This is a genomic window from Streptomyces sp. NPDC058231, assembly GCF_042882275.1.
Lineage (GTDB): Bacteria > Actinomycetota > Actinomycetes > Streptomycetales > Streptomycetaceae > Streptomyces.
This window is the reverse complement of the sequence record NZ_JBHVWN010000029.1, coordinates 29,691-85,824: the sequence shown is the minus strand read 5'-3', so window position 1 is coordinate 85,824 and position 56,134 is coordinate 29,691. Positions and strand designations below refer to the sequence as shown.

Annotated in this window: 49 protein-coding genes, 1 tRNA gene, 2 pseudogenes and 2 riboswitches (1 of these 54 running past the window's edge); of the genes and pseudogenes, 28 read left to right on the top strand and 24 right to left on the bottom strand. The window is 70.8% G+C overall.

Features of this window, described 5'->3' with window-relative positions; genetic code table 11:
• From dxs to ACFVXE_RS20585, 4 genes are all read left to right on the top strand, one after another.
• On the top strand, positions 1-523 hold the end of the coding sequence (gene dxs, locus ACFVXE_RS20600; protein ID WP_389672845.1) for a 1-deoxy-D-xylulose-5-phosphate synthase. The gene continues 1,382 nt to the left of window position 1, outside the view; the window shows 523 of its 1,905 coding nt (coding positions 1,383-1,905); its start codon lies beyond the left edge, outside the window; its stop codon occupies positions 521-523.
• Complete coding sequence (locus ACFVXE_RS20595) at positions 520-1,917, top strand: aspartate aminotransferase family protein (protein WP_389672843.1); 1,398 nt, start codon at positions 520-522, stop codon at positions 1,915-1,917. The genes dxs and ACFVXE_RS20595 overlap by 4 nt, the downstream gene beginning before the upstream one ends.
• Before the next feature lie 66 nt (positions 1,918-1,983).
• Positions 1,984-2,592, top strand: a complete 609-nt coding sequence (locus ACFVXE_RS20590) for a helix-turn-helix domain-containing protein (RefSeq protein WP_389672841.1) — start codon at positions 1,984-1,986, stop codon at positions 2,590-2,592.
• 33 nt (positions 2,593-2,625) lie between these two features.
• Entirely contained in the window at positions 2,626-2,799 is a 174-nt protein-coding gene (locus ACFVXE_RS20585; RefSeq protein ID WP_389672840.1) for a DUF6126 family protein, read from the top strand.
• A gap of 22 nt (positions 2,800-2,821) precedes the next feature.
• Here the strand turns inward: ACFVXE_RS20585 and ACFVXE_RS20580 are convergent, their stop codons facing one another.
• Entirely contained in the window at positions 2,822-3,634 is an 813-nt protein-coding gene (locus ACFVXE_RS20580) for a tyrosine-protein phosphatase (RefSeq protein WP_389672838.1), read from the bottom strand.
• A 672-nt stretch (positions 3,635-4,306) separates the two neighbouring features.
• Positions 4,307-4,464: riboswitch (cyclic di-AMP (ydaO/yuaA leader) on the top strand.
• Between the two features lie 4 nt (positions 4,465-4,468).
• Here ACFVXE_RS20580 and ACFVXE_RS20575 point away from each other — a divergent pair.
• Entirely contained in the window at positions 4,469-5,350 is an 882-nt protein-coding gene (locus ACFVXE_RS20575; protein WP_389672836.1) for a peptidoglycan DD-metalloendopeptidase family protein, read from the top strand.
• A gap of 156 nt (positions 5,351-5,506) precedes the next feature.
• The gene (locus ACFVXE_RS20570; RefSeq protein ID WP_389672834.1) at positions 5,507-6,352 is read left to right on the top strand and encodes an SGNH/GDSL hydrolase family protein; all 846 of its coding nucleotides are present in this window, start codon (positions 5,507-5,509) and stop codon (positions 6,350-6,352) included.
• Positions 6,353-6,388: 36 nt separating this feature from the next.
• Here ACFVXE_RS20570 and ACFVXE_RS20565 read toward each other — a convergent pair whose 3' ends face one another.
• The 6 genes from ACFVXE_RS20565 to ACFVXE_RS20540 form a co-directional block, all read right to left on the bottom strand.
• Positions 6,389-7,306, bottom strand: coding sequence for an STM4011 family radical SAM protein (locus ACFVXE_RS20565; protein ID WP_389672856.1), 918 nt, complete (start codon positions 7,304-7,306; stop codon positions 6,389-6,391).
• A gap of 44 nt (positions 7,307-7,350) precedes the next feature.
• Positions 7,351-8,700 carry an STM4012 family radical SAM protein gene (locus tag ACFVXE_RS20560; protein ID WP_389672854.1) on the bottom strand — a complete coding sequence of 450 codons (1,350 nt, stop codon included), beginning with the start codon at positions 8,698-8,700 and terminating at the stop codon, positions 7,351-7,353.
• Positions 8,700-9,515 carry an STM4013/SEN3800 family hydrolase gene (locus ACFVXE_RS20555; protein ID WP_389672833.1) on the bottom strand — a complete coding sequence of 272 codons (816 nt, stop codon included), beginning with the start codon at positions 9,513-9,515 and terminating at the stop codon, positions 8,700-8,702. The genes ACFVXE_RS20560 and ACFVXE_RS20555 overlap by 1 nt, the downstream gene beginning before the upstream one ends.
• Positions 9,516-9,588: 73 nt before the next feature.
• Entirely contained in the window at positions 9,589-10,743 is a 1,155-nt protein-coding gene (locus ACFVXE_RS20550; RefSeq protein ID WP_389672831.1) for an STM4014 family protein, read from the bottom strand.
• On the bottom strand, positions 10,724-11,695 hold the full coding sequence (locus ACFVXE_RS20545; protein ID WP_389672830.1) for an STM4015 family protein: 972 nt from the start codon (positions 11,693-11,695) through the stop codon (positions 10,724-10,726). Before ACFVXE_RS20545 ends, ACFVXE_RS20550 begins: the two co-directional genes overlap by 20 nt.
• 6 nt (positions 11,696-11,701) lie before the next feature.
• On the bottom strand, positions 11,702-12,658 hold the full coding sequence (locus ACFVXE_RS20540) for an STM4015 family protein (protein WP_389672828.1): 957 nt from the start codon (positions 12,656-12,658) through the stop codon (positions 11,702-11,704).
• A gap of 419 nt (positions 12,659-13,077) precedes the next feature.
• Here ACFVXE_RS20540 and ACFVXE_RS20535 point away from each other — a divergent pair, with 419 nt between their 5' ends.
• On the top strand, positions 13,078-13,404 hold the full coding sequence (locus ACFVXE_RS20535; RefSeq protein ID WP_389672826.1) for a hypothetical protein: 327 nt from the start codon (positions 13,078-13,080) through the stop codon (positions 13,402-13,404).
• Positions 13,405-13,486: 82 nt separating this feature from the next.
• Positions 13,487-14,488, top strand: a complete 1,002-nt coding sequence (locus ACFVXE_RS20530) for a DUF6745 domain-containing protein (RefSeq protein ID WP_389672824.1) — start codon at positions 13,487-13,489, stop codon at positions 14,486-14,488.
• Positions 14,489-14,542: 54 nt separating this feature from the next.
• Here ACFVXE_RS20530 and ACFVXE_RS20525 read toward each other — a convergent pair whose 3' ends face one another.
• Together ACFVXE_RS20525 and ACFVXE_RS20520 are read right to left on the bottom strand one after the other, a co-directional pair.
• Positions 14,543-15,133 (bottom strand): TetR/AcrR family transcriptional regulator, encoded by a 591-nt coding sequence (locus tag ACFVXE_RS20525; RefSeq protein ID WP_389672823.1) that lies wholly within the window; start codon positions 15,131-15,133, stop codon positions 14,543-14,545.
• A 468-nt stretch (positions 15,134-15,601) separates the two neighbouring features.
• Positions 15,602-16,810 carry a Glu/Leu/Phe/Val dehydrogenase dimerization domain-containing protein gene (locus ACFVXE_RS20520; RefSeq protein WP_389672821.1) on the bottom strand — a complete coding sequence of 403 codons (1,209 nt, stop codon included), beginning with the start codon at positions 16,808-16,810 and terminating at the stop codon, positions 15,602-15,604.
• Between the two features lie 544 nt (positions 16,811-17,354).
• Between ACFVXE_RS20520 and ACFVXE_RS20515 the strand changes: the two genes are divergently transcribed.
• From ACFVXE_RS20515 to ACFVXE_RS20485, 7 genes and pseudogenes are all read left to right on the top strand, one after another.
• Entirely contained in the window at positions 17,355-17,795 is a 441-nt protein-coding gene (locus ACFVXE_RS20515) for a PPOX class F420-dependent oxidoreductase (RefSeq protein ID WP_389672820.1), read from the top strand.
• Positions 17,796-17,894: 99 nt separating this feature from the next.
• Positions 17,895-19,163: an MBL fold metallo-hydrolase gene (locus tag ACFVXE_RS20510; RefSeq protein ID WP_389672818.1), complete on the top strand. Its 1,269-nt coding sequence runs from the start codon at positions 17,895-17,897 to the stop codon at positions 19,161-19,163.
• Between the two features lie 458 nt (positions 19,164-19,621).
• Positions 19,622-21,508, top strand: coding sequence for an ATP-binding protein (locus ACFVXE_RS20505; protein ID WP_389672816.1), 1,887 nt, complete (start codon positions 19,622-19,624; stop codon positions 21,506-21,508).
• A 7-nt stretch (positions 21,509-21,515) separates the two neighbouring features.
• Complete coding sequence (locus ACFVXE_RS20500; protein ID WP_389672814.1) at positions 21,516-21,950, top strand: roadblock/LC7 domain-containing protein; 435 nt, start codon at positions 21,516-21,518, stop codon at positions 21,948-21,950.
• A gap of 2 nt (positions 21,951-21,952) precedes the next feature.
• The gene (locus ACFVXE_RS20495) at positions 21,953-22,324 is read left to right on the top strand and encodes a DUF742 domain-containing protein (protein WP_389672812.1); all 372 of its coding nucleotides are present in this window, start codon (positions 21,953-21,955) and stop codon (positions 22,322-22,324) included.
• Positions 22,302-22,952 carry an ATP/GTP-binding protein gene (locus ACFVXE_RS20490; RefSeq protein ID WP_389672810.1) on the top strand — a complete coding sequence of 217 codons (651 nt, stop codon included), beginning with the start codon at positions 22,302-22,304 and terminating at the stop codon, positions 22,950-22,952. Before ACFVXE_RS20495 ends, ACFVXE_RS20490 begins: the two co-directional genes overlap by 23 nt.
• Before the next feature lie 241 nt (positions 22,953-23,193).
• Positions 23,194-23,580, top strand: a pseudogene (locus tag ACFVXE_RS20485) (GAF domain-containing protein); the annotation flags it as partial.
• 58 nt (positions 23,581-23,638) lie between these two features.
• Here the strand turns inward: ACFVXE_RS20485 and ACFVXE_RS20480 are convergent.
• The 6 genes from ACFVXE_RS20480 to ACFVXE_RS20455 form a co-directional block, all read right to left on the bottom strand.
• Positions 23,639-25,576 (bottom strand): DUF2264 domain-containing protein, encoded by a 1,938-nt coding sequence (locus ACFVXE_RS20480; RefSeq protein ID WP_389672808.1) that lies wholly within the window; start codon positions 25,574-25,576, stop codon positions 23,639-23,641.
• 14 nt (positions 25,577-25,590) lie between these two features.
• The gene (locus ACFVXE_RS20475) at positions 25,591-26,931 is read right to left on the bottom strand and encodes a M60 family metallopeptidase (protein ID WP_389672807.1); all 1,341 of its coding nucleotides are present in this window, start codon (positions 26,929-26,931) and stop codon (positions 25,591-25,593) included.
• Positions 26,932-27,018: 87 nt separating this feature from the next.
• Positions 27,019-29,454: a polysaccharide lyase 8 family protein gene (locus ACFVXE_RS20470; RefSeq protein ID WP_389672805.1), complete on the bottom strand. Its 2,436-nt coding sequence runs from the start codon at positions 29,452-29,454 to the stop codon at positions 27,019-27,021.
• Between the two features lie 19 nt (positions 29,455-29,473).
• Complete coding sequence (locus ACFVXE_RS20465; RefSeq protein WP_389672803.1) at positions 29,474-30,853, bottom strand: M60 family metallopeptidase; 1,380 nt, start codon at positions 30,851-30,853, stop codon at positions 29,474-29,476.
• 158 nt (positions 30,854-31,011) lie between these two features.
• Positions 31,012-32,106, bottom strand: coding sequence for a LacI family DNA-binding transcriptional regulator (locus ACFVXE_RS20460; protein ID WP_389672853.1), 1,095 nt, complete (start codon positions 32,104-32,106; stop codon positions 31,012-31,014).
• 62 nt (positions 32,107-32,168) lie between these two features.
• Positions 32,169-33,155, bottom strand: a complete 987-nt coding sequence (locus tag ACFVXE_RS20455) for a hydroxyacid dehydrogenase (protein WP_389672802.1) — start codon at positions 33,153-33,155, stop codon at positions 32,169-32,171.
• A 339-nt stretch (positions 33,156-33,494) separates the two neighbouring features.
• Here ACFVXE_RS20455 and ACFVXE_RS20450 point away from each other — a divergent pair, with 339 nt between their 5' ends.
• The 6 genes from ACFVXE_RS20450 to ACFVXE_RS20425 all read left to right on the top strand — a co-directional run bounded on the left by ACFVXE_RS20450 (position 33,495) and on the right by ACFVXE_RS20425 (position 42,069).
• Complete coding sequence (locus ACFVXE_RS20450; protein WP_389672800.1) at positions 33,495-34,517, top strand: ABC transporter permease; 1,023 nt, start codon at positions 33,495-33,497, stop codon at positions 34,515-34,517.
• An 85-nt stretch (positions 34,518-34,602) separates the two neighbouring features.
• Positions 34,603-35,463 carry a carbohydrate ABC transporter permease gene (locus ACFVXE_RS20445; RefSeq protein ID WP_389672852.1) on the top strand — a complete coding sequence of 287 codons (861 nt, stop codon included), beginning with the start codon at positions 34,603-34,605 and terminating at the stop codon, positions 35,461-35,463.
• A gap of 54 nt (positions 35,464-35,517) precedes the next feature.
• On the top strand, positions 35,518-37,191 hold the full coding sequence (locus ACFVXE_RS20440; RefSeq protein ID WP_389672799.1) for an extracellular solute-binding protein: 1,674 nt from the start codon (positions 35,518-35,520) through the stop codon (positions 37,189-37,191).
• Entirely contained in the window at positions 37,191-38,666 is a 1,476-nt protein-coding gene (locus ACFVXE_RS20435) for a M1 family metallopeptidase (RefSeq protein ID WP_389672797.1), read from the top strand. Before ACFVXE_RS20440 ends, ACFVXE_RS20435 begins: the two co-directional genes overlap by 1 nt.
• Positions 38,663-40,876, top strand: a complete 2,214-nt coding sequence (locus tag ACFVXE_RS20430) for a right-handed parallel beta-helix repeat-containing protein (RefSeq protein ID WP_389672795.1) — start codon at positions 38,663-38,665, stop codon at positions 40,874-40,876. Before ACFVXE_RS20435 ends, ACFVXE_RS20430 begins: the two co-directional genes overlap by 4 nt.
• Positions 40,877-41,121: 245 nt before the next feature.
• A complete protein-coding gene (locus ACFVXE_RS20425; RefSeq protein WP_389672794.1) occupies positions 41,122-42,069 on the top strand; it encodes an NAD-dependent epimerase/dehydratase family protein in 948 nt (315 codons plus the stop codon).
• A gap of 56 nt (positions 42,070-42,125) precedes the next feature.
• On the opposite strand, the gene ACFVXE_RS20420 is transcribed toward ACFVXE_RS20425, so the two are convergent.
• A complete protein-coding gene (locus ACFVXE_RS20420; protein WP_389672850.1) occupies positions 42,126-43,028 on the bottom strand; it encodes a transketolase family protein in 903 nt (300 codons plus the stop codon).
• Positions 43,029-43,122: 94 nt separating this feature from the next.
• Entirely contained in the window at positions 43,123-43,836 is a 714-nt protein-coding gene (locus ACFVXE_RS20415) for a transketolase (RefSeq protein WP_389672793.1), read from the bottom strand.
• Between the two features lie 116 nt (positions 43,837-43,952).
• On the opposite strand from ACFVXE_RS20415, the gene ACFVXE_RS20410 reads away from it, so the two are divergent.
• Positions 43,953-44,026: transfer RNA gene (locus tag ACFVXE_RS20410), tRNA-Pro, on the top strand.
• 99 nt (positions 44,027-44,125) lie between these two features.
• On the opposite strand, the pseudogene ACFVXE_RS20405 reads toward ACFVXE_RS20410, so the two are convergent.
• A pseudogene (locus ACFVXE_RS20405) lies at positions 44,126-44,451 on the bottom strand (tyrosine-type recombinase/integrase); the annotation flags it as partial.
• A 232-nt stretch (positions 44,452-44,683) separates the two neighbouring features.
• Here ACFVXE_RS20405 and ACFVXE_RS20400 point away from each other — a divergent pair.
• Positions 44,684-46,477 carry an adenylyl cyclase gene (locus ACFVXE_RS20400; RefSeq protein WP_389672791.1) on the top strand — a complete coding sequence of 598 codons (1,794 nt, stop codon included), beginning with the start codon at positions 44,684-44,686 and terminating at the stop codon, positions 46,475-46,477.
• Positions 46,478-46,578: 101 nt separating this feature from the next.
• Complete coding sequence (locus ACFVXE_RS20395) at positions 46,579-46,788, top strand: hypothetical protein (RefSeq protein WP_389672789.1); 210 nt, start codon at positions 46,579-46,581, stop codon at positions 46,786-46,788.
• 1 nt (position 46,789) lies between these two features.
• On the opposite strand, the gene ACFVXE_RS20390 is transcribed toward ACFVXE_RS20395, so the two are convergent.
• A complete protein-coding gene (locus tag ACFVXE_RS20390) occupies positions 46,790-47,428 on the bottom strand; it encodes a TetR/AcrR family transcriptional regulator (RefSeq protein ID WP_389672788.1) in 639 nt (212 codons plus the stop codon).
• A 15-nt stretch (positions 47,429-47,443) separates the two neighbouring features.
• Here ACFVXE_RS20390 and ACFVXE_RS20385 point away from each other — a divergent pair, with 15 nt between their 5' ends.
• Complete coding sequence (locus ACFVXE_RS20385; RefSeq protein WP_389672787.1) at positions 47,444-48,331, top strand: SDR family NAD(P)-dependent oxidoreductase; 888 nt, start codon at positions 47,444-47,446, stop codon at positions 48,329-48,331.
• Positions 48,332-48,544: 213 nt separating this feature from the next.
• Here the strand turns inward: ACFVXE_RS20385 and ACFVXE_RS20380 are convergent, their stop codons facing one another.
• The 5 genes from ACFVXE_RS20380 to ACFVXE_RS20360 form a co-directional block, all read right to left on the bottom strand.
• Positions 48,545-48,994, bottom strand: coding sequence for a calmodulin-binding protein (locus ACFVXE_RS20380; protein ID WP_389672785.1), 450 nt, complete (start codon positions 48,992-48,994; stop codon positions 48,545-48,547).
• Between the two features lie 370 nt (positions 48,995-49,364).
• Positions 49,365-50,162: a bifunctional hydroxymethylpyrimidine kinase/phosphomethylpyrimidine kinase gene (gene thiD, locus ACFVXE_RS20375; protein WP_389672783.1), complete on the bottom strand. Its 798-nt coding sequence runs from the start codon at positions 50,160-50,162 to the stop codon at positions 49,365-49,367.
• Positions 50,159-50,836, bottom strand: coding sequence for a thiamine phosphate synthase (gene thiE / locus ACFVXE_RS20370; protein ID WP_389672782.1), 678 nt, complete (start codon positions 50,834-50,836; stop codon positions 50,159-50,161). Before thiE ends, thiD begins: the two co-directional genes overlap by 4 nt.
• A complete protein-coding gene (gene thiM, locus ACFVXE_RS20365; protein ID WP_389672781.1) occupies positions 50,833-51,642 on the bottom strand; it encodes a hydroxyethylthiazole kinase in 810 nt (269 codons plus the stop codon). The genes thiE and thiM overlap by 4 nt, the downstream gene beginning before the upstream one ends.
• 76 nt (positions 51,643-51,718) lie before the next feature.
• Entirely contained in the window at positions 51,719-53,125 is a 1,407-nt protein-coding gene (locus ACFVXE_RS20360; RefSeq protein ID WP_389672779.1) for a purine-cytosine permease family protein, read from the bottom strand.
• A riboswitch (TPP riboswitch) is annotated at positions 53,117-53,210 on the bottom strand. It overlaps the preceding gene by 9 nt.
• 226 nt (positions 53,211-53,436) lie before the next feature.
• Here ACFVXE_RS20360 and ACFVXE_RS20355 point away from each other — a divergent pair.
• The 3 genes from ACFVXE_RS20355 (at position 53,437) to ACFVXE_RS20345 (ending at position 56,058) form a co-directional block, all read left to right on the top strand.
• Positions 53,437-54,219: a crotonase/enoyl-CoA hydratase family protein gene (locus ACFVXE_RS20355; RefSeq protein WP_389672777.1), complete on the top strand. Its 783-nt coding sequence runs from the start codon at positions 53,437-53,439 to the stop codon at positions 54,217-54,219.
• Positions 54,220-54,357: 138 nt separating this feature from the next.
• Entirely contained in the window at positions 54,358-55,098 is a 741-nt protein-coding gene (locus tag ACFVXE_RS20350) for a class I SAM-dependent methyltransferase (RefSeq protein WP_389672775.1), read from the top strand.
• A 234-nt stretch (positions 55,099-55,332) separates the two neighbouring features.
• The gene (locus ACFVXE_RS20345; RefSeq protein ID WP_389672774.1) at positions 55,333-56,058 is read left to right on the top strand and encodes a FadR/GntR family transcriptional regulator; all 726 of its coding nucleotides are present in this window, start codon (positions 55,333-55,335) and stop codon (positions 56,056-56,058) included.
• The last annotated feature ends 76 nt before the right edge of the window (positions 56,059-56,134 follow it).

Below are 56,134 nucleotides of genomic sequence, written 5' to 3'. Positions count from 1 at the left end.
CGTCGCCGTCGACGACGCACCGACCGTGCTGCGCTTCCCCAAGGAATCGGTGGGGGAGCCGGTCCCGGCGATCGGCCGGATCGGCTCCATGGACGTACTGCACCGGGCCGAGGCTCCCCACGTCCTCATCGTGGCGGTCGGGGTGCTCGCCTCCGTCTGTCTGCAGGCCGCCGAGCTCCTGGCGGGTGGCGGCATCCGCTGCACGGTCGTCGACCCGCGCTGGGTCAAGCCGGTCGACGAACAGCTCGCCCCGCTCGCCGAGCAGCACCGGCTGGTCGTCGTGGTCGAGGACAACAGCCGTGCGGGCGGAGTCGGTTCAGCGGTGGGGCAGGCGTTGCGCGACGCCGACGTCGACGTACCCCTGCGTACCTTCGGCATCCCCGAGCAGTTCCTCGCGCACGGCAAGCGCGCCGAGGTGCTGGCCGACATCGGGCTCACACCGGTCGAGATCGCCGGACGGATCAGCGCCACGCCGGCCGTCAGGAGAACACTTCGGGGAACCATTGAGGAGAGCGGGGAATGAAGGACGACGGACCCAAGGGCTTCGATCTGGCGCAGCTCCTCGCCGAACGCGGCGCCGAACGCTACGAGCTCCACACGAAGTACCTGAATCACCAGCTCCCGCGCATGCTGCACACCATCGGCTTCGACAAGGTCTACGAGCGGGCCGAGGGCGCCCACTTCTGGGACGCGGAGGGCAACGACTACCTCGACATGCTCGCGGGCTTCGGCGTGATGGGTCTGGGCCGCCACCACCCGGTCGTCCGCAAGGCGCTGCACGACGTCCTGGACGCCTCCCTGGCCGACCTGACCCGCTTCGACTGCCAGCCCCTGCCCGGGCTGCTGGCGGAGAAGCTGCTCAGCCACAGCCCGCACCTGGACCGGGTCTTCTTCGGCAACAGCGGCACGGAAGCCGTCGAGACCGCGCTGAAGTTCGCCCGGTACGCCACCGGGAAGCCGCGCGTCCTCTACTGCACCCACGCCTTCCACGGCCTGACCACCGGCTCGCTCTCGGTCAACGGCGAGTCCGGCTTCCGGGACGGGTTCGCGCCCCTGCTGCCCGACACCGCGATCGGGCTCGGCGACCTCGACGCACTGCGGCGCGAACTGGGGCGCGGCGACGTGGCGGCACTGGTCGTCGAGCCGATCCAGGGAAAGGGGGTCCACGAGGCGCCGCCCGGCTTCCTCCGCGCCGCCCAGGAGCTGCTCCACCGGCACAAGGCGCTGCTCATCGCCGACGAGGTGCAGACCGGCCTGGGCAGGACCGGCGACTTCTACGCGTACCAGCACGAGGAAGGTGTCGAGCCCGACCTGGTCTGCGTCGCCAAGGCGCTCTCCGGCGGCTATGTGCCGGTCGGGGCGACACTCGGCAAGGACTGGATCTTCCGACGTGTCTACTCGTCGATGGACCGGGTCCTGGTCCACTCGGCGAGCTTCGGCTCGAACGCCCAGGCGATGGCGGCGGGGCTCGCCGTCCTCGCGGTGATGGAGGACGAGGAGACCGTCGCGAACGCCCGCCGCACCGGTGATCTGCTGCGCGAGCGGCTCGCCGCGCTCATCGGGCGGTACGAGCTGCTGCACGACGTCCGCGGCCGGGGGCTGATGATCGGCATCGAGTTCGGCCGGCCGTCCTCGCTGAAGCTGCGCAGCCGCTGGACCATGCTGCAGGCGGCGCGCAAGGGGCTCTTCGCCCAGATGGTCGTCGTGCCGCTGCTGCAGAAGCACCGGATCCTCACCCAGGTCTCCGGCGACCATCTGGAAGTGATCAAGTTGATCCCGCCGCTGGTGATCGGTGAGCCGGAGGTGGACCGGTTCGTGAACGCGTTCACGGCGGTGATGGACGACGCCCACAGCGGCGGCGGGCTGATGTGGGACTTCGGCAGGACCCTGGTCAGGCAGGCCGTCGCCAACCGCTGAGTCCCGAGGGTTTGCCTCGGAGGCAAGAAATTTGCCTCCGAGGAAAAGTCCTGGCCCAATGGAGATATGAATCCTCCCGACGGAGGGGTGGCCGACGAGCTTCCCGGAATCGCGCCACGCCTGCGTGACCTGCGCCGCAGCCGCGGACTCACCCTGGAGACCGCCGCCCGGCACGCGGGGCTTTCCCCCGCGCATCTCTCCCGGCTCGAAACGGGCCGGCGACAGCCTTCGCTGCCCATGCTTCTCGGCCTCGCCAGGATCTACGGTACGACGGTCTCCGAGCTGCTCGGCGAGATTCCCCCCGAACGTGACGCGATCGTCCGCGGCGGCCCCTTCGAGGGTGCCGAGGCCGACGGCTGGATGTACCAGCAGGCCGGTGGCTCCGGCCGGGCCATGCAGGCGCTGCGCGTACGGGTTCCGTACGGCGCGCAGGGCGATCTCGTGCGGGTCCACCCCGGCGAGGAGTGGCTGTACGTGCTCGCCGGGCGGCTGCGGGTGAGCCTGGGGGACACCGTGCACGATCTCGGCCCCGGCGACAGCGCGCACTTCGACTCTCTCACCCCGCACCGGATCGCCGCCGTGGAGCGCGGCGGATCCGAGCTGCTCTTCGTCCACACCCTGCTGCAGAGCCCCACCGCCGAGCTGTGCCTCGGCAGCGGGATGCACCGCCGCTGAGACCGGCCCGCCCGGCCGCGAGAAAGGATTGTCGTGTCCGATTCAGAGAACTACGACCCGCTCACCCCGAGGTCCAGGAAGAACTACGAGGCGCAGGAGCAGCGGTTCCCGCGCGGTCTGGTGATCCGGCTGGTGGCCTATCTCGTCGCCGGACACGTCTTCGCGGCCTTCCTCTACCTGCTCTTCGCGGTGGCCGGCAAGGGCTGACCACCGCCGCGGAGAGCTCCGGTCACGCCGCTTCGAGCAGCCGTCCGCGCAGCCGCTCCAGGATCTCCGGGGTGAGCTTCAGGCCCTCGGCGAGATAGCGGTCGGTGCTGCCCCAGGTCTCCTCGATGGTGGTGAAGGCCTGGGCGAGGTATTCGGCGCGGGCGTCGAAGAGCGGGCTGAGCAGCTCCATCACCTCGGCCGACATCCCGGTCGCCGAGGTGTCGGTGCGGCGGACCTTGTACCGGCGGTGCGGGTCGTTGGACTTCAGGTAGTCGGCCTCGATGGCCTCGCGCTCGACACCGACCGCGAGCAGCGACACCGCGATCGAGAGACCGGCCCGGTCCTTGCCGGCAGCGCAGTGCATCAGCGCCGGGACGCTGTCTTCGGCCAGGGCGTGCAGTACCCGGCTGTGCTCGGCGGTCCGGTCCAGGATGATCGCCCTGTACGAGGCGGTCATGCGGGCCGCCCCCTTGCCGTCGTCGAGCACCGAGCGGAGCTGTTCGATGTCGCCGTCGCGGACCATACGCCAGAACTCGGCGCCGTCGGCCGGGTCGGAGAGCGGGATGCTCACGTTGCGTACGCCCGGCAGTTCCACGTCCACTCCGTCGAGCTTGTGGTCCGCGGCGTTCCGGAAGTCGAAGATCGTGTGCAGCCCCAGGCCGCCGAGGAACGTCGCGTCCTCGGCGGTGGCGTGCGCGAGGTGACCGCTGCGGAAGAGCCGTCCGTACCGCACCCGGCGCCCGTCCACGGTGGGCAGCCCGCCCACGTCGCGGAAATTGCGCACACCCGCCAGCTGGGGTTCCGTCGACGGGACCTGCGGCACCTGCTGCGTCACGGCTTCTCCTGGGGTCTCTGGCGTCGGCGAGGCTCGCCGGCGAGCTCACTCCTGCGACGATACGACATTGATTCCTCAGGCAATCAGTTCGGCCGTCACCGGCTGAACGCGCTCGACGCGGGCGGCCGCGCCGCCGAGGAGGAAGGCCGGCGGCGCGGCTGCGCGCCGGTCCGGTCCGGCTCGTAACGGATCGCCGTGCGACGGCTTTTCGGCGGTGCAGGGGAGTCGGCCGGTGGGCCGTGCCCGCGCGCAGGCACGGCCCGTGGCGGTCTGCGCCGGCGTTGGTGCTCCGGGGCGGGGTGCCGCGGGGTCACGCGGCCGTGCAGCAGGGCTGCGGGCGACCTGGATGCGTAAGTGCTCGGGCCGCGCCACACGGAGAATGTTCATGACATGTCCGTATTGAGGCATTTGAAATAACATGCCCCGCTTATAAGGGGGATGGCGGCCTTCTCGTGAGCGGGATCATATCCGTGACGGTGTGTGCCGGTGCGGCCGGTGGGTATTCCCGACGCCGTGCGGAAAGCCAAGATCCGTAATCCACGGAGGGTGACCGGTATTCCGTTCCGAATTTCCGTAGCGGATTCCGGTCCGCATTCGGCGGCTTGTTTCCGTCGTCCCCGCTCGTCTACGGTCACCACTCAATCCGGATGGACCGCCTAATCCTGCCGCCGTCCGGAATTCGCACCCACTCACGCGTGGCAGGAGCGGGGGAACCAGGTAAGCCGCCGACCGGAGGAATCCGGCCGGCTCGGGGTGAAGTCGCGCTTCGTGCGACCGGGCATCTCCAGCCCGAACCCGACAGCTCACCTCGTAGGCGCCGGAGAGGAATTCTTCATGCCCACATCGGGTAAGCACCGCCGTCCCAAGGTCAGCACCATCGCCCGTGGCGTCGTCGCCGCCGGCGCCGGTGGGGCCGTCATCGCCCTCCCGCTGCTCGGCGCCACCGGTGCCCACGCCGCGGAGCAGGCCGCGCCCGCCGCCGCGCAGTCGGCCGTCAAGCAGGCCGTCCCGGTCGCGAAGGAGCAGGCCGAGACCCGGACGTACTCCGTCGTCTCCGGCGACTCCCTGTCGAAGATCGCCGCCGAGCAGCAGGTCAAGGGTGGCTGGCAGAAGGTGTACCAGGACAACCGCGTGGTCGTCGGTGACGACCCGAGCCTGATCTTCCCGGGCATGAAGCTGACGCTCGGCTCCAAGCCGGCCGGCTCCGCCGCGGCCACCGCGCAGGCCGCGCCGTCCAAGGCTCCCGTCAAGTCCACGACGTCCGCGAGCGCTTCGGCCGCCCCCAAGCCCGCGGCCGCCCAGAGCAGCAGCTCCGGTTACGTCCACCCGGTCCCCGGCAACCACACCACGGCCTACCGCGCCTCCGGTTCCAACTGGTCCAGCGGCAGCCACACCGGTATCGACTTCCCGGTCGCCACCGGCACGAGCGTGAAGGCGATCACCTCCGGCACCGTCGTCACCGCCGGATGGGGTGGCGCGTACGGCAACGAGGTCGTCATCAAGCACGCCGACGGCCACTACTCGCAGTACGGCCACATGTCCTCGCTCTCCGTCTCGGCCGGCCAGACCGTGACCGCCGGACAGCAGGTCGGCCTCTCCGGTGCCACCGGCAACGCCACCGGTCCGCACCTGCACTTCGAGGTCCGCACCGGTCCCGCGTACGGGTCGGACATCGACCCGATCGCGTACCTGGCCGCGCACGGGATCAACGTCTGATCCAGTAGGGCTGGTTGAAGGGGCGGTGCGCGGCGGCGCACCGCCCCTTCACTTATTCCCCCTTTACCAAAAACTGACCGGGTGGTCTATCTCACCTCCCGTCAACCCCTTATTACGGTCGCGTAGGTCACATTCGGCGGTGCAGGATGTGCCCTTGTGGCAGACGATTCGAGAAACATTCAACGTGGCGTCAACAACCGGCGTGGCGCCATCGGGTCGTACGCGGCGATCGGCGACAGCTTCACCGAGGGAGTCGGAGATCCCGGCCCGGCCGGAACGTTCGTCGGCTGGGCGGACCGCTTCGCGGTACTCCTCGCGGACCAGCTCCCGGACACCGGTACGGCGAACAGCCCCGACGGTCCGGCTCACGGGAATTTCCGGTACGCCAATCTCGCCGTACGCGGCCGTCTCCTCGACCAGATCGTCGCGGAGCAGGTGCCGCGCGCGAAGGAGCTCGCACCCGATCTGGTGAGCTTCTGCGCGGGCGGCAACGACATCATCCGGCCCGGCACCGACCCCGACGACGTCGCCGAGCGCTTCGAGCGGGCGGTCGCCGAGTTGACCGAATCGGTCGGCACCGTCATGGTGACCACCGGCTTCGACACCCGGGGCGTTCCCGTACTGCGCCATCTGCGCGGCAAGATCGCCACCTACACCGCACATGTGCGTTCCATCGCCGACCGCTACGACTGTCCGGTCCTCGACCTGTGGTCGCTGCGTTCGGTGCAGGACCGGCGCGCCTGGGACGACGACCGGCTCCACCTGTCGCCCGAGGGGCACACCCGGGTCGCGCTGCGCGCCGCCCAGGTCCTCGGCCTCGATGTGCCGGCCGATCCCGACCAGGCGTGGCCGCCGCAGGCACAGCGCGGCACGCTGGAGGTCCGGCGCGACGACATCCACTGGGCGCGGGAGTATCTGGTGCCCTGGATCGGGCGCAGGCTGCGCGGCGAGTCCTCCGGCGACCACGTCGAGGCGAAGCGGCCGGATCTGCTGCCGCTCTGAGTGCCACCCGCCGGACGGGCCCGGCCCCCCGGCGGGTCAGGTCCGTCCCGCGACGGGGGACAGTGGCAGCAACGGGCGTCCCGATGGGGCGGGTACGCCCGGCCGCCCGGCAGGTATGCGCTCCAGTACCCCGCCTGCGAACACGTCGTACAGCGGCAGTGTCTCCAGATGTACGTAGCCGATGTGGCAGTCGCAGACGGCAAGCGGACAGGCCCGGGGGCCGAGCGCGCGCCGGTAGCTGCCGTCGTAGAGATTGCCGAGTTCGGCCGGGACGAAGTGGCAGCGGCGCACCGTGCCGTCCCCGTCCACCGAGACGACCGACTCACCCGTCCGGCAGGGCATCCCGGCCGAGCGGTGCGGGTGCCGGCTGTACGGAAAGAGCGGGTCGAGGGCTGTCCAGCGGTCCGCCTCCTCGTCCGTATAGCTCTGTCCTTCGGCCGCATTCACCCAGAGATAGACCTCGCCCGGCAGGTCGGCGCGGAGCCGCCGCGCCTCGTCGAGGTGCTCGTCGAGACCGACGACACCGACGCTGTACCGGATTCCGAGGGCGCTCAGCTCACGGCACCTGGCGAGGAAGCGCTCGTAGGGCGTCTGCCCCGGGTGGTACGTGCACCACAGCGCGATCTTGTCGCGCCCGGCGGCCCCCGTCTCCGCCAGCCACCCGGTACGGCCGCTGAGATTGGTCTGGATCGCGACCCGGCCGATGTGCGGCAGCTGCGCCAGCTCGACCAGCGCCCGGCGGTACCAGGAGCGGACCAGCCCCTCGCCCCAGGGCGTGAAGAGCACCGAGATCCGGTCACCGGTCTGCGCCGCCGCCCACGTGGTGAACCGCTCCAGCGCGGCGCGGTCGGTGCGCAGCTGCCCAGGACTGTCGCGGCGCTTGGCGAACGGGCAGTACGGGCAGTCGTAGTCGCACGATGCCAGCGGACCGCGGTAGAGGACAGTCAGCTCCAGGGGGCCGGCCCGGTGCGGTTCGGTGACCCGCTCCATGTGCGTGCTCACTTCTGTTCGTACGCGGCCATCGCGGCCCGTACGGCGGGGGAGAACAGCTCCGGTCCCAGCGCGTCGGAGTGGGCGAGCCCCTCGGGGGAGAGCCGCAGCAGCCCGGACGCGCCGACGGCCGCGTCCAGCCAGCCACGTGCCTCGAAACGGTCCAGCTCGCTGCGGAAGTCCTCCTCCGGGGAGGTGCCGAACCGTGCGCGGTAGTCGGCCGTCTGCAGCCCTCCGGCCTGGAGGAGCGACTGCAGGAGGTGGCGCCTGCGTGCCTCGTCGGCGTCGACGTGACGCCCCACTTCGGCGTACGAGAAGTCCTCGGTGGCGGTGTAGCGGTCGATGATCGACCGTATCTCCCGCATCTCCACCGCGTAGTCGAACGAGTAGTGCAGGCGGCCGGTGTACGAGCGGGCGCCGCAGCCGAGCCCGATCATGCCGTCCGTCTGGCACGCGTAGTCCGCGGGGCCCTCCTGCGGGGCGCCGGCACGGCGGAACATCCGCATCGACACCTGCTCGTAGCCATGGGCTCGGAGGTGGTCCCGGCCCGCCCGGTACAGCCGCAGCCGCTGCTCGTCCCAGACCACGTCCGCCCCGGCGCCCAGCCGGCCGAGTCCGGTCAGCGGACGCACGTACAGCGGGTAGAGGTACAGCTCCTCGGGCCGCCAGCCGAGTGCCGCGTCCAGCGAGGTGCGCCAGCTCCTCTCGGTCTGTCCCTCGATTCCGTAGATCAGATCGATGTTGAGGACGGGGATGCGTGTGTCGCGGATCCGGCCGAGAGCAGCCTCCACATCCGTGCGGCGCTGCGGCCGGACCGCCGCCCGTGCCTCCGCGTCGACGAAGCTCTGCACGCCGATGCTGATCCTGGTCGTCCCGCGGTCGGCCAGCACCGCCAGCCGGTCGGCCGTCGCCGTCGACGGCGAGGTCTCGACCGACAGGGGAACGGACCGCAGGTCGGCGCCCATCCGCCTCTCCGCGATGTCGCAGAGCCGCTGCAACTCGGCAGCGGTCAGGAAGGTGGGGGTGCCCCCGCCGAACGCCGCCGCGGCGAACCGTACCGGCTCGTCGTCGCCCAACGCGTCCCGTACGGCGGTGGCCTGACGGTCCAGCGCGTCGAGATAACGGCCCGTCAGCTCGTCCGGCGCGCCGATCCGGGTGAAGAGGTTGCAGAAACCGCAGCGGACCTCGCAGAACGGTAGGTGGAGATAGAGCGAGAGGGCGTCCTTGTGCTCTCCCGCCCAGAGGTCACGCAGCGCGGGCCGCCCGGCGGGGTGTCCGTCCAGCGGCCGGTAGGCCGTCTTGTGCGGATAGGCGTAGACGTAGCTCTGGTACGGGCGGACGGTGCGCGGGCTGTTCATCATCGGGCGGTTGCCCCCGGTTCCAGGAAGAAGTGCGCGTACGGAACGGTCCAGACCGCCTCGTGGCCGAGGCGGTGACCGGTGTAGCCGTCGTCCCCGTACGCCGTGCCGTGGTCGGAGCAGACGATGGCGAAGCAGCGGCGGCGGCTGCTCGCGGCGGCGAGGAGCCGGCCGATGTGGGCGTCGACGTACTCCAGCGCGGCCGCGTGCGTGGCCCGGGAGTCACCCACGTCCCGGGTGGCGCCCGGCCGGTGGAACCAGTTGGGCTGGTGCAGAGCCGCCACATTGACGAAGAGGAACAGCCGCTGATCGGCGGGGAGTTCCGCGACGACCTGTTCGGCCCGGGTCACCTGCGCCTCGAAGGAGGTGGGTGAGGCGACGCCGAACTCCGGTTCCCAGTGACTCTCCTGGAACATGCCCGGCAGCACCGACCCGAGCGGTCCCTGCCGGTTGAAGAAGCCCACGCCGCCGATGCATACCGTGCGGTAACCGGCACCGGCCAGGGCCGACACCAGATCGGGTGTATCGAAGACGAAGGTGCGGGGCGCCGTGGTCTCGCTGCCCGCGAACCGTGCCGCGAACAGCCGGGGGTGCGGGCCGGGGGTGGCGGGTGTCGGCAGGAAGCCCGCGAAGATCGCCTGATGCGAGGCGTAGGTGAAGCTGCCCGGCGCATGCCTCTTCTCCCAGGCGCCGCCCGGGAGATGACGGGCGAGGTGCGGAATGCGTCCGGCGGCCGCGAGCTCCGCGGCCACGTCGTGACGCAGGGTGTCGAGAGTGACGAGCAGCAGGTCGTGACTGCCCACGATCTCGTTCATGTCCGGATGCGCGGTGTCCTCGGGAGCCGCAGGAACGTTCGGCGTCCCGGCGTCCGGGAGGGCCGGCGCGGAGTCAGGCGGTGGCGCTTGCACGGTGGTTCCCTGCTCTGTTCAGTACGGCGACGACCTGCGTCGCATAGGTGTCCAGGTCCTCGGCCCCGCTGCCCGGCAGCCCGGTCAGGTGCGGCAGCAGATCACCGAAGGCGTTGACCTCGCCGACGGCGAAGCGCCGCCAGCCGGTCGAGGGCAGCAGATCGACGGCCACACTCAGCGTCCCGGGGAAACAGGCGGCGGCCCGTTCGCACACGTCCAGCACCCCGGCCCAGCTGCCGCCCGCCGCCCGTACGGCCGCGCGGGCCTCGTCGAGATCCCCTCGCCCGCCGCCGAGGTGGAGATTGGTCATGGGGGAGCGGCTGGTCCGCACGACCGCGTGGGTGGCCCGGCCCGCCACGACCAGGACCCGCAGATCCGCCGAGCGCCCCCGTTGCGACGCCTTGGGCAGCCAGCGTTCGATGTGCAACCCGTCCGGCGCGAGCGCGTCGACGATCGCCGCCACCTCGCGCTCCGTCGTGCAACGGCGCACCCGGAGCGAGTTGAAGAGCCGGCCGGCCGCGTCGCGCTCCACCGACGTGGTCGCCCGCACCCGGCCGGGCCCCGCGGTCTCCACGGCCAGCACCCCCGAGGCGGACGAGCCGTGCGCGAGTTTCACGAAAGCTCGCGGCATGCGGTGGTCCGCCATCCGCTCGCGGACATCGGCCCAGTCCCGTACCAGGGGGGCGGCGGCGCCGGAGGTCGGTGATGCCGGTACGGGAACGCCCGAGCCGTGCAGCACGGCGTGGCAGAGCCGTTTGTCGAACATCACCGCGACATCGCCCGGCGTCGCGAGCACGACGGCTCCGGCCGCCTCGGCCGCCCGCGCCACCGTCCGTACCGCTCCGGTGAACCGGGTGTACCACAGGGCGGTGCCCTCGACCCTCGTCGGATCGTCCACCGCCCGCAGCAGTCGGTCCACCTCGGCGTCCTCGCCGGGGGAGTCCATCCGTACGGTCTCGCCCGGCCGGAAGGACGCCTCACCGCGCAGCACATCCAGCCAGGGCACCACTCGTGCGTCCGGCAGCCCGGCGGCGTGCACGGCGTCCTGGAAGAGCGAGACCCGGCGGTTCCCGGGAACCCCTACGACGGCGAAGCGCGGCCGCGGGCCGCTCCGCCTACTCGCTGACCGCGACATAGCGCTCGTCGTCCTCGTCCGGGTCCCAGTACTCCACCTCGTGCGGCTCACCGTCGACCCGGTCGGGACCCAGTATCTTCCTGAGCCGGTCGACCAGCGGGTCGCTGATGTAGTGATGGTGCAGGTCGAGCGCGGTCAAGTGGGTGAGCGGCTGGCCCGCGAGCAGCGACTCCGCGCCGAGGTCGCCCAGCGTGCCCATCGCCAGCGAGAGCGACCGCAGCTGGGCGACGACCGGGGCGGAGGCGACCGCGGCCGCGATCTCGTCCTGGATCTCGCTGTTCTGCAGCCCCAGATGGCGCAGGTTCGGGAACGCGGCGCCGGAGAGCAGCGGAGCGAGGTCCCCGACCGTGGCGTCGCCACCGTACTCGGTGACGCCGAGCCAGAGTTCGAGATGTTCCAGCGCGGGCAGCTCCGAAGCCCCGACCGCCCGTACGACGGAGGACGGAAGCCCGCCGGACTCGAACCGCAGCGAGGTGAGCTCCGCGTGCCGTACCGGCCGCAGTCCGAGGACGGCTTGCCCTGCTGCCGGCTGGCCGCAGCCGCGCACCGTCAGCTCGCGCAACTGCCCGAACGCCTCGACCACCGGGGTGATGTCGGCCATCTCCAGCCAGGAGAGTTCGCACTCCTCGCTGACGACATCGGCGAGGAAGAGCGCCCTCAGGGACGGGAAGCGGTCCGCGTGGGCGGCGAGCAGCTCCACGACAGGGCCGAACGGTTCGTACTCCTCCTGCCACCACGGGCCGATCAGCAGGGCCCGCACCCGGCTGGTGTCGACCGTGTCGAGGAAGTGCTGCCACAGCGCGGCGAACGTCAGATCACCGCGCCAGGCGCTCTCCAGCCGCCAGGCGACCGCCTCGGCCGACGGGAGCGGATGGGTACCCGGCCGGCCGGGGCCGGGCAGGGTGAGAACGGGCAGACCGTGGAAGACCTCGGGGTGTTCGATGTCGGTCATCGCGTGTCACTCCGAAACCGTGGTGTAGCGGCCCTCGGCCCCGCGGTCCCCCCACGGCACCTCGCGCTCGGAGACGTCTACCCGCACCCCGTGCGGTTCCAGCGCCTCCGTGATCCGGCGCTCCATGGGCTCGGTGAGGAAGTGGTGGTGCAGGTCGAGCCGTTCGAGGTGGGTCAGCGGCTGGCCTTCGAGCAGCGCCGCCGCCCCCTCGTCGCCCAGCGTGCCGTGAGACAGATCGAGGGTACGCAGCTGGGCCACGACCGGGGCGCCCGCGACAGCCGCCGCGATCTCGTTCTGCACCGCGCTGTTGCGCAGGCCGAGGTGGTGCAGCCGGGGGAAGCGCGCACCGGAGAGCAGCGGCGCAAGATCCGGGACATCGGCGTCACCGCCGTACTCGGAGACACCGAGCCAGAGGTCGAGCCGTTCCAGTGCGGGCAGTTCACTGTCCAGGATGCCGCGCACCACCTCGACCGGCAGCCCGCCCGTCTCGATCGTCAGCGAACGCAGCCGCTCGTGCTTCGACGGGGGGAACTCAAGATGTGTGCCACCGCGCACGCCCAGTTCCAGCAGGTCCGGGAAGGCCCTCAGCAGCGCGGTGACGTCGGACTGCTCGATCCAGGAGATCTCGTTCTCCTCGCGCGTCAGGTCGCCGACGAATATCGCCTCCAGGGAAGTCAGCCGGTCGGCGGCGGAGATCACGAGATCGATCGGGTACGACGACCTCTCCTCGTACGACTCGCCCCACTGGCCGATGATCAGAGCCCGTACGCCCGCCGGGTCCACAGTGGCGAGAAACGCCTGGAACGCCTCCTCCCAGGTCGTCTCGGACTCGTCGTCGTACGGGTCGACCGCGATACGCCAGGCCACGGCGTCGGCGGCCTGCGCCGGGGCTCCGTCCGTCGCGTGCCGGAAGTCGACGGCAGGAAGGCCGAGCAACTCGTGCAGATGGTCCACACCGGACATGGCCCTGAGCTCCTGAGACTGGGGGACGGCTGATTACCGCAAGGTCTATCAAGAGCCACTGACAGGGGGGTGGGCGGGACCGCCCGAACGGTCACGCCGCGCCGAGCCGGTCCCGGTGAGCGGCTGCGAGCTCTCCGTCGCGACGTGTGCCGCGTCCGGTGCGGGAGATCACCGCCGGCCGGACGCCACGGCGGATCGCGCGGCGTATCCGGCCGCCGTGGTCGGGGACCCGGCGCCGGAGACGTGGCCGCCTCGGTCGGTGATGACGGCGGCGTGGACGTGTCCGCATCGTCCGCTCCGCCGGACACCGCGTCCAGCCAGGACCACCGGAACCCGCTACGCGTATGGATGTCAGACCCTCCCCGTAGCGTTTTCGGTGTGGTCGGCACAGCGGGTGCCGCCGTGGAGGGGAGACGTCCGTGTACCGGCAAGGCGATGTGCTGATCGTGTCGTTGGACGAGTCCGCAGTGCCCGCGCACCTGGTGGACGCGCCGGGAGAACCACGGGACACGCGGGGACGCATGGTGCTCGCGCTGGGCGAGGTCACCGGTCACGCGCACGCGGTCCAGGGGCCCGGCCGGCTGATGCGGGAGGCGGGCGCCTTCGGCCCGATGCTGCTCCATCTGCCCGACGGCGGGCGGGTGGTGCACGAGGAGCATGCGGCGATACCGCTGTCGAAGGGTTGGTACCGCGTGGTGCGCCAGCGGGAGTACGCCCCGGGCACGGTCCGCATCGTGGCGGACTGAGACCACGCGGGCCCGGTCGGCCGACGACCGCGGCAGCGGACAGCAGGGACCAGCAGAGCGGAACAGGGGACGGGGAGAACCGATGCAGTACGTGGACTCATGGCGGGCCGTGGCGGCGGCGACGGGAGGGGCGGACCGGGGAGCGGCCGAGGACGGGGTGCGTCTCGCCTACCGCAGCGCGGGACTGGACGAGCCGGAGCGGATCGTCTGGGTGGATTCGCCGAAGGCGGCCGTCGAGGCCGTCGAGAAGCTCGTCGATGCGGGCCGTTCGGTGCGCGATCAGGTGCGGACCCGCCCGTGGGCGGAGGAGCGGCGCAGGATGTACGACGAGTTGGGGCCGGCCGGCTGGTCCGCACTGTGGTCGGCGACGGGCGCCCAACTCTGGGAGACCACGGCCGCGCTCGCCGAGCGGATACGGACCGGTGTGGTCGCGGCCCTCGCCCAGCGGTCCGAGGACGAGCCGGGAGTACGCCTGGTCATGCTCGACGCGGTACTCGGCCAGCACGACGCGGCGTGGCTCGCGGCGTTCGACGGACGCGGGGACCGGCTCACGGGACTTGCGGAGGTGGCCAGGCACGCCGGCTGGTGGTGGCCCTACGAACGCGTGGTGGTGATCAGCGAACGCCCGGAGACGCTCCACCGCGACGAGGCGGGCCGGCTCGACCGCGGCGACGGCCCGGCGCTCGAGTACCGTGACGGATTCGCGCTGTACGCCTGGCGCGGCATGCCCGTTCCCGCCGAATTCCTCGCGGAACTGACGGCTCTGACGCCCGAGCGGATACGCGAGGAGCAGAACGCGGAACTGCGCCGCGTGATGCTGGAGTTCTACGGCTACGAACGCTACCTCGCGGAGTCGGGAGCCGTCCCGGTGCACCGGGACGAGACGGGTGTTCTCTGGCGGATCGCACTGGACGGCGACGAGGACGTGGTGATGGTCGAGGTGGTCAACTCCACCCCCGAGCCCGACGGGACACACCGTACGTACTGGCTGCGGGTGCCGCCCACGACGCGGACGGCGAAGGACGGCGTCGCCTGGACCTTCGGGCTCCAGGGCGCGGCCTACGCGCCGCTGCGCCAGACCTGACCGGCCGGCCGGCCGACGGGGGAGAGGGGCGGAACGGGGGGAGGAGGTCTGCCGTCAGGCTGTCAGCGTTGCGTGGTCGATGCCCAGTTCGCGGGCGAGCGCCTCGTCGGTCCACGCCAGCATCGTGGAGCGGGAGAGCGGCCCGGCGTAGGAGGTCATCTGGACGGCCAGGCCGTCCAGCAGCGCGGTCAGCCGCCAGGCCGCGGACATCGGATCGTCGCACCGGAACTCGCCCGCGGCGGCACCCTCTTCGATGACCTCGGCCAGCTCGGCCTTCCACTGCTGGTCGAGATCGCCGGCCACGTTGCGCAGCGCCGGATCGCGCAGTGCGGCCGCCCAGCCCTCGATCCACAACCGCCACCCCTTGGCCTGCCCGGTCGGCGCATACCAGCGGACGGCAGCGCGCAGCCGCCGTACCGCGCTGGTGCGACGGCCGAGCAGCTTGCGCAGACAGGCCAGGTCGGCCTCGGCCGCGTGCGCGAAGGCTGCCGCGACCAGCTTCTCCTTCGTCGAGAAGTGGTAGAGCACCAGTGCGTTGCTCACACCGAGCACGGCGGCCACATCGGCGATCCGTACCGCGGCGACGCCGCGCACCTCGATCTGTTCGACGGCGGCGCGCAGCAGCTCCTCGCGTCGTTCCGTCACGCTCAACCGCACTCTTGCCACGGCTTCACCCTAACCAATGCTCGGGTCCCGGGCGGGCGGGTGCGGAACCGCGAGCGGCCCCGCACCCAACCGCCCCCAGCTTCAGCCGGCTCCGGGCGGGCACCAGTGCGCGGTGCCGATCGACGCCGTGGGGCAGCTCGCGCAGGGCCGGGTCGACCGGCGGCTCTTCGACGGGACCGGGCCGGTCGCCATGGCCTCGCGGCCGGATCCCGGCACGATCGAGCTGATCTGCGAGCGCGATGGTGCATGCCGCCGCCCATCCGGCCCGTCTCATTCCCGCCGCGTGAACTCGTGGGTTCTCAGGGATGGCGAGGTCGGACTGTCAGGGACATGGTGTAACGGAGCCGATCGGTGTCGGCGGGAAGATCCGACGGCGGCCATCGGCCGTGAACCCCGCCCGATCAAGAGTGCCCGATCAAGAGTGATCGGGCGGCCGTACCGCGAGCCTCACCGGTACCAGCCGAAGCGTTCGGCCATCACCGGCAGCCGCTCGGCGACGAGGGCATGGGCCGCCGCCCGGGGCGTGGAGCCGTCGGCCTCGGCGCGGGACAGCATCCGGTCGATCAGGGTGCGCATCGAGCGGCGGGTGTGCGCGAACGCCTCCTCGGCGTCGGCGCCGATGTCCCCGAACAGGGTCCACCACCACCACGCGTTCGTACCGGAGTTGACCACCACATCGGGCAGGACGGTGATTCCACGCCCGGCCAGCAGCGCCTCCGCCTCCGGAAGTACCGGCATGTTGGCCGCCTCGATGATCCAACGGGCGCTGATCAGGGACTGGTTCGCGGCGTCGATGGCGTACGAGACGGCAGCCGGGACGAGCACCTCCGCCTCCTGGCCCAGCCAGGCGTCGGCGGGCAGCTCCCGGTCCCCGTCCCGCAGCACGCCGCGGTCCACCGTTCCGTATGCGTCCCGGGCGGCGAGCAGCGACTCGACGTCGAGGCCCGCCGGATTGGCGATGGTGCCCTTGACGTCCGCGACGGCCACGACCCTCAGTCCGGCCCGCGCGAGGAACCGCGCCGTCGCCCCACCCATCGTGCCGAGCCCCTGCACGGAGACCCTCGCCTCCGCGTACGGGAGACCGGCCCGGTCCAGCGCCGCGAGTGCGGATTCGGCCACCCCGCAGCCGCCGACCAGTTCGTCGAGCCCGATGCCGTCGACCTCCACGGCGAACGCGTCGGAGAGCCGCTGCCGCGCCGCCGTCTCGTCGTCGAGCAGCGGATAGACCGCCTGGACCGAGGAGACGAGCCCGGCCTCGGCCGCCGCACGGTCGACGAGGTCCTGCGTCAGTCCGAGATCCTCACCGGTCGTCCAGATGTTCTCGATGTACGGGCGCACGGCCCGCAGGTAGCGCACGAGCACGCCGTAGGCCTCCGGGTCGCGCGGGTCGCAGTCGATCCCGCCCTTGGCACCGCCCAGCGGTATGTAGCGGGCCCGGTCGTCGTCGGCGTCGAAGTGCAGGGCCTCTTTCATCGTCATGCCCCGGGCGAGCCCCGCCACCTCGTCGAGCGTGCAGCCCTCCCGCATCCGCAGCCCGCCGCTGGACACGCCCCGGACCAGCCGGTCGACGACCAGGTGCCCCTGGCGCCCGGTGACATGATCGGTCCAGGTCAGCGAGATGAGCGGGGCGGGCGTGGGCGTCATCGGCGTCGTCATCGGTAGGTCTCCTCGGTCACGGTGGTCAGGGTGGGCCCGGCGGTGGCCGGGGCAGGGCCGGGCGCCCCGGGGGATCGGTACGGCCCGGTGGCCGCCGCACTTCCGGGGTGGGAGCCGGTGGCCGGCGTGCGCGAGTCCGTAGCAGGCCCCGGACCGGCGGCGGGAGAGCCGGCTGCCCGGACGCGCCGGCTGCCGCGACCAACCGGCCGATTTACTGAATCATCGGTCAGTATCGGGAGACGGGGACGCCCCTGTCAATGTGTCGTTACTGAATGATGGATCAGTAGTAGCCGCGGTGCCGTCCGTGTGCGTCGCGCAGCGCCTCGCACTGGAGTGCCACGAAAAGGCGCGACGGAAGAGGCGGCTGCGGGGCCGGTCGGTCAGGTGTGCACGGCCGTGGCGGGCGTCTCCGGGTCGGCCGCGGGGCGGGTGCGCGCCGGCGGTGTTCTGCTGCCATGGGCGAGCCGGGGTGCGAGGACCGGATGTGACATGAGTGAGCGGTGGATCGCGGAATCCTGCGAGGGGTCGGGACGTTGGATTCGGCATGACGGGATTCGACGCACAACAGAACGCGCTGCTCCGGCTGATCGCCGAGGGGGACGGCGGGGTGCTCGTGACGCTGAAGCGGGACGGCCGGCCCCAGCTGTCCAATGTCAACCACTTCTGCTCCCCGGAGGAGCGCGTCATCCGCGTCTCGATCACGGAGGGCCGGGCCAAGACCAGGAATCTCCGGCGCGATCCACGGGCGAGCTACCACGTCACCAGCGGTGACCGCTGGGCCTGGGCGGTGGCGGACGGCACGGCCGAGCTGTCGCCGGTGGCCGCGGATCCGTACGACGCGACCGTGGAGGAGCTGATCACGCTCTACCGGAACGTGCAGGGCGAACACCCGGACTGGGACGACTTCCGCAGTGCCATGGTCCGCGACCGCCGGATCGTCCTGCGACTGCATATCGAACACGTGTACGGGCAACTGCCTGGATGAGGCGAGCGGGGCCGCCCCTCACGCCGTTGGCCGTCCCGTACTCGCACTGTCGTACCCACTGCTCATAATGAAACGACACCGACTCCCTCAGGAGATGTTGTGACCGGCGCTGATTCCCTGCACCCGCTCCGCACCCGGCTCCGCACGCTGCGACCCGCCGCATTCGGCGCCGACCCGGGCGGTGACCGCATGGAACGTATTCGTCGCTCACCCAATTTCGCCGACGGGGTCTTCCAGAATCCGCTGGGGGCGCGGAGCAGGCCGTCCGGATCCATGCTGGAGTTCGCGAAGGTCTTCTTCCGCAAGGAGGAGCGGAAACGCAGGACGCCGACCGGTACCGTGCCCGTCCACGCCACCACGCTCGCGGACCTCGCCGCGCCGCCCGCCACGGGGCTGCGGCTCACCTGGATGGGGCATTCGAGCGTGCTCGCCGAGATCGACGGCCGCCGGGTGCTCTTCGACCCGGTATGGGGCGAGCGCTGTTCGCCTTTCGCCTTCGCGGGACCCAAGCGGCTGCACCCCGTTCCGCTGCCGCTCGCCGCGCTCGGCCCGGTCGACGTGGTCGTCATCTCCCACGACCACTACGACCACCTCGATCTTCCGACGATCGAGGCCCTCGCGGACACGGACACGGTTTTCGCCGTGCCGCTCGGGGTCGGTGCCCACCTGGAGCGCTGGGGCGTATCCGCCGACCGGATCCGTGAGCTCGACTGGAACGAGACCACGAAGATCGCCGGGATCAGCCTGACCGCGACGCCCGCCCGGCACTTCTGCGGGCGTGGTCTGCGCAACCAGCAGCACACCCTCTGGGCGTCCTGGGTGGTCGCGGGACCCGAGCACCGGATCTACCACAGCGGGGACACCGGCTATTTTCCCGGGTTCAAGGACATCGGCGCCGAGCACGGCCCGTTCGACGCGACGATGATCCAGATCGGCGCCTATTCCGAGTACTGGCCGGACATCCACATGACTCCGGCCGAGGGGATGCGGGCTCATCTGGACCTCCAGGGCGGAGAGCCGGTCGGCGCGATGCTGCCGATCCACTGGGCCACGTTCAACCTGGCCCCGCACCCGTGGGCCGAGCCGGGCGAGGGGAGCCTCGCCGCTGCCGAGGACACGGGCGTCAGACTGGCGCTGCCGCGTCCGGGCGAGCCCTTCGAGCCCACCGCGGAGCATGTGCCGGCCGAGCCGTGGTGGCGCGGTGTGGCGGCGCTGCCGATCGAGCAGCGGCCCGCGGGCGCGGCCCGGATCACGGAGCTCGCCACCGACTCCGCCGCGGGCGCGGGGGCCGCGCCGGTGGCTGCCGCGACGGCCGACCCGGCCACGGGTCCGGATGCGGGGCACCCGCAGGTGGCTCCGACCGCGTAACGGCGCGCGGCGGCGACGGACCGGAGGCCCGGAGGGGTCGCGGGGTACCGGCGGCCGCCGGAGGGCAACCCGATGCGATGAACACCGGGCGACGACGCACGACGGACGTTGACGGAAGGCAGACGGCCCGGACCGACCGGAGGAACCGGTCGGTCCGGGCCGTTCGCCGTGCGCACGCCCGTCCCGCCCGGCGGTCGGACCAGGTGTCGACGGATCCATGTCAATGCTGCGTTATCAGTCGCATGTGCGAGAGCTCATACCAGAGCGGGACGGATGGCGGGCAAGTTCGACAACTGCCCGCCACGCATGCTCGATTGGCGACTACCGTGTGTTGCCGGTGATCAACGGTGGGCTCATATCTTTCGAGCCTGCCCGACCGTTGGCCCGAGCCTGACCGACCACCGTAGGTGCCACCGCATGAACGCCGATTCCTGGTGCCCCACGTACCGAGGACGCTGATGTCTCAACTTCGCGCACCCGAAGCGCGACCGGAACGCCGAGAGGGCGGGCGACACGGCCGGCCGGGAACCCGTTCCCACGCGACCACGTCCAGGCCGCGCGCCGCGCAGCCGTCCCCCGATTCCCGCATACGCCCCCAGATCCTGCGCACCGCCCTGCTCCCGGCCATCGCCGCCGTGCTGAGCGGCGCCGCAGCCGTCATCTTCACCATCCGCTCGACGGGTGCCCGGCCGACCACCGAGCTCTGGTCCGCGCTGGCCGGATCCGGGGCGCTGGCCGTCGCCGCCGTGGCCGCCGCGTACCTGGGCGCCAACCGGGTCGCCAGCACCGTGCTCGGCCGCTGTCTGGCGCTGCGCCGCACCAGCGCCCAGGGCCACGCGGAGCTGCAGCAGGTGGTCGAACTGCTCCGCAACGGCGAACCGGTGCCCACGCGGCGCCCCCCGGAGCCCGTCGCCCCGGGCAGCGACGCCTTCGACCTGCTGGCGCAGGAGCTCAGCCGCTCGCACGAGGGCGCCGTCGCCGCCGTGGTCCAGGCATCCCTGCTCAGCAACAACTCCGGCGAGGTGCAGAGAGTCGAAGTCTTCGTCAATCTGGCGCGCCGCCTCCAGTCGCTCGTGCACCGGGAGATCCAGCTGCTCGACGAGCTGGAGCACGAGGTCGAGGACCCGGATCTGCTCAAGGGCCTCTTCCATGTCGACCATCTCGCCACCCGCATCCGCAGGCATGCAGAGAACCTCGCCGTCCTCGGCGGCGCGGTCTCCCGGCGGCAGTGGAGCAACCCGGTCACCATGACCGAGGTACTGCGCTCGGCGATCGCCGAGGTCGAGCAGTACCCGCGGGTCAAACTGGTGCCGCCGATCGACGGCACCCTGCGCGGGCACGCGGTGGCCGATGTGATCCATCTGCTGGCCGAACTCGTGGAGAACGCCACGGTGTTCTCCGCCCCGCAGACCCAGGTGCTGCTGCGCGCCCAGCACGTCACGGCCGGGCTCGCCCTGGAGGTGGAGGACCGCGGGCTCGGGATGCCCGAGAACGAGCGCAGGCGGATGAACGCCCTCCTGGCCGACCCCGACCAGGTAAGCGTCGCCCGTCTGCTCCAGGACGGCCGGATCGGGCTCTTCGTCGTCGCGTCACTCGCCCGCAGGCACGGCATCGCGGTCCGAGTACAGAGCAATATCTACGGCGGCACACAGGCGGTGCTGGTGCTTCCGCAGTCACTGCTCGGGGTCGACGGGGACGCGCCCACGACGGACACCGCCCCGGTCCCGCCGCCCGGCCCCGTACACCGGCCGCCGGTGCAGGACGGCACCGCGCACCACCGGGGCCTGAGCCCGGCCCCGGAACGGAACCGGCAGACGCAGGTGCCCAGCCAACCGCTGCGCCTGCACCAGCCGGCCCAGGGATCGAGGCGGCAGGGCGAGGGCCCACCGCTCCCGTTGCGCGCCGAGCGTGTGTCCCGGCCCACCCCCGCCGAGGCACTCCCCGGCATCCCGCGACCGGACGACGCGGTGCCGGCCCTCCGGCCGGAACCCGGACCTGTGCGCGGCACCATGGGCCGCCCCCAACTCCCCAGGCGCGCCAACCAGGAGCACCTGGTCCCGCAGCTCAGGGAAGCCCCCGCACCGCGACGCACCGAGGACGAGGAGACCGGCCTGCACGACCCCGGTCTGATGGCGTCCTTCCGGCGGGGCGTCGAACTCGCCGAGGCGCGGAGCGAGGGGGAGGCCGACACGGCACAGGACCCGGGCCCTGCCCCCGACGCGTCACCGACGCAGGACCGGCAGTCGCCGGCCCCGCTCGAACCACTGCCGGTCCGCGGAGCTGCGCTCCCCGATCCGCTCCACCCCGTACCGGACCCCCTCGAAATGAACACCTTCAAGGAGTAGATGCGCCATGACGACCGATATGCCGTCCAGTCAGGTCCAGGACCTCGACTGGCTGCTGAGCGGGCTGGTCCAGCGTGTGCCGTACACGCGCAGCGCGGTCCTGCTCTCCGCGGACGGACTGGTGAAATCCCTCCACGGCATGGACGCGGACAGTGCGGACCACATGGCGGCGCTGGCCGCCGGGCTGTACTCACTCGGCCGTAGCGCGGGCGCGCGCTTCGGTGACAACGGAGAGGTGCGCCAGGTGGTGGTGGAACTCGACTCGACGCTGCTGTTCGTCTCCACCGCCGGATCCGGCACCTGTCTCGCCGTTCTCGCCGGTCGCGAGGCGGACGCCGCGGTGCTCGGCTACGAGATGACCATGCTGATCAAGAGCGTCCGGCCCTATCTGATGACGCCGGCCAGACAGGCGTCCGCGGCACCGGGCGCCACGGGGCTGTGAGGATGTCCGCGCCGCAGGACGGGCCGTTGCTCGACGATGCGGCCGGCCGGCTCATCCGTCCGTACACGGTCAGCAACGGCCGTACCCGCCCCACTGCCGTGCTGGACCTGCTCTCCCTGGTGATGGCCACCGGGACCGATCCGCAGATCCATCTCGGCCCCGAGCACTCCGTCGCACTCGGACTGTGCGGCGGCCCCACCTCGGTGGCCGAGATCGCCGCGCATCTGCGGCTGCCCGCAGTCGTCACCAAGGTGCTCGTCTCCGACCTGGTGGACTGCGGCGCGGTCACCGCGCATCCGCCCGCGTTCCACGACATGCCCACCGACCGATCTCTGCTGGAGGCAGTGCTCGATGGCTTACGACGACAGCTCTGACGGGTTCGGCAGTGGGGCCGGCAGTGACGGTACCGGCGGCCCCGAGTGCTTCCCCGTCGCGCTCAAGGTCCTGGTGGCGGGTGGCTTCGGCGTCGGCAAGACGACATTCGTGGGCGCCGTCAGCGAGATCGCTCCGCTGAGCACCGAGGAGCTGCTGACCCAGGTCAGCGCGGCGACCGACAGCCTGGAGGGCATCGAGTCCAAGACCGCCACCACGGTGGCCATGGACTTCGGCCGTATCACGCTCGACGAGCAGCATGTGCTCTATCTGTTCGGCACCCCGGGCCAGGAGCGCTTCTGGTTCATGTGGGACGAGCTTTCCCAGGGCGCGCTGGGAGCGGTCGTGCTCGCCGACACCCGGCGGCTGGCGGAGTGTTTTCCCGCCGTCGACTTCTTCGAACGGCGTGGCATCGGCTTCGTCGTCGCGGTCAACGAGTTCGACGGCGCCTACCGCTACGGCCCGGAGGAGGTACGGGCGGCGCTCGACCTCCCGCCCGAGGTACCGGTCGTCCTCTGCGACGCCCGGATCGCCAGCTCTGGAACCGGAACGCTGGTCACCCTCGTGCAGCACCTGATCAACGCCACCGCCGCCCAGGCCCCGCTGACCGCTTTCGGAGCCCGTCCGTGACCGGTCGGCTGCTGACCCCTGTCGACCGCGACGCCGGGGCCCGGCCGCAGCGACTGCGGACACTCGGGCTCGGTGGGCGGGCAGACGCCCTTTCCGACGACGTGCCCTTCGGCGCCGTCCGCTTCGAGGAGACGGGCCGTCACGGCACCCTGGAGAGCTTCGACGCCTTCGCCGACAGGGTGGCCGAAGTGACCGATGTGCCGTTCTCGATGGTCAACTTCATCGACGGGAACCGGCAGTTCTTCGCCGGCTGCACACCCCCGCCGGTACGCTCACCGGCTCCGACCTGGGCGCCGCGGCCGCGGGCAGCGGCCGCGCGGGCCGGTATCTCGCGCTCGACCACGGCTACTGCCCGCACGTCGTCGCGCGGCGCAAGGCGCTCGTCCTGGAGGACGTCTGCGACTACCCGAGATTCGCCGGCAACCCGGTCGTCGACGACATAGGCATTCGCTCCTACCTCGGGGCGCCGCTCATCGACCGCACGGGTATCGCGCTGGGCGCGGTCTGTGCCGTCGACACCGTGCCCCGCCCCTGGGGGCGGGCCGGTCTCGCCACGATCAAGTCGCTGGCGCAGGAGCTCATCGGCCACATCCACCGACGGGAGGACAACAGCCGCATCGTTCTCTGACCCTGCCCGCGCGGTCCGGACCGTCCAGCCCGCGCGGCCCGCGCCAGGGCGCGGGGTCTCAGACCGTGACCGTCGTGCCGTCCAGGAAGGTCAGCACGACTGTGTCCGCATCGGCCCGCACCGCGACCGACGTCCGCAGCGCCTCCGGATGGACGGCGTCGCGGGAGAGCGCCACCAACGAGACATGGACGCCCGGCCCGCTCGGTCGTGGGCAGCTGCGCAGATACGGGACCGCGGAGTGCGGCCCGTACGCATTGGACTGCACGTCCCGCGCGACACCGGACCGGTCCGCGTCGCCCGCCGTTCCCGTGGCCTCCTCGGTGTCCCAGCCGTACAGCGCGACCACGGCGCTGGTCAGCCCGTCGGCGGTACGCGCCATCGCCCAGCCGGGACCCGACGAGGCGTGCGGCCGCTCGGAGTGAGCCACCGCATGACCGCCTTCACGCACCACCGCGCCCTGCGGCGCCTCGACCCGGTGCACCCGGATCTCCCACGGCCCGTGCAGCACACTCGTCGTCTCGATCCGGTACGCACGGTCGTCGCCCGGCAGCCGGGCCGCGTACCACGACGAGGCGAGCCGGTCCTCGCAGCGCAGTGGATGGATCCTGCGCCGACGTGACGGTGTCCCGTCGGGGGCGAGGAGGGCCAGATGGCCGTCGACGGTGCGTGCCGAGGCGTGCGGCGCGGCCTCGGGGGCCGTCGCCGTCGAGTAGCCGAGCTTCGCGTAGTGCGGGTCCTCCTCCTCCGGACCTGTCTCCGTGGCGTCGTCGGCGGCGGGCGGATTGTGGTCACTGCCGTGGTTGACCAGCCGGACTATTCCGTCGTGGCGGGTGCCGTGCAGCAGCCAGCCGGGTGCGGGCAGCGCCGTGTACTGGTCGGACTCCTCGACGGGGAGCGGGAGTTCGCGTTCGGTCCAGACCGGATGATCCGCCGGGAGCAGCAGCCCGAGAAATGCCTTGCTCGCCCAGTACGGGGACGCGGGTCCGGAGTACGGCTGGGTGCTGGGCAGGAACGTGTCGTACCAGCCGAGCGTCAGCAGCCCCCGTTCGTCCGGGACGCCACGCTCCACGAAATGCCGCAGGGTGCCTGAGGCGAGCCGGCGCGTGAGCCCCGGTGCGAGGGGCGTGCAGTCGGCCAGCGCCCCCATCCAGACCGGCGCGAGCGCCGCGAAGCGGTACGTCAGTGAACGCCCCTGATGGACCGGCGCACCGTCGGAGCCGAAGAAGTGCGGGTAGTCCTCCAGGAACCGGGAAAGCCGCTGCCGGTAGATCTCGGTCCTGCCCCCGTCGTCGTCCGGGCCCGCGATCCGCGACCAGAGCAGCGGGTACAAGTGCATCGCCCAGCCGATGTAGTAGTCGAAGTTCCGGCCGTCCCCGTCGGTGTACCAGCCGTCTCCGACGTACCAGTCCTCGATCCTGTCCAGGTTGCTCTCGATGTCGGAGCGGTTGTACGGCGCGCCGACCGAGGCGAGGAACTGCTCGGACACCACCTGGAAGAGCCGCCAGTTGTTGTCCCAGGTGCGGCCGCCGACGAAGCCGGAGAACCAGTCGACGACCCGCTCCTGGACCCGGGTGTCCAGCTTGTCCCAGATCCAGGGCCGGGTCTCGTGCAGTCCGACGGCGATCGAGGCCGCCTCGACCATCTGCTGCGAGCAGTCGGTGAGTTTCGGCCAGGCTTCGGCCGACGCCGGATCGGTGCCGGTGACCAGCCCCTGCGCATAGCGCTCGATCAGCTTCGGGTCGACGTCCCCCCGGGCTCCGGCGATGCGGAAGGCGGCCATCAGGAAGGAGCGTGCGTACCCTTCGAGTCCGTCAGACACCACCCCCGACCAGCTGGCCCGGCCCGGCAGCCGGTACTGGGCGAACCCGGGGGTGGCGTACGGGACGAGCGCGTCGAGCATGCGGTCGGCGGTGACCTCCCAGTGGGCACGCGTCCATCCGGTTCGCGAGGACAGCAGCCGGTCGGTCGGGGGGAGGTGCAGGTGGGGCGGGGTCATGCGGGCAGTGCTCCTCAGTCCGTCAGGGTCGACGGGTCTACGGGCGGAGTGGGCAGACTGAGCGCGGCGAGGGCGGCCCTGCCGTCCGCGTCGATCGGGTACGCCCACTTGTCGACGTAGAAGTCGGTGAGATCGTAACCAGTGATCCGGCTCGTGTACGTGGCGAAGTTCGTCCAGCGCAGGGCGTCCTGCGTCTGCCAGTCGGACTGCGGGTTCTCCTCCCGGATCAGCTTGTGCAGTCCGGGCCAGATGCCGGTGCCGAAGGCGAGTTCGAGCTGGCGCAGGGAGACGAGCTTCTCGTACGCGCCGAAGGAGGTGGCGAAGCTCAGCCCGGGGGTTCCGAGCTTGGGCAGCGCCGTCTGGAACCAGTTGAGGCCGGTGGAGGCGTCGACGGTCAGCAGGTTGGAGGTCTGGCCGAAGACGCGCTGCGCCGCCAGCGAGTAGATGTTGACCGAGACCTCGGTCAGACCGGACGGGCGGTAGGCGAACTGCTGGTGCAGATGCCCGAGTTCGTGGTAGAAACCCCAGCCCCGGTTGCTGACGCCCTCCACGGTGACCAGCCGGTCGAGGTAGGAGGCGGGGAAGGCGTTGAAGTAGTGGGTGGCGTAGGCCCCGACACCGGCGGGGACCTTGGTCACCTCGTTGAACTGGTAGGGACCGGCTCTGCGGCTGTGGAGCGCGGAGGAGCCGTCGAGCCCCGATACCGCCGCGTGCGAGGCGATCAGGGCCTCGACGAGGTTCATCAGCTGGACGTGGTCCTCGTTCCGGTACGCCAGAAAGCTGCTCCGGCTCACGGTGATGATCGCGTGCGGAGACGTCAGCTCGACGTAGGCGGAGCCGGTCGAGGAGTCCACCAGCGCCTGGAACTGTGACTCCGTGGTCGTGCCGAGCGTGAACGTCGGCAGGGTGACGGCGCCGGAGGTGAAGGTGACCCGGGCCCGCTCACCGTCGCCGGGGAGCCGGAGGTAGACGGGGCCGCCGTAAGGGTCGGTGACCGTGTTGCTGCCGGGTGCCAGCGGGTAGGCACGCGGTGCCCGCTGGGCGGCCACGTCGTGGTAGTTGTCGTAGAGACCGATGTGCAGGGTGGGCAGCACTCCGTCGGCTGCCGTGACGTGGACGGTGATCGCGGCGCCGGCCGGGGCGTAGCGCGCGGTGGTGATGAAGTCGCTGCCGCGGTACACGGTGGCCAGTCGCAGCCGCTCGGTCTCGGCCGCGGGGAACGCGGTGGCGCATACGGTGGCCGACGCGTCGGCGGGGCGGGCCGTGGCGGTTCCGGCGCCCAGCAGGGTCGCGGCGCCCGCGCCGGCGAGTGCGGCGAGGGCCGAGCGGCGGCTGAGTGACGGCGAGGCAGGCATGCGTACTCCTGGATGGAATGAAAGGAGAGTGCGAGGAGGAACGGGTGACCGGGTGCAGGCGGGCGCCCTCCTGCACCCGGTCACCGGTCAGGAGAGGGTGGCGGTGTGCGTGTGGCCGCGTGATCCGCCCACTGCGACCGTGAGCACCGGACGCCGGCCCGGTGCGACCGTCACGGTGTTGTCGGCGGTGACCACCCGGCGTGCCGGGAAGGGCAGTTCGACGGTGAGTGTGGTCCCGGTGCGGCCGGGGTCGGCGACGGAGACGGTGAGCTCCTGGCCGTGACGCTGGACCAGGACCGAGGCCGGACCGGACGAGGTGATCCCGGCGGCGGTCCCCGCGCCCCAGAAGTTCACTGCCGTCAGCCCCTGCCTGCGGGCCTCCACGGCCTGTGCGGTGGTGTCGTTGGCGACGATGCGGACCGGCCGTGAGTGCGACCAGACCGCGGTCGCGGCCGCGGAGGCGCCGGGCAGCAGCACGTAGGAGTAGCCGGCATCGGTGGGCGAGACACCGTGATCGATCCAGAGCGTGACGTAGCGGCGGGTGACCGGGTCGGTGCTGCCGCCGGTGTCCGCCCCGGTGTCGATCGCCCGCCAGGTCCCGGTCCGCTCCTCGCGCAGCGCGTGCAGAGCGGACCGGCCGTCGAGAACATAGCCGCCGACACCGTCGACGTGGGCCCACCGGGCATGGCCGAACTCCCGTGTCCAGCCCTGCTCGGTGGGCTGCCCGACACCGTCGACGAGCAGCCGCTCCGTGCCGCCCGGACCGAGGTTGCGGTTCTCGACGATCGTCTCGACCGTGAGGCCGTCGCTCGACGAAATACCCGCACCCAGCGCGATCACCGCGTTCTCCAGCAGGAACCAGGACTTCCTGGTCCGCAGGGTGCTGCCCGCGGGTCCGATCAGCTCCATCGCGGCCGCGCCGTACGTGCCGCGGAGCACCGCTCCGCCCGCGACGGCGTTCGTCGGCCGGTAGGTGGAGGTGCCGGCGCCCGTGCCGAGATCGGTTCGCTGCCGGGTGTCGACCGTGGTGCCGGGCAGCCGGTACGGGTCGACGGTCGGCCAGAAGCCGTCGTCGAACTGCCCCAGGTCGTCGCCGGCGTAGAGATATGTCATGCCGTCGCCGGTGTACCAGCCGTGCAGATTCTCGCCGTTGCCCGCCTCGTACGCCGAGATCCGCTTCGACGAGAGCGACAGCGCGCAGGCCCAGCGCGGCCGTCGGTGCACCACCCGGTCCATGTCGGCGAAGACGAAGTGACCGGTCGTACGCGGGCCGGGAGCGGTGTGCGGATCGTCCAGCACGGCCTTGGCGAGGGCGATCTGGGGGAGCGTGGCGAGCGCCGTGAACGGGGTGGTGCGGTTGCGGGTCAGCCAGCCTTTGACCAGCTCGCGCCAACGGTCGGCATACGCGGCGGGCGCGCCGGTCGCAAGCAGCAGGATCGCAGCCACGGCCGCGGCCCCGTCCCGGTGGTCACCCGCGCGTTCCCGGGAGATCGCCCGGCCGCGCACCGCGTCCATCATCAGGCCGTCGAAGACGACCGGGACGAAGGTACGCCCGACGGCCTCGTACATCACGGATACATCGGGGTCGGTGACCGCCCACTCCGAGCCGGCCAGCAGGGACAGCAGATACGCCGCGCCGCCGAGCAGCACCGTGCCGTACGAACCGGTGTACGCGACCACGTCGTGCTGGACGAACGAGCCGTCCTCGTAGAAGCCGTCACCCGAACTCGTATAACGGAAAAGGCTGTTGCGCCCGGAGTCGCGTACGTCGGAGAGGGCGTCACGGGCCGAGGCGAGCTTGGCGGCGTCCTGTCCCAGCAGCCCGCGCAGCGCGACGATGACGGCCTTGTCCGTTCGGTTGGCTCCTGTCTCGGCGAGCGTGGGGGAATTGGTGCGACGGTCCGCGTCCGGACAGAAACGGTCGACGACGGCCAGATAGTCCGTCAGATCCGCGGCGGGGAGCCGGTCGCGCAGCAGGACCGAGCAGTCCATCAGCGCACGCGGGGCGCCGATCTCCCAGAACCACCAGTTGCCCGTCTCCCGCTTGGCCGGGTTGTAGGCGCTGTCGTGGGCGAAGCGCAGCGCGGCGACGAGGGCATCCGCCGTCTCCGCGCTTCCGGCGAGCGAGGTGCCGGGGGTGGCCCATGCGGTGGCGAGCGTACGCAGCCGGGTGTAGCTCTGGCCGAAGTTGCCCGGGTCGGTGACGGGGGAGAGGTCCGGCCAGAGGGCGGTGCGCCCGGCGCTGCGGTCCAGCGTGTCCCAGAGCCCCTGCGCCGTGGTTTCGAGGGCCGCGACCCCGGCGGAGAAATCGGCGTCGGAGGGGTCGAACGCGCCCCCGGTCAGAAGGGTTTCGGCGCGCTCCAGGAGCGCGTCGAAACCGATGGCATCGACCGGCTCGGGGGCGTCGGCGGCCGTGCCGCCGGACCGCGCGTGCGCGACCCCGGCCGATCCGGCGAGTGTGGCGGCGGACAGAGCCGCAGTGGCGCCCGTCGTGGCGAGGAGGGTTCGTCTGCTGAGGTTCACAAATACTCCTTGCCTGCGGTCAGTCGGACAGCGTGCTCGGGTCTACGGGCGGCTGCGGCAGATTGAGCGCGGTCAGCTCCGCTCTGCCGGTGGCGTCGATCGGGAACGCCCAGGTGTTCACGTAGAAGTCCGTGAGGTCGTAGCCGGCCACCCGGCTCGAGTAGGTGGCGAGGGCGCGGTAGCGCTTGTCGTTCTCGGTGTAGTCCGACTGCGGGTTCTCCTCACGCACCAGCTTGTGCAGCCGGGGCCAGAAGTCGTCGCCGAAGGCGAGTTCCAGCTGACGCAACGGGACGAGCTTCTCGTAGGCGCCGAAGGACTTCTCGTACGTCAGCCCGGCCGTGCCGAACTTGCGCTGTGCGGACTGGAACCAGTTGAGACCGGTGGTGGCGTCGACGGTGAGGAGGTTGGACGGCTGCCGCAGGGTGCGCTGCGCCGCCAGCGAGTAGATGTTGACCGTGACCTCGGTCAGACCGCCGGGCTTGTATGCCATCTGCTGGTGCAGGTGGCCGAGTTCGTGGTAGAGCCCCCAGCCACGGGTGCGCAGCCCCTCCACGGTGGTGGCCCGGTCGAGATAGGCGCGGGGGAAGCCGTTGTATCCGTGGGTGGCATAGGCGCCGACACCGGTCGGCACCTTGCTGACCTCGGTGAAGTGGTACGGCCCGGCCTTGCGCCGGTGCACCGGCCTGGAACCGTCGAGCCCGCTGATCCGGGCGTGCGAGTCGATGATCGTCTCGACCAGCCGGAGCAGGGCCGCGTGGTCCTCGTCGCGGTACAGGAGCGCGCCCTCGCGGGTGAGCGTCATGATCGTGTGCGGGGCGTGGAGCTCGACGTACGGTGAGGCGGTCAGTGTGTCCAGCAGACGCTGGTACTCGGCCTCGGTGCTGCGGCCCAGCGTGAAGACGGGCATCTGGACGGTGCCGGAACGGAAAACCACACCTGCCCGCTCGCCGTTACCCGTCAGGGTCAGATAGACCGGGCCGCCGTACGGGTCGGTCACGGTGTTCGCGCCCGCGGTCAGCGGATAGCTGCGGGGCTCGGTGATCTCGCCGTAGTAGTCCCAGGTGCCGATCCACAGCGTGGGCAGCAGACCGGCGTGCGGCTGGACGGTGAACGAGAGCGGGGTGGCGGCAGGGGCGTACAGGCCGGTGGGCTGGAACTCGGAGCCGCGCAGGGCCTGTCCGAGCCGCAGCCGCTCCGCCTCGGCGGCGGGCCGGGCGGTCACGGACACCTTCACCGGACAGCCGGACCCGTGATGCTGCGCCGCCTCGGCGGTGGGGGCCGTGGCGGCGAGCGCCATCGCCGCTCCGGCGCCGGCCGCGGCGGCGAGTACCGATCGGCGGCCGACTGCGGAGGAGGCGGCAGCGGACGCCGTGACGGCGGAGGAAGGGAATATGCGCATGCGGAACTCTCCCTGCGGAAGCAAGTGAGGGGCAGAAGCCTGCGGAAAGCGGTGAAGCTCGCCGACAGCATGTAAGCGGTTGCTATCCAGCCGCAAGAGGTCCCTGGAAGTTACTGTTATTTACTATGGTCAACTGCGGCCGACGGACCGGTAACCGGTCACACCCGGGCGGTGCGACCGGCCCGGGGTGCCACGGAATCGCGGACCACGATATGAGTACCGAGCCGCAGTACGCCCGTCGCCGGTTCGCGCCAGTCGTCCTCGTCGCCGCCGCCGACGGCCAGCCGTACCGCCTGCCGCCCCATCTCCTCCAGCGGTACATGGACGGTCGTCAGTCGCGGCCGCAGCTCCTGGGCGACCGGAATGTCGTCGTACCCGACGAGGGAGATGTCCTCGGGCACCCGCACGCCGGCTTCCTCCAGTGCCTGGGCGGCACCCGCTGCCACGATGTCGTTGGCGGCGAAGACAGCGGTGAACTCCGGTCCGTCCTGCAGCAGTTCGGCCATCCGTCGATAGCCGAAGGTGCGGCTGAAGGTGCCGGTCTGGGTCAGCTCCGGGTCCGGTGTCACCCCGCGCAGCTCCAGCGCCCGCCGGTGTCCGGCCAGCCGGTCCCGGGTGGTGGAGAGCTTGGGCGGGCCGCCCAGGTACAGGATCCGTTCGTGCCCCTGCATCAGCAGATGATCGGTGATGGCGAAGGCGCCGCCCTCGTTGTCGTACTCGACGGCGGCCGTCGGAGCCTGCTCGCCCAGCGGCGGTCTGCCGCACAGCACCAGCTTCGATCCGCCGGCGTCCAGTTCGTGGGCGCGGCGGGCCAGCTCCGAGGTGTACGCGCGGTCGGTGACGCTGCCACCGACGACGATCACCGCGTCCGCCCTGCGTTCGTGCATCAGCTCGACGAAGGCCAGCTCGCGCTGGGGGTCGCCCTGGGCGCAGCACACCAGGCAGAGCCGGCCACCGACTGCGGCCTCCCGCTCCACGCCCCTGGCGATGTACGCGTAGAAGGGGTCGATGAGCTCGCTGACGATGATGCCGACCGTGCGGCCGGAGGCGCCGGCGAGGGCGCGGGCGTGCGCGTTCACGACGTACCCGAGGTCGCGCATGGCGGCCTCCACCCGCGTCCGGGTGGCCTCGGCGACCGGGTAGTTGCGGTTCATGACGCGTGAGACCGTCGCCGTCGAGACGCCCGCCCGCCGGGCCACATCGGTGACGGTGGCCCTGCGCTGTCCGTCCGTGGCTGTGCTCTGCCGGCGCATCCGGCTCACCCCCTGGTGGCTGTTGTGTGGAGTCGAGCCTAGAGCCTGCGAGGGGATGGGGTTCATGCGATCCTCCCCAGGTCGGCCCGGTGGACGGGATGGGCGAACGGCGCACCCTGCGCGTACCTCACCAGTTCGTCGACGGCGAGCGTCCCGAGCCGCCCCACCTCATTGCCCTGCGCGCCCGCCAGGTGCGGGGTGAGGAAGACGTTCGGCAGGTCCCACAGGGGGTGACCCTGCGGCAGTGGCTCGGGCGATGTCACGTCGAGGACCGCGTCGATCCGCCCGCTGACCAGGTGACCGGTCAGTGCCTCGGTGTCCACCAGGGGGCCGCGCGCCGTGTTGACGAACAGGGTGCCGGGGCGCATCAGACCGAGCCTGCGCGCGTCGATCAGCCCCCTGGTCTCGGGTGTGTCCGGTGCGTGGACGGTGACGACGTCGCTGGTCGCCACCAGGGTGTCCAGGTCGACCGGGGTGACCCCGAGCGTCTCCGCCTCGTCGGCCCCGACGTACGGGTCGTACAGCAGCACCTCCGCGTCGAGGATGCGGAGTAGTTCGATGACCCGGCGACCGATCCGGGACGCGCCGACGACTCCGATGGTCAGGCCGTGTGTTCCCAGCCAGTGCTGGCCGTCGAGGTCGGCGCCGGTGCGGTGGGTCCTGCGGGCGCGGAACAGCCCGGCCAGCGGGAACACCCGCTTCGCGCCCATGATGATCGCGGCCAGGGTGTACTCCGCCACCGGTACGGCGTTGGCCGCCGCTGCCGACGAGACGACGATCCCGCGGTCGAACGCCGTCGGTGACAGAAACGTTTTCACCGTGCCGGCCGCATGGATCACGGCGCGGAGCGCGGGAGCCCGGTCCAGCAGGGCGGTGTCGACGGGCGGGCAGCCCCAGCCGGTCAGCAGGACCTCAGCGGTCGCGAGCGCCGCGGAGGCCTCCGGCGACGCGAAGTCGCTGATCACGGCCGCGGTGAGGAGATCGGCCGACTCCTCCAGCCGGGCCCGCGCCGGCGGCGGGAAGACGTCGTCGAGCAGTCCGGGGCTCATGACCAGGACCGTGCGCGGTCGCCTTCGGGGCGGCTCCGCAGCATCGGTACCGGAAAGAGCCGGTGCCTCTTCAGTGGTTCGCACCCTGCCTCCGGACAGTAAGCGTGTTCTGTGGAATGACCGGCACGCTAGGTATCCCGAGGCCTGACCGTCAAGCGCACACCATGGTCAACTGCCCTATTGATTCAGCAATTTGCCAGTTCATCCCTCGGGATTCGATCGCTGAGAGCCTTGTGAAACGCACCCGTTTCTTCAGATCTCTTGACGGCGGGGTTAACCGCTTACTAACTTGCCGCCGCAGAAGGCTCATTTGCGCCACCCAGCCGAACAGGACGCACCATGGCTGAAACAGCACCTCCACTGTCTCGGGAAAAGCGGTCAGAGCGGCAACATCAGACCGGAACCTCCTCGCCGTCCCCGTCTCCGGCCGTTCTCGTGCGGAACAGGCTGACCCTCTGGCAGCGGATCAAGCGGGACCGGGTGATGCTGCTGCTGACCCTGCCGGGCTTGCTGTACTTCATCGTCTTCCACTACGTACCGCTGCTCGGCTATGTCGTGGCGTTCCAGGACTACCAGCCGTACCTCGGCTACATGCACAGCGCCTGGGTGGGGTTCGCCAACTTCACATCGGCGTTCGGTGAGCCGGCCTTCTGGTCCGCGACCCTCAACACCCTGGAGATCGCCCTCATCCAGCTGGTGTTCTTCTTCCCGGTCCCGGTCGCCCTGGCACTGCTGCTCAACAGCATCGTCAGCGAACGGATCAGGCGCTTCGTGCAGAGCGTCGTCTATCTGCCGCACTTCATCGGCTGGGTCATCATCGTCTCGATCTTCCAGCAGATCCTGGGCGGCGCCGGCCTGCTGCCCGACGTCCTCGGCGGGATGGGGCTGCCGCGCTACGACATGATGAGCGACCCCGACGCGTTCCCCTGGCTGCTGACGCTTCAGGTGGCCTGGAAGGACGCCGGATGGGGCACGATCATCATCCTCGCGGCGCTGCTCGGCATCGACAAGGGCCAGTACGAGGCCGCCGCGATCGACGGCGCGGGACCCAGGCGCCGCCTCTGGCACGTCACCCTTCCCGGCATCGCACCGGTCCTGATCCTCCTGCTCATCCTCAACCTGGGGCAGATCCTCTCCGTCGGCTTCGAGCAGATCCTGCTGCAGCGCGACGCGGTCGGCCCGGACGCCGGTGAGGTCCTCGACACCTACGTCTACTACCACGGCATCAAGGACAACGACTGGGGCGTCGCCGCCGCCGTCGGACTCGTCAAGGCGGTCATCGGCACCGTACTCGTCCTGGGCGCGAACAAGTTCGCCCACCGCCTCGGCCACGAAGGGGTGTACCGCGGTGCTGACCGCTGAGAAGCCGCCCGCCATGCCCGTACCCACGGCATCCGCGCAGAAGACCCCCCGTACCACCAGGAAGTCCGACGGCCGGCCGCCGTGGATGGAGAAACCCACCCGGCTCGGGCAGACCGCCAAGGCCCTCGCCGTCGTCGTCGTGGTCGCCGCCGTCGCCTATCCGCTGCTCGGTGTCATCGGCACGAGCTTCGCGTCGCAGACCGACATCATCCGCAGTTCCGGACTGGTCCTGTGGCCCGACCACCCCACTCTGGACGCCTACCGCACCATCTTCACCGGCGGCGTGGTGACCCGGGCCCTCGTGGTCAGTCTCGGCATCACGGTGTTCGGCACCCTCGCCAGCCTGCTCGTCACCGTCGGCATGGCGTACGGCCTCTCCCGCCGCGACGTGACCGGGTCCCGCTTCATCCTGATGACCGCACTGTTCACCATGCTCTTCAACGCGGGCATCATCCCCAACTTCCTGCTCGTCAAAGGCCTCGGCCTGTACGACACCTACGCGGCGCTCGTCATGCCCACCCTGGTCAGCGCGTTCAACCTGGTCGTCCTGCGGTCGTTCTTCATGAACCTGCCCGAGGAGCTGTACGACGCGGCGAGGGTCGACGGAGCCGGCGACTTCCGCGTCCTCGTGCGGATCGTCCTGCCGCTCTCCAAGGCCGTCCTCGCGGTCATCAGCCTCTTCTACGCGGTGACGTACTGGAACGCGTTCTTCAACTCGCTGCTGTACCTCAACGACTCCGACAAGTGGCCGCTGCCGATGGTGCTGCGCACCTACGTCCTCCAGGGCCAGAGCCTGAACGCCGCCTCGGCCGGTGAGGTGCTCGCTCCGCAGCAGGCCGTCCAGATGGCGGTTCTGGTCATCGCCGTCGTACCGATCCTCTGCGTCTACCCGTTCCTCCAGCGCTACTTCACCAAGGGCGTGCTCACCGGCGCCATCAAGGGCTGACCGCCCCTCCGCCACCCCCTGCGCTTCCCTTCCCCTCTCCCAAGGAGATACCAGGTGTCGAGCTCCACCCCCATCAACCGCAGATCGCTGTTCCGCCTCGGTGCGGGTGTCGGCCTCGGGCTGGCCGCCGCACCGCTGCTCGCCGCCTGCGGCGACGGTGGCACGACTGCCAAGGCGGAGGCCAAGAGCGCCTCGCTGCTGCCGAACACGACGGTTCGCAACATCGGCCTCCAGCCCGACCTCCCGGGTACCGCCGCGGGTGTCCCGCAGGGCTTCTTCAGCTACCCGGCCAAGCCGTTGCGGGCCACGAAGGGCGCTCCGTTGCGTGGCGCCAAGCCGGTGAGCGCGACGATGGAGACGTTCTCCCCGCCGCCTCCCGCGCGCGGCAAGAACGCCGCCTGGCAGCAGATCGAGAAGCTGCTCGGCGGCCAGGTGAACATCACCGCCGTCCCCGCCGACGACTACGGCACCAAGTTCTCCACCATGGTCGCCAGCGACAGCCTGCCGGACCTCTTCATGTACCCGGAGTCCGGTGGCGTCGACAACAAGGCGGCGTTCCTCCAGGCCACGTGCGCCGACCTGACCCCGTTCCTTGCCGGGGACAAGATCAAGGACTACCCGAACCTGGCGGCGATCCCGAAGGGCGCCTGGCAGGGCGCCATCTTCGGCGGGAAGCTGTACGGTCTGCCGATCGCCCGCTCCGGCACCGGCGGCGCCGGCTTCTACCGCCACGACCTGTTCGAGGAGGTCGGTGTCAGCAGTCTCGACCAGATCACCGACCTCGACAGGTTCGTCGAGCTCTGCAAGGAGCTCACCCGTCCGAAGAAGGACCAGTACGCGATCATCGCGGGTGCCACCACGATGCTCGCCATGTCCGCGGGCGCCCCGTGCTTCTGGCGCCTGGACACCAAGTCGGGGAAGTTCACCGCCGACCTGGAGACCCCCGAGTACCGCCACGCGGTCGAGACCGCGCGGAACCTGTACAAGGCGGGCTGCTACTACCCCGGCACCCTCCAGATGTCCGGGGCCCAGAAGGCCCAGTACACGGACATGTTCAAGAACGGCAAGGGAGCGTACGTCTACGACGGCATGCCCACCTACCTGGCGCCCGCCGTCGGCTACATCGCCGCGATGAAGGCGATCGACACGAAGTACGACCCCAGGCCGTTCGTCCCGTTCGGCAAGGACGCCGTCACCTGGACGGACAACCTCGCCCTGCAGAACACGCACATCAAGAAGGCGTCGGCGGACCGGGTCGAGCAGATCCTCGCCTTCGCCGACTTCGCCGCCTCCCCGTTCGGCAGCGAGGAGTACACGCTGATCAACTACGGCGTCGAGGGCACCGACTTCACCCGGGACGACAAGGGCAACCCGGCGCTCACCAAGCAGGGCACCCAGGACGTCACCGTGCCGTGGAAGTTCGCGGCCTCCGCCGTCCCCGCGATCTTCAGCGCCGACTCCGAGCAAGGGGTCCGACACGTCCACGACGCGTTCACCAAGTTGATCCCGATGATGGAGCCGGACCCGACCCTCCTGTACTCCTCGCCCACCTGGGACTCCAAGGGATCCGGCAGCCTCGGCACGCTGAAGGGGGATGCCCTGAAGGACATCATCGCCGGCCGCAAGCCCATGTCCGCCTACGACCAGCTGGTCAAGGACTTCCTGGCCAAGGGCGGCGAGCAGGCCCGCGGAGAGTTCGAAGAGGCCTTCCAGAAGGGCAAGAAGTGATGACCGCTCCCACCAGCAGGCGCTCCGCGCTCCGGCTCGGCGGCGTGGCCGTCGCGGCGGCCGTCGCCGTGCCCGTCCTCGGCTCCCCGGCCGGTGCCCGCGGCCACGGCTTCGACCCGGCCGCCGGCTCCGACGGCGTCGGCGACCCGCTCTTCCCTACTCTCGGAAACGGCGGTTACCAGGTCGTCCACTACGACCTGACCTTTGACTTCACCCCGGTGACCTACGACTTCACCGCGGTCGTGAAGATCAACGCCAGGGCGACCCAGGACCTGTCCGCGTTCAACCTGGACACCGACGGTCACACCATCGACTCCGTCACCGTCGCCGGGCGCACCGCCGACTGGGCACTCTCGGCCGGCAAGAGCGGTCAGGAACTCACCGTCACCCCTGCCCGGCCGCTGCACGACGGGCAGGCGTTCACCGTCGAGATCCGCTACCACGGCAACGGGAAGGCGACCCGACTCGGTCTCACCGGCTGGAAGTTCGGCAGCGACGGCGGTTTCGCGTCGGCCGCCCAGTCCTCCCGCGCCGACACCTTCCTGCCCTGCAACGACACCCCGTCCGACAAGGCGACCTGGACCTTCCACATCAGCGCGCCGCAGGGTTACGTCGCCACCGCCAACGGCGAACTGCTCCACAAGTCCCCGCGCACCGACGGCTCCACCGTCTGGCACTTCGCCCTGCGTGAGCGGATGGCGACCGAACTCATCGGCATCGCCGTCGTCAAGGGCACCTACCTGTACGGCACCAGCCACCGCGGACTGCCCCTGCGGCACATCGTCCCGCAGGGCCAGGAGGAGAAGTACCGGCCGATCGTCGCCCGTACCGCCGACCATCTGGCATGGCTGGAAGCGAAGTTCGGCCGCTATCCGTTCTCCGTGTACGGCCTGCACATCTACGACGGATACACCGACGCCCTGGAGAACCAGACTCTTTCGCTCTTCTCCACCAACTGGTTCAAGCTGAACGCCGACGGTCAGCCGGGCTACGAGACCACCATGGTCCACGAGCTCACCCATCAGTGGTTCGGCGACTCCGTGACCCCGGACGACTGGCAGCAGGCCTGGCTCAACGAGGGCCCGGCCGTGTACTACGCCGGGCTGTACAGCGAGGAGCGCGGCTGGTCGGTCTTCGCGGACAAGATGAAGGCCACGTACGAGAAGCTCGACGCGGTCCGCGCCGCCGACGGCCCGCCCGGACTGCCCAAGGCACTCGGCGGAACCAACATCTACGACGGTGGCGCGCTCGTCCTGTACGCCCTCGGCATCCAGATCGGCCGGACGAAGTTCGACAAGGTCATGCGGGAGTGGGTGAAGCGGTTCAAGGACTCCACCTACACCAGCGAGAAGTTCATCGCCCACACCGTCGAAGTCACCGGCGACCCCTCCCTGGACCCCTTCCTGCGGGACTGGCTCTTCGGCTCTGTGAACCCGCCCATGCCGGGCCACCCCGACTGGAAGGCCGCCGCATGAACCGCGCCATGAACGTCGTAGGTGCCACGGCCGCCGCCGTCGCCGCGGCAGTGGTCGCCGCCCTCGTCGCGGCCCCGACCGCCCAGGCCGCACCCGGCACCCGCACCCTGTACGCGGCCCCCGGGGGCCACGGCACCACCTGCACGGCGGCCCGCCCCTGCTCCGTGGACGGCGCCCGCGACCAGGCCCGCAACGTGACCGGCCGCGACACCCGGATCCTCCTCGAAGGCGGTACGTACCGCCTCGACGCGCCCCTGCGGCTCGGCGTCGACGACTCCGGTACGGACGGCCGCACCGTCACCTGGACCGCCGCGCCGGGCGCCCGCCCCGTCCTCTCCGGCGGCCGGGACATCACCGGCTGGACGCGGAACACCGATGGGACCTGGACCGCTGAGGTCCCCACCGGCGTCACTCCGCGCCAGCTGTTCATCGACGGCACACGCGCCACCCGTGCCCGCGGCGAAGCCTGTGCGGCGACCGTGTGCGATGCCACCAAGGCCGGCATGACCGGAGCGGAGGCCACCGGTATCGCCGACTGGCAGCGGCCCACCGACGCCGAAGCCGTCATCCGGGTCCGCTGGCGCAACTACCACTGCCGGATCGCCGGTGTCGGCGGCGACCTCCTCACCTTCGCCCAGCCCTGCTGGACCAACTCGGCGAGCGGCACGAACCGCACCGGACCCGCCTGGGACACCACGGCCGTCGACTCCACCCGTTACAGCGGTGTCGCCTTCTTCGAGAACGCCCCCGAACTCCTCGATCAGCCAGGCGAGTTCGTCTGGAACTCCGAGGCGCGCACCGTCACCTACCTGCCGCGCAAGGGCGAGGACATGCGCCGCGCGCAGGCCGTCACTCCGCACACCGAACAGCTGCTCGTCATCGACGGCGCCCACGACGTCACCGTCAGCGGGATCGGCTTCGCGTATGCGGCGTACCGCGGCCCCGACACCGACGAGGGCTACGCGGGCATGCAGGCCGGTCTCACCCTGACCGGAGCCACCGGCCCCGTGGACCACGCGGGCCGCTTCTACACCAAGCCGTCCGCCGCGGTCACCGTCCGCGGGGGACGGCACGTATCCATCGAGTACGCGCGGTTCGGCCACCTGGGCGGGGCGGGCGCGACGCTCGAAGCGGGCACCAAGGACAGCTCCCTGACCCGCTCCACGTTCACCGACCTCTCCTCAGGTGCGGTGTACGTGGGAGACACCGAGCCGATGCCCTCGGCGGCGCTCGCCGGGGAGCGGAACACGATCGCGTACAACACGATCAGCCGATCCGGCGTGGAGTACACCGACTCGGTGGGCATCTGGGCCGGGTACGAGGCCGGGCTCAGCATCGACCACAACACCATCGACCATCTCCCGTACTCCGGGATCTCGGTCGGCTGGGGCTGGAACCAGCCCGAGGCCCAGCAGTCGGTGCTGCGCGACAACAAGGTGACCGGCAACCGGATCACGAACGTCATGGAGGTCGCACAGCAGCAGCACGACGGCGGCGCGATCTACACCCAGGGCGCCCAGCCCGGCACCGTCCTGTCCGGCAACTACATCAACCGCTCCGCCTTCGGCAACACCGAGCGCGACGGCAACGGCATCTACCTCGACGAGCAGTCCTCGCACATCACCGTCGAGAAGAACGTGATCACGCGCCTCGGCTACAAATGGGTCTCCAACTGGGCGGACTACGGTATCCAGAACACCGCCCGCGAGAACTGGACCGACACCGCCGCGCCCGCGCTCGCCGGGACCGGATCCGTGATGACGGACAACCACACGGGTCTGGACCGGCTGCCGGCCGAAGCGCTCGCCGTCGCCGCACGGGCCGGCGCGCACGGCGGCCCGGTCGAGCAGCTCCGCACCGACCTGGCTCGCACCGGCGCGGCGACGCAGTCCTCCACGGAGGGCACGGCGGGCGCATCGCTCGCCCTGGACGCCGACACCAACACGGACACCCGCACGCTGTCGGAGGCGGGCGCCTGGTGGCAGGTCGATCTGGGCGGGACGAAGCGGATCCGGCAGATCGAGATCTGGAACAACTCGTCGTCCACGACAGTCGACTTCGACGTCATCACGGACGACGGCACCGTGCATGTCAGAGGCAAGGCGCTGCGCCCGACGGTCCTCGACCTGGACAGCCGGACCCGCACGGTGCGGATCGTGGTCCCCGGCACGGGACGGGTCGCACTCTCCCAGGTGCTGATCCACCCGTAGCCCCACATCACACCACTCGGTGATCCACCCGCCGGACGGGCTGCACGCAGCCCGTCCGGCTCTTCCGTGTCCGCTTCGGGGGCGCGGGTCGCGGGCGCGCGTGCAGGAGAGAAGACCACCTCCGCCATCGAGTCTCACAATCATGATTGCGATGAGTCATTGCGAGAGTTACAGTCTCTAACTGTTGCTAGATGTCATGGCGACGCGCTTCACCGACCAGCGACTCCATACATGAGGGGCACACCATGACCGCAGCACCTGATCTCCAGGTAGTTCTCGGCGCAGGCCCGGCCGGCACCACGCTGGCCCGTGAACTCGTCGACCGGGGCCACCCGGTGCGGCTCGTCGACCGGGCGGGTGACGGAGCGGCGATCGACGGAGTGGAGCGGTTCGCCGCCGACGTCGCCACCGCGGAGGGCGCCCGCGCCGCGGTCGAGGGCGCCGTTGTCGTCTATCACTGCGTCAACGTCGGCTACCACCTGCAGATCGACGTCATGCCACGGATCCAGGAGGCGGTGCTCGCCGCGGCCGAGGCGGCCGGTGCCCGGCTCGTCGTACTCGACACGCTCTACCCGTACGGTGAGACGCACGGCGCCGTGATGACCGAGGACACGCCGTGGAACGCCACGACCCGCAAGGGCCGGATGCGCGCCGAACTCGACGCCCGCTACCTCGCGGCGCACGCCGAGGGCCGGCTCGGTGTGGTCCTCGGACGCTCGGCCGACTTCGTCGGACCCGCCGTGCTCAACTCCACGCTCGGCGGAGCCGTCTTCCCGGCCGCACTGACCGGGGGAGAGGTCCCGGCCCTCGGCGACATCGATCTGCCGCACAGCTACACGTACATCGGTGATGTCGCCGCCGGACTCGCCACGCTCGGCGCGCATCCCGACGGCGACGGCCGGGTCTGGCACCTGCCGACCGCACCCGCACGGACCACCCGGCAGATCTTCGCGATGATCGAGGAGCGCACCGGGCGCCCGCTCGACATCACCGTCGTCGACGAGCCGCGTCCGGTCGGCCCGTTCGACGAGGTCTTCATGGCGGAGTACGCCGAGATGTTCTACCAGCACACCGAGCCGCAGATCGTCGATTCATCGGCCATCGAGAGGGCCTACGGTCTCCGGGCGAACCCCCTGCCGGTGACGGTGGACGCGACCCTCGCCTGGTACGGGCAGCTGCTCGCCGCCCGCTGAGACGCGCAGCGGCCCCGGAGGCGTGCCGGTGCGCCGCGTGGCGCCGTCCCCCGCGGTCAGCCGTCCAGAAAACCACTGATCCGTTCCCGCAGCCCGCGCGGATCCAGGCCGTGCGCCGCGAGGTGTTCGTCCATCTGCCCGTACCGCCGCAGCTCGGCCTTTCCGACCCCGAGCCCCAGCACCCGGTGCGGCAGCCCGGCGAGGGCGTCGTTGGCCGCGCCCGTCGACGTGCCTGCCAGATAGGGCTCGACGATCACCACATCCGCCGTGTCCCGGCCGCCGAACGCGCGCCGCAGTCCCGCTGCGTCGAACGGGCGCACCGTCGTCGCGTACAGCACCGTCACGTCCCGCCCTTCGGTCGCTGCCAGGACGTTGTCGAGCATGGGGCCGACGGCGACCACCACCCCGTCGCCGCCCTCCCGCACCGGGGTGAACCCGGTCCCGCCGCCGATCGGCCGCGGGTGCTCGTTCTGCTGGAGCGAGAGCCGCAGGTAGACCTTGTCCTCCCCGGCCGCCGCCTGCCGCAGCAGGAATTCCGCCTCGTCGGGGTGGCCGGGTACCTGCACCGTCCAGCCGTCGAGGGTGTCGATCAGCGCGACATCGCCGGGTGCCATGTGAGTGGCTCCGCCCGCGGGCCAGTCGTACGAACCCCCGGCACTGACCAGCACCCCGGAGACGCCCTGATGCCCGAAGTCGAGCTTCACCTGCTCGAAGGGCCGCTCCACGAGAAAGGAGGCGAACGTATGGATGAGGGGTCGCATGCCGGTCAGCGCCAGTCCGGCTCCCGCACCGACCAGCAGCTGTTCCCGGATGCCTACGTTGATCACCCGGTCCGGATGGGCCCGCGCGGCCCGGTCGAAGCCGTCCCGGCTGATCTCGGCCAGCACCACGGCGAGCCTGGGATCGTCGTCCAGCAGCTGGGACGCGGTGCTGATGAAACGGTCACGCATGGTGTCCATGACGATGGTGTCCATGAGAGGCGGAGCTCCTCGTTCTGGTGAGTTCGTGGGCTTGGGGGAAGGGGGACGGGCCGGTGTGCTGCCGGGCCGGGGCTCAGGACTTGGGGGCGACCCGGGCGACCACGACCCGCGGCCGACCGGGATGCGGTGCGGTGAACGCGGCGTACAGCGCCTCGTGGTCGCGCCCGTCCACGGTCTCGGCCGACCAGCCGGCTACCTCGAACCGCGATGCGATGCCGCCGGGCCGGCCGTAGGTGGCGGAGGCGTTGTCGATCACGACCGTGTGCAGCCGGTCGAGCCCGGCCGGGCCGGCATAGGCGATCGCCTCGTGACTGCTGCCCTCGTCCAGCTCGGCATCCCCGACCAGCACCCAGACCCGGCGCGTGCTGAGCCCCTGGGCGCGCAGCCCGAGCGCGCTGCCGACGGCCAGCGGCAGTCCGTGTCCGAGTGATCCGCTGCCGATCTCGGCACCCGGGACGAGCATGCGGTCCGGGTGATGCCCGAGGGGCGAGTCGTACTCACCGAAGCCGGACAGCAGCTTCTCGTCGAAGAAGCCGTGCGCTGCGAGCACGGCGTAGTACGCCATGGGGCCGTGTCCCTTGGAGAGCAGGAACCTGTCCCGCTCCGGATCACCGACGGTGCCGGGTGTCACGCGCAGCACGCGGTGATACAGCACCCAGAGGGCATCGAGGGTGGACGTGGCGGCGGGCCCGTGTTTCTCGTCGCCGGTCATCAGACTCATCAGGCGGTTCAGATCACGGTACGAGTGGCCCGCTTCGGCGGTCTTGAGCGTCATGGAGCCCAGCATTCAACCTCAAGCTTGGTCGAGGTCAAGAGATGAAAGGGGTTCGTGAGCACCCGCCGGAGTGCGGTATTGTTCTCATGCGCGTTCGGCCAGGGTGAAAGCCCAGGTCAGGCGAGCATCGGGACGTGGCGCAGCTTGGTAGCGCACTTGACTGGGGGTCAAGGGGTCGCAGGTTCAAATCCTGTCGTCCCGACTGGAGACAGTCGCAGGTAAGGGCCGGTTTCGGAGAGATCCGAAACCGGCCCTTGGCCGTTCGTGGGGACCATTTGGGGACGGGTGACCTTGACCGGCCTCAGCGGGTCATGACGACCGGGCTCGGCAGGGAACGCGGTGCGCGGAGCGCGCCGAGGTGGGCGGAGCGCGCCGCCCCGGCGGCCGTGATCCTGTGAGGTCCGGGTGCAGGCAGTGCTGGGTGGTGGTCAGCGAGCCATGGCCGGCGATCCGCCGCAGCACGTGGACCTGGACTCCGGCGTCGGCGAACCAGGTCGGGTCGGTGTGCCGGAGGTCGTGGCGGCGCAGGTGTTCGTAGCCGAGCTCGGTGACCACGTCGTCCCGGTGGGTGGCGTCGCGCAGGACCGCGGTGGAGATGCGTCCGCCGCGCGGGCCGGTGAACAGGCGTCCGCCGTCCCGCGAGACAGGAGTCGAAGGTCTTCAGCCCCGGACTGCTCAGTGCGAGGCGTCGTTGCGCAGGAGTGTCCAACTCGTGGCTGCTACCACCAGGTTGGAAAAGGCTTACGTCCCGTTCATTGACGCTGCATAACCGTGATGATTCACTTCGTCTCTGAGAGCGCTCTCCCGCGGTTAGGACCAGCCGCATTCTCCTTCTCCGTCCACCCCTTAAGGGAGAGCCGTGTCCGTCATTCCCACTCGCCGTTCCGTCCTTCGCGGGGCGGCCGCCGCTGCCGCGATACCGTTGGCCGGCAGCATCGCCACCGGATCGGCCTTTGCCGCGTCGCCCGCGCACAGACCTGTCGGTCTGGGCCCGAACGTCCATGTCTTCGACCCGTCCATGGGCGATGCGGCGATCCAGGCGCAGGTCGACGCCGTGTTCGCTGCCCAGGCGCCCAACCAGTTCGGCACCGAGCGGTACGCCCTGGCCTTCAAGCCGGGCACCTACAACGTCGACGTCAACGTCGGGTTCTACACCCACGTCCTGGGGCTCGGCGAGAGCCCCTCGGACGTCGTGATCAACGGGCACGTCACGGTCGACGCCCAGTGGTTCGACGGCAACGGCACCCAGGACTTCTGGCGGTCCGCCGAGAACCTGACCATCGTGCCGCCGGACGGGCTGGAGCGCTGGGCGGTCGCCCAGGCCGCCCCGCTGCGCCGCGTCCACGTCAAGGGCGACATGAACCTGATGCCGAGCCCGCCCGGCAACGGGTGGTCCAGTGGCGGTTATCTGGCCGACAGTGTGGTGGACGGCCAGGTGAACTCGGGCTCGCAGCAGCAGTGGCTGTCGCGCAACGACACCATCGGCAGCTGGACCAGCTCCAACTGGAACATGGTCTTCGTCGGCGTCGAGGGCGCCCCCGACACGTCTTTCCCCACGCCGCCCTACACCACCGTCGACCGCACCCCGGTCGTGCGGGAGAAGCCGTTCCTGACCGTCGACCGCCACGGCGACTATCAGGTCTTCGTGCCCGCGCTGCGCCGTAACAGCACCGGCACCTCCTGGGCTCACGGACCGGCTGCCGGCCGCAGCATCCCGCTGTCCGACTTCCACGTGGCCCGGCCCGGCGACTCCGCCGCCACCATCAACCTGGCGCTCGCCCTCGGCAAGCACCTCCTGTTCACGCCCGGCGTCTACCCGCTGTCCGCCCCGCTGCTGGTGCTCCGGCCCGGCACCGTCGTCCTGGGCCTGGGCCTGGCCACCCTCCAGGCCGTCCACGGCAACTCGCTCATCGAGGTCGCCGACGTCGATGACGTCTCCGTCGCCGGCGTGATCCTCGAGGCCGCCTCGCCCAGCTCGCCCGTCCTGCTCCGCGTCGGCAACAGCTTCAGCCGGAGAAACCACTCCGCCCGGCCCACCGCGATCTTCGACGTCTTCCCCCGCATCGGCGGCGCCGTCGCCGGCGGCACCGAGGTCAGCATCCAGATCGACAGCAACGACGTGATCGTCGACCACGTCTGGGCCTGGCGTGCCGACCACGGCCTCGACGGCACGGTGGGCTGGTCGGTCAACCCCGCCGGCACCGGCTTCCTCGTCAACGGCGACCGGGTCACCGCCTACGGCTTGTTCGTCGAGCACCACCAGAAGTACGAGGTGCTCTGGAACGGCAACCACGGCCGCACCTACTTCTTCCAGAACGAGCACCCCTACGACGTCCCGACGCAGTCCGCCTGGAAGCACGGCAACACCAACGGCTACGCCGCCTACAAGGTCGGCGACCACGTCACCGAGCACCACGCCTGGGGCCTGGGCAGCTACTGCTTCTTCAACCTCAACGCCGACATCTACACCGATCGCGCCTACGAGGTCCCCGACACTCCCGGCGTCGTCTTCACCTCGCTGATGACCGTCTGCCTCAACGGCGCCGGCGGCGGCGGCATCCTGCACTGCATCAACAACACCGGTGACCCCGTGCAGAACGGCTTCGGCACGTTCAACATGAAGAGTTACACGAACGGCGTCGCGAGCGTCTGACGGGCCGCGGCTGCCACGTTATCGGGCGCGGTCCCCAAGGACCCGCCCGATAACGGTCACCGCGGGGCCCGACGGAGGGTGTCCGCGCCGTACCTGGTGTCGTGGGGGTACTCGATCCTGCCTGCCAGATCGAGTTCGGTGAGAAGCTCGCCGCCACACTGCGGGCTGTCGAGGTGGTGAAGCTCGACCGCAACCGTTGGCCACTGCTGCAGGAAACCCGTCGAGGTCGCCGCGGCCGTCGAAGCGCACTGGACGAGGCGCGCGGTTGCCGGCGAGTGAGATGCGAGGCCATCGGCGTGGACGCATCGTGAGTCAGCCGGTGACAGAGGTGGTGAGGTCGGGACGGAGGGGCGGCTGATGTGGCAGTGCGCTCGGACTGGTGGTCCGCAGCCCGTCGAGGGCTAGCTCGAGGTAGCGGCGCCAGGCCTGAGGCTGTGTCGCGAGCAGAGGCGCTGCTGTCTGGTGGATGCCGCCGAGCAGCAGCACGACGTCCGTTCCGTTGATGTCGCCGCGGATGGCGCCTTGTTCGCGTGCACGAGCGGTGAGCACCTCAGCGGCAACGCAGAGGTCGGCGATCGCATCCCGCACTTCGGAGTGCTGTAGGGACGGGCGTCCGATCACTTCACAGAAGGCCCGGTCCGCCGCGAGCGCCTCGATGCCGTCGGCCATGAACTCGCGAAGCGCCGCAGCCGTGTCGTCTGCTTCGCAGAGCCGGTCAGCCGTCCTGGTGAGCTGGTCGAGCAATCGGAGCATGATCGCCGACAGCAGATCCTCCTTGGTGGGGAAGTGCCGGAACACCGTGCCCTTGGCGAGACCGGCGCGCTGGGCGATCTCGCCCATGGATGCCTCCAGCCCGTGCTCGGCGAAGGCCTCGGTCGCCGCGTCGAGCAGGAGGCGCCGATTGCGCACCATGTCCGCCCGCTGACCCGGGGTGGCCGTCGTCTCATTCATCTCTGTCTTCCTCCGATGTGCACCCTAGCACAAGGTGACCCGGCGGTCAGTTTAGGTGTTAGGGTCAATGTGACCGTGCGGTCATGTTCTGCTCCGTCGGTAACCGCAACAGGCGGCGTGTCCGGCAGTTATCGCATTCGAACCACGAACTCCTGGGAGGAATACGTGAGCAACGCCCTGGAAGGAAAGGTCGTTCTCGTCACTGGCGCGTCCTCGGGCATCGGCCGGGCCACCGCGCTCGCCTTGTCGAAGGCGGGTGCCCGGGTTGCAGTCGGGGCCCGGCGGACCGACCGGTTGAAGTCCCTGATTCAGGACGCGTCCGGCGAGATGCTCGCCCTTGAAATGGACGTCACCGTTCGCCGGTCGGTGAATGATGCGGTCGCGGCGACCGTTGAGCATTTCGGCGCCTTCGACATCCTCGTGAACAATGCCGGCGTCATGCTCAGCGCCCCGATCCTGGGCTCGGACATCACGGAGTGGGTGCGTATGGTCGAGACCAACCTGCTCGGATCGATGTACACGGTCCATGCGGCCTTGCCTCACCTGCTCGAGTCCAAGGGTGCTGTGGTGCAGATCTCCTCGACTTCGGGGCGCACGGCATCGGCCGCGAGTGGAGTGTATGCAGCCACCAAGTTCGGCATCACCGCCTTCTCGGAGGCCCTGCGCCAGGAGGTCACGGAGCAGGGGGTGCGGGTCGTCGTCATCGAGCCCGGATTCGTATCGACCGAGCTGGCCGGCCACATCACCGACCCGACGATCCAGGCCGCGGCCAAGAGCATGGCCGAGTCCATGCGGACGCTCCAGCCCGAGGACATCGCAGCCGCCGTCGTCTACGCGGTCACCCAGCCCGCCCACGTTGCCGTCAACGAGATCCTGATCCGGCCCACGGACCAGACTCGCTGAACCGGCATGAGGCCCGCCTCCGGGCGCCTGCCGGCGGAGGCCGTCGGCGCGGCCGCCTCGGTGGTGACCGGATGCGGTGATGAGGAGCGGGCCAGCGACCCCGATCGCGGGCCCGTCCGGCCTGCCGCCGCCATGTCGCTGAGTTCCGCGGGCCGTTCGGCAAGTGCCCTGGCAGTGGGTTCGGTTCGCTCGGTGGCGGAACTCGCCACACGGTTACGGTGCGGGGACCTCGGCGGTGAGTCGGCCGGTCCAGGGGCACCAGTACAGGCCGGGCAGGAAGGGGCCGCCGGCTTCGTCGAGATGGTCGTTGGTGTAGCGGATTGTCGCGTCACAGACCTCGATGGCCATGTCGGCGAAGGTGACCGTGTCGGGGTTGAGGTGGAATTCCCACTGCGGGTTGTAGCTTGCGGTCCTCTTCACGATCCGACCGACGACGATCTTGTGCAGCCCGTCGGCGACGATCTCGCGGGCTTCCTTGATCTTCGCGGCGTCGTTGAGCAGGATCGTGAAATTCGCTCCCTGCACGTCGCGCAGGTTGAAGTACGCCGTGTTCGCGGCGGCCTTGGTGGGGGCGGTTGCCTGGGCCGGCCCGGCCGGGCCGACGGTGAGGGCGAGCAGCGTGGCCGCGGCGATGGTGCCGAGCTCGAGGGTGAAGCGTCGCATAGGAGGGCAGCTCCGTGCCTTGGGGTCGTGTCCTCACAACCGTTCGTCACGAATTGATCGCTCAGAGTGACCACAACGCGATGATCACGACCCATTGATCCACTTCGGTTTCGCGATGCTGCCGGGCCTCTGCGGCAACGCCGCATCGCGCACGTGAAGACTTGCTGCACAGGAGCGAGACCTGGCGCCTGGCACCGCCCCGTCTCGAGGTCTCGTCGATCGCTGCGAGGAGTGGATCGCCCTCGAGGAACGGGGCAAGTGGGTCAAGGAGCGGGACGCCTGGGCACAAGCCCGGCCGAGGCGTCCTCCTCGCGCACTCCAGCGGTCACGAAGACCGCCGGAACGGCGGCCGGTTCACCTTCCGGCGGCGTCAGATGCGCTCGCGGAACTGCCAGCCGTGGTCCACCGGCCCGATGCCGGCCCCCAACGCGAAACCCGCCGCGATCGCCCCGGTGATGTACTCCTTCGCCCGCCGCACCGCATCCGGTACCGGTCGGCCCTGTGCCAGGCCCACCGCGATGGCCGAGGCGAGCGTGCAGCCCGTGCCGTGGGTGTGGCGGTTGTCGTGACGCGGGGCGCGCAGCCAGTGCTCCTCGTCGCCGTCGGTGAGCAGGTCCACCGCCTCACCCGGCAGGTGACCGCCCTTCACCAGCACCCAGCGGGGCCCGTACGCGAGCAGTCGCGCGGCGGCGCGGCGCATGTCCGCCTCGTCCGACACCGCTACGCCGGTGAGCTGCGCCACCTCGTCGAGATTGGGCGTGGCCACCGTCGCGGTCGGCAGCAGTTCGGTCCGTACCGCGTCCAGGGCCTCGTCGGCCAGCAGCCGGTCCCCGTGCTTGGAGACGCTCACCGGGTCCACGACCACCGGGACCGCCGAATCCGACAGCAGCTCGGCGACCGCCGTGACCAGGGCGGGGGAGGAGAGCATCCCGGTCTTCACCGACTGGACGCCGATATCGTCGACGACGCTGCGGTACTGCGCACGGACCGCCTCCACGGGGAGCTCCCACGCACCCTGCACGCCCAGGGAGTTCTGCGCCGTGACAGCTGTGAGCACGCTCATGCCGTGGGCGCCGAGCGCCAGCATCGTCTTCAGGTCGGCCTGGATCCCGGCTCCTCCGCCGGAGTCGGATCCGGCGATCGTCAGCACGCGGGGCGGTGCGGTCATGCGGAGTTCTCCTCTTGGGTACGGGTCCAGGCCAGAGCGTACGCACGGGCCGCCGCGCGGGGATCCTCGGCGGCGCAGATACCGGAGACGACGGCGGCCCCCACCGCTCCGGCCTCCCGCAGGTGTGGCAGGTCGTCCGGGGTGATGCCGCCGATGGCCACGGCGGGCAGGCCACCGAGCCGGGCGAGGCGGGCGAAGCCTGCCCGGCCGAGTGCGGCCGGGGCGTCCGCCTTGGTCCGGGTCGCGTGCAGCGCCCCGATGCCCACGTGGTGGATGCCTGCCGGATCCTCGGCGGCGGCGCGCAGTTCGGCGGGCGTGGCCGCGCTCAGGCCCAGAACCGCGTGCTCCCCGATCAGTTCGCGTACGGCGGCGGGTGGCAGATCCGACTGGCCGACGTGAACCCCCGTCACACGTGCGCCGGCGGCACGGGCCGCCAGGAACACGTCCACCCGGTCGTTGACGATCAGCGCCACTCGTTCGGGGAGTACGGCGGCCACCTCAAGCACCGTGCGCAGGAACTCCCCGCCGTCGGCGTGCTTCTCCCGGATCTGCACGGCGGTGACGCCTCCGGCCACTGCCAGGGCGACGGTTCCGGCCACGCTCCGGCCGTGGGCGGCGCACTGGGCCGTGTCCGTGACCAGGTAGACCGACAGATCGACCGGTGCCGCGGTCATGCGAGAGCCATCCGTCCGGCGAGATCCGTCCCTCCCAGTGCGGCGAGTGCGTCCAGGAACGCGACGGCGAAGCTGCCGGGGCCGGACGCCTCCTTCGCGGCCTGCTCGGCGGCCACCGTGTACGCGGCCACGGCGGCCACCGTCGTGGCGAACCGGTCCTCGTCGACCGCTGCGAACGCCGCCATCACCGCCCCCAGTGCGCAGCCGCCTCCCGTCACCCGCGTCAACAGGGCATGCCCGTTGGCGATCCTGGCGGACCGCTCCCCGTCGGTGACGACGTCCACCGGGCCGGAGACGGCGACGACACAGCCGGTCCTGCCGGCCAGCTCGCGCGCCGATTCCTCGGCGGCCGCGACGTCGTCGGATGAGTCCACGCCACGGCCGCCGCCGCCCGCGCCCGCGAGCGCGATGATCTCGGACGCGTTCCCCCGGATCACCGCCGGTCGCAGGCCCAGGAGTTCCCGTGCCAGCGCGGTACGGACCGGAAGCGCGCCCACCGCCACCGGGTCGAGGACCCACGGCGTACCGGCCGAGGCCGCTGCCCGCGCGGCCTCGGTCATGGCGGAGCGCTGCTCGGCGTGCGGGGTGCCGAGGTTGACCAGGACACCGGAGGCGATCCGGGCGAACGGACCGGCCTCGTCCGGGATGTCGACCATGGCCGGTGAGGCGCCCAGCGCGAGCAGGACATTGGCGGTGAACCCCGTGACCACCGAGTTGGTCAGGCACTGGACCAACGGGGCGTCCGCCCGCACGCGGGCGAGAGCCTGCGGGACGAAGGCGGCGAGATCGGCGGATGTCGAGGGCATGGGATGTCGCTCCGTGGGGAGGGGGTGTCGTTCCGGTGGCGGGGACGCCGGGGTCCTCCGCCGGTTGCGAGCCGGATCAGGGCTGTGGGCGGCGGCGCAGCCGCAGCGGCGCGTAGACGGCGAGCGCCACGAGGAATGCCACGTAGTAGGAGAGGTCGGCGCCGTGCAGGGCGGACGCCACCGGACCCACGTACAGGCTGGTGTCCATGAACGGTACGGCCGCGGCGAAGGCGATGACGAATGCCGGCAGCGCGATCCATCCGGACTGGGGACGGCCGGTTTCGGCCGCGAGGTCGATCGCGGCGCCGCCCCGCGCCCGGGACCGGGCGAGCCAGTCGACGATGACGATCGCCACGAACCCGGGAATCCAGTAGCCGACGAAGAGCAGCACGTTCTGGAAGCGGGCCGTGGTGTCCGCGGCATGCATCCACAGCACCAGCGGGAAGCCGAGTGCCGCGGCGAGCGCGGCGGCCACGGGCCGCGGAATGCGCACCCCGACGGTCTGCAGGGCCAGGGACCCGCTGTAGTCGTTCATGGCGTTGCTGCAGAGGGCCGCCAGTGCCACGGCGAGCAGCCCGAACGCGCTGAGCACACCGCCGCCCAGCAGCTTGTCCACACCCGCGGCGGTCTGGTCGGTGAGCACGGAAGCGCCCAGCAGCCCGAGCGCCTGGACGGCCACGAACGACATCACCAGGCCGAGCATCGTGTACCAGAACATGCGGGGGCGCGAGGTGGTGCGCGGCAGGTAGCGGCTGAAGTCGCTGGCGTATGGGGCCCAGGACAGGGTCAGACTCAGCGCGATGGTGCTGGTGAGGACGGAAGCGCCGGCCTGATCGGCACCGTGCGCGGTACCCGCGCCGACCGGGTGGACCCCGTCGAGCAGCCGCCACGCGATCAGCGCGAACGCTGCGGCGAGCACAAAGGTCATCACGATCTGGAGCCGGTGGATGGCTTCGTAGCCCAGCACACCGAGGGCGCCCTGGGCCAGCATCATGACCAGGACGCCGAGCCAGAACGGCCAGCCGCACAGCCGCGCGAGCGCGTCCCCGCCGAACAGTCCGATCAGCGCGTCCCAGGCGACCGAGGAAAGCCACTGCAGGATGCCGGGTACGGTCACGGCGCGGCCGAACGCGAGGCGCGCCAGCGGCAGCTGCCCGGCGCCGGTCCGGCTGCCCCAGGTGCCCAGATAGGCCGTGGGCACCGCACCGATCACGGTGCCCAGCACGACGGCGGCGAGCGCCGTGGCGAAGTCCAGGCCGAGCGCGATGCCGACGGTGCCGGTGAACACGCCCGTCATCGTCAGATTGGGGGCGAACCATACGGTGAACAGGCGCCCGGGACCGCCGTAACGGTTGCTCTCGGGGACCGGTTCGATGCCGTGCGTCTCGACGCTCAGGTCGCCGGGGGCCGCCGGCATCCTGCCGTCGAAGACGGTCTGCCCGGTGTCGGTGGGCAGACCGCCGGAAACATGCGTCACAGGCATGAAAGACATCCCTCCGCCAGTACGAACTGGTTCAGGTTCGACGGGTGTGATCTCAGCCCTCGGCGGGGCACCCCGTGTCCGGTAGTACGGACAGACTAACCCGATCCTTTTCGACGCCGGTACGGAAGAGTGTGCGGCGACGGCTCGACGTGCCGTCCATGGTGCGGACGCACCGTGTGCCTCCGCCCGGGCATCCCGCCCGGTTGGCGGGAAGGCGGCCACGACCGCGCACTCCGTCGGTACCATCCGGTACTCCGGTCGTCGGAATCCTCCGCCGGGCGGCCCTGCGAGACCGCTTTACGGGAGAACCGGTGACCGAGCAAGCTCCGGCGGTGCGGATCGAGAGGGACGGCCCCGTCTTCACGGTGGTCCTCAGCCGCCCCGAGGTCCGCAACGCAGTCGACGGACCGACCGCGGCCCAACTGGCCGACGCCTTCCGCCGGTTCGATGCCGATCCGGAGGCATCCGTCGCCGTTCTCTGGGGCGAGGGCGGCACATTCTGCGCCGGGGCCGATCTCAAGGGCATCGGTACGGAGCGCGGCAACAAGGTCCTCGCCGACGGGGACGGGCCGATGGGGCCCACCCGGATGCGGCTGAGCAAACCCGTCATCGCCGCGGTCTCCGGACACGCGGTGGCCGGCGGCCTGGAACTCGCCGTCTGGTGCGATCTGCGGGTCGTGGAGGAGGACGCGGTCTTCGGGGTCTTCTGCCGCCGCTGGGGTGTTCCGCTGGTGGACGGAGGAACGGTGCGTCTGCCGCGGCTGATCGGTGAGAGCCGCGCCATGGACATGATTCTCACCGGCCGTCCGGTCGCGGCCGCCGAGGCGTACGACATCGGGCTCGCCAACCGGCTGGTGCCGTCCGGAGAAGCCCGCCGGGCGGCGGAACGGCTCGCCGCGGAGATCGCCGCGTTCCCGCAGCTCTGCCTGCGCCACGACCGGCTCTCCGTGCGTGAACAGCACGGTCTGAGCGAACCGGATGCCCTGGCCGCCGAGTACCGGCACGGCCTGGTCCCGCTCACCGCCGGGGAGACCCAGGCGGGTGCCGACCGGTTCGGCGGCGGTGCGGGCCGCCACGGGACCTTCGCCGACTGAACCGGCCGGATGCCGGAACGTGTCCCACGAGAGCTTTGGTCTAGATAATTCGAAGAGCGGCTCGTTAGCATCCGGGGCCGGGACCGGACGACGGCTCGCCGTTGTCCGGCGCATCGACAGCCGTGAGGCAGGGGCGACATGACGGGGACCGCCGAGGGTCGTGCCTTCGCCGAGGAGTACCGCGAGGCGCGCGAGATTCCTCGCGCCGGTCTCGCGGACTGGCGCGACGCCATCGCCTCCGCGGTGGACCTGGCCCCCGGACGTACGGTCCTGGACGTCGGAGCCGGCACCGGGGCGTTCGCCTCCGCGTTCAGCGACTGGTTCGGTGTCCGCGTGCTGGCCGTCGAGCCGTCGGACGCCATGCGCGCCCTGATCCCCGACACCCCGGACATCGAGGTCCTCCCCGGACGTGCCGAGGCGCTGCCCGTGCCGGACGGCTGCGCGGACGCGGCCTGGCTCGGATCGGTCATCCACCATGTCTCCGATCCGGCCACCGCCGCACGCGAGTTGCGCAGGGCGCTGAAGCCGGGCGCCCCGGTTCTGATCCGTAATTCGTTCCCCGGTCGCTGCGAGCGCGACCTGCGTGTGCGGTTCTTCCCCGAGACCGCCCGGATCGTCGACACGTATCCGACCGTCGAGCAGATCCGCACCGCGTTCGCCGCAGCCGGATTCCCGTACGTGGCGCTGCGCTCAGTACCGCAGCAGAGCGCCGCGAACCTGGCACAGTTCGCCGACCGGATCCGCCGGGACTCGGACGCCAAACTGCGCGGCATCACCGACGACGAGTTCCGGCGCGGCATGGCACGGCTGCGCGAGGCGGTGGCGGAGGATCCGGACCAGCCCGCGACCAGTTGGATGGACCTGCTCGTCCTCGCCTGACCGGCGCGGGCCCGGTGTGCGCCGGCGCGCCGCCCCGCTCCGTCGAGGGCGTGGTTCCCGCAGCGGACGCAGTGGGCTCAGGTGCGGGCGCGGCCAGTTTCCGGTGTGATCAGGGGCCGCTGGGAGCCCTCTCTCGTCTTTGGTCCGACCACATGCCTTGTGTGACATAGTTGAACAATCGGACGCCAGGGATGACCTTCGTCGGAAGGTTCCGGACGAGGCAGGTGGTGACGGATGCCCGTCGAGTGGCAACCCGTACGGCAGTCCCGTACGCACGAGCTGGTGCTCCAGAGCATCGAGGAGCGGGTGTTCGCCGGCGAGCTCAAGGCCGGCGACCGGCTGCCGCCGGAGCGCGAACTGGCACCGGTGCTCGGGGTCAGCAGGTCCGCGCTGCGCGAGGCGCTGAGGGTGCTGGAGACGATCGGGGTGCTCGTCGCCCAGCCCGGGCGCGGCCCCGATGCCGGGGCGCGGATCGTGCGCAACCCCGACGGGGCCCTGGGCCGGCTGCTGCGGCTGCACTTCGCCCTCGGCAGCTACAGCCTGGAGGACGTCCTCGAAGCGCGCGTCGTGCTGGAGAGGTCCAGCTTCGAGGCGGCGGCCACGCATGCCTCCGAGGCGGACCTGGACGAGGCCGACGAGCTGCTCGCGCGGATGGCGGAGCCGGGTGTCGGCGTGGCCGAGTTCAACGAGCTGGACACCCGGTTCCATGTCCAGATCGCCCGCAGCTCCGGCAACGAACTGAACTCCACCCTCACCTCGGCCGTGCGCGAGTCGGTGCGTCCGCTGATCCTGCGGGCGCTGGAGGAGGTCGAGGACTGGCCGGCCACCGCGGCCGGACTGGGCGCGGACCATGCCGAACTGCTGCGCCTGGTGCGCGCGGGCCGGGGACCGGACGCGGCCGACCTGGTCGAACAGCACATCCGCAGCCTGCACGGCACCCTCGTGGCAGAGGGCGAGTAGCCCGCACGGCGGTGGGATCGGGGGGGACGGGCCGCGCCCCCCCAGGCGGCCCCCCCCCCCCAGAGCACAAAACCAC

What these genes read in the sequence shown, in the direction of transcription:
- ACFVXE_RS20595 (WP_389672843.1), top strand. Translation starts at nt 520, where the DNA reads ATGAAGGACGACGGACCCAAGGGCTTCGATCTGGCGCAGCTCCTCGCC.
- ACFVXE_RS20590 (WP_389672841.1), top strand. Translation starts at nt 1,984, where the DNA reads ATGAATCCTCCCGACGGAGGGGTGGCCGACGAGCTTCCCGGAATCGCG.
- ACFVXE_RS20575 (WP_389672836.1), top strand. Translation starts at nt 4,469, where the DNA reads ATGCCCACATCGGGTAAGCACCGCCGTCCCAAGGTCAGCACCATCGCC.
- ACFVXE_RS20560 (WP_389672854.1), bottom strand. Translation starts at nt 8,700, where the DNA reads ATGAACAGCCCGCGCACCGTCCGCCCGTACCAGAGCTACGTCTACGCC.
- ACFVXE_RS20555 (WP_389672833.1), bottom strand. Translation starts at nt 9,515, where the DNA reads ATGAACGAGATCGTGGGCAGTCACGACCTGCTGCTCGTCACTCTCGAC.
- ACFVXE_RS20550 (WP_389672831.1), bottom strand. Translation starts at nt 10,743, where the DNA reads ATGTCGCGGTCAGCGAGTAGGCGGAGCGGCCCGCGGCCGCGCTTCGCC.
- ACFVXE_RS20545 (WP_389672830.1), bottom strand. Translation starts at nt 11,695, where the DNA reads ATGACCGACATCGAACACCCCGAGGTCTTCCACGGTCTGCCCGTTCTC.
- ACFVXE_RS20540 (WP_389672828.1), bottom strand. Translation starts at nt 12,658, where the DNA reads ATGTCCGGTGTGGACCATCTGCACGAGTTGCTCGGCCTTCCTGCCGTC.
- ACFVXE_RS20530 (WP_389672824.1), top strand. Translation starts at nt 13,487, where the DNA reads ATGCAGTACGTGGACTCATGGCGGGCCGTGGCGGCGGCGACGGGAGGG.
- ACFVXE_RS20520 (WP_389672821.1), bottom strand. Translation starts at nt 16,810, where the DNA reads ATGACGACGCCGATGACGCCCACGCCCGCCCCGCTCATCTCGCTGACC.
- ACFVXE_RS20515 (WP_389672820.1), top strand. Translation starts at nt 17,355, where the DNA reads ATGACGGGATTCGACGCACAACAGAACGCGCTGCTCCGGCTGATCGCC.
- ACFVXE_RS20505 (WP_389672816.1), top strand. Translation starts at nt 19,622, where the DNA reads ATGTCTCAACTTCGCGCACCCGAAGCGCGACCGGAACGCCGAGAGGGC.
- ACFVXE_RS20500 (WP_389672814.1), top strand. Translation starts at nt 21,516, where the DNA reads ATGACGACCGATATGCCGTCCAGTCAGGTCCAGGACCTCGACTGGCTG.
- ACFVXE_RS20495 (WP_389672812.1), top strand. Translation starts at nt 21,953, where the DNA reads ATGTCCGCGCCGCAGGACGGGCCGTTGCTCGACGATGCGGCCGGCCGG.
- ACFVXE_RS20490 (WP_389672810.1), top strand. Translation starts at nt 22,302, where the DNA reads ATGGCTTACGACGACAGCTCTGACGGGTTCGGCAGTGGGGCCGGCAGT.
- ACFVXE_RS20480 (WP_389672808.1), bottom strand. Translation starts at nt 25,576, where the DNA reads ATGACCCCGCCCCACCTGCACCTCCCCCCGACCGACCGGCTGCTGTCC.
- ACFVXE_RS20475 (WP_389672807.1), bottom strand. Translation starts at nt 26,931, where the DNA reads ATGCCTGCCTCGCCGTCACTCAGCCGCCGCTCGGCCCTCGCCGCACTC.
- ACFVXE_RS20465 (WP_389672803.1), bottom strand. Translation starts at nt 30,853, where the DNA reads ATGCGCATATTCCCTTCCTCCGCCGTCACGGCGTCCGCTGCCGCCTCC.
- ACFVXE_RS20460 (WP_389672853.1), bottom strand. Translation starts at nt 32,106, where the DNA reads ATGCGCCGGCAGAGCACAGCCACGGACGGACAGCGCAGGGCCACCGTC.
- ACFVXE_RS20455 (WP_389672802.1), bottom strand. Translation starts at nt 33,155, where the DNA reads ATGAGCCCCGGACTGCTCGACGACGTCTTCCCGCCGCCGGCGCGGGCC.
- ACFVXE_RS20450 (WP_389672800.1), top strand. Translation starts at nt 33,495, where the DNA reads ATGGCTGAAACAGCACCTCCACTGTCTCGGGAAAAGCGGTCAGAGCGG.
- ACFVXE_RS20445 (WP_389672852.1), top strand. Translation starts at nt 34,603, where the DNA reads ATGGAGAAACCCACCCGGCTCGGGCAGACCGCCAAGGCCCTCGCCGTC.
- ACFVXE_RS20435 (WP_389672797.1), top strand. Translation starts at nt 37,191, where the DNA reads ATGACCGCTCCCACCAGCAGGCGCTCCGCGCTCCGGCTCGGCGGCGTG.
- ACFVXE_RS20430 (WP_389672795.1), top strand. Translation starts at nt 38,663, where the DNA reads ATGAACCGCGCCATGAACGTCGTAGGTGCCACGGCCGCCGCCGTCGCC.
- ACFVXE_RS20425 (WP_389672794.1), top strand. Translation starts at nt 41,122, where the DNA reads ATGACCGCAGCACCTGATCTCCAGGTAGTTCTCGGCGCAGGCCCGGCC.
- ACFVXE_RS20420 (WP_389672850.1), bottom strand. Translation starts at nt 43,028, where the DNA reads ATGGACACCATGCGTGACCGTTTCATCAGCACCGCGTCCCAGCTGCTG.
- ACFVXE_RS20415 (WP_389672793.1), bottom strand. Translation starts at nt 43,836, where the DNA reads ATGCTGGGCTCCATGACGCTCAAGACCGCCGAAGCGGGCCACTCGTAC.
- ACFVXE_RS20390 (WP_389672788.1), bottom strand. Translation starts at nt 47,428, where the DNA reads ATGAATGAGACGACGGCCACCCCGGGTCAGCGGGCGGACATGGTGCGC.
- ACFVXE_RS20385 (WP_389672787.1), top strand. Translation starts at nt 47,444, where the DNA reads ATGTGCACCCTAGCACAAGGTGACCCGGCGGTCAGTTTAGGTGTTAGG.
- ACFVXE_RS20380 (WP_389672785.1), bottom strand. Translation starts at nt 48,994, where the DNA reads ATGCGACGCTTCACCCTCGAGCTCGGCACCATCGCCGCGGCCACGCTG.
- thiD (WP_389672783.1), bottom strand. Translation starts at nt 50,162, where the DNA reads ATGACCGCACCGCCCCGCGTGCTGACGATCGCCGGATCCGACTCCGGC.
- thiE (WP_389672782.1), bottom strand. Translation starts at nt 50,836, where the DNA reads ATGACCGCGGCACCGGTCGATCTGTCGGTCTACCTGGTCACGGACACG.
- thiM (WP_389672781.1), bottom strand. Translation starts at nt 51,642, where the DNA reads ATGCCCTCGACATCCGCCGATCTCGCCGCCTTCGTCCCGCAGGCTCTC.
- ACFVXE_RS20360 (WP_389672779.1), bottom strand. Translation starts at nt 53,125, where the DNA reads ATGCCTGTGACGCATGTTTCCGGCGGTCTGCCCACCGACACCGGGCAG.
- ACFVXE_RS20350 (WP_389672775.1), top strand. Translation starts at nt 54,358, where the DNA reads ATGACGGGGACCGCCGAGGGTCGTGCCTTCGCCGAGGAGTACCGCGAG.
- ACFVXE_RS20345 (WP_389672774.1), top strand. Translation starts at nt 55,333, where the DNA reads ATGCCCGTCGAGTGGCAACCCGTACGGCAGTCCCGTACGCACGAGCTG.